Annotated in this window: 58 protein-coding genes (1 of these 58 only partly in view); 21 read left to right on the top strand and 37 right to left on the bottom strand. The window is 42.1% G+C overall.

Annotated elements, in window-relative coordinates; all coding sequences use genetic code 11:
- The 13 genes from V5804_RS09195 to V5804_RS09135 all read right to left on the bottom strand — a co-directional run.
- Positions 1-1,171, bottom strand: the 5' portion of a protein-coding gene (locus V5804_RS09195; protein ID WP_369591090.1) for an NADP-dependent glyceraldehyde-3-phosphate dehydrogenase. Its footprint begins 455 nt before the window's first position; the window shows 1,171 of its 1,626 coding nt (coding positions 1-1,171); it begins with the start codon at positions 1,169-1,171; its stop codon lies beyond the left edge, outside the window.
- Positions 1,172-1,243: 72 nt separating this feature from the next.
- Positions 1,244-2,614 carry an MFS transporter gene (locus tag V5804_RS09190; protein ID WP_369591089.1) on the bottom strand — a complete coding sequence of 457 codons (1,371 nt, stop codon included), beginning with the start codon at positions 2,612-2,614 and terminating at the stop codon, positions 1,244-1,246.
- A 6-nt stretch (positions 2,615-2,620) separates the two neighbouring features.
- Positions 2,621-3,289 carry a bifunctional 4-hydroxy-2-oxoglutarate aldolase/2-dehydro-3-deoxy-phosphogluconate aldolase gene (locus V5804_RS09185; RefSeq protein ID WP_369591088.1) on the bottom strand — a complete coding sequence of 223 codons (669 nt, stop codon included), beginning with the start codon at positions 3,287-3,289 and terminating at the stop codon, positions 2,621-2,623.
- Positions 3,279-4,292, bottom strand: coding sequence for a PfkB family carbohydrate kinase (locus tag V5804_RS09180; protein ID WP_369591087.1), 1,014 nt, complete (start codon positions 4,290-4,292; stop codon positions 3,279-3,281). Before V5804_RS09180 ends, V5804_RS09185 begins: the two co-directional genes overlap by 11 nt.
- Positions 4,292-5,695 (bottom strand): glucuronate isomerase, encoded by a 1,404-nt coding sequence (uxaC, locus tag V5804_RS09175; RefSeq protein WP_369591086.1) that lies wholly within the window; start codon positions 5,693-5,695, stop codon positions 4,292-4,294. The genes V5804_RS09180 and uxaC overlap by 1 nt, the downstream gene beginning before the upstream one ends.
- Positions 5,696-5,759: 64 nt before the next feature.
- The gene (locus V5804_RS09170; protein ID WP_369591085.1) at positions 5,760-7,412 is read right to left on the bottom strand and encodes a UxaA family hydrolase; all 1,653 of its coding nucleotides are present in this window, start codon (positions 7,410-7,412) and stop codon (positions 5,760-5,762) included.
- A 42-nt stretch (positions 7,413-7,454) separates the two neighbouring features.
- Positions 7,455-9,227, bottom strand: coding sequence for a hypothetical protein (locus V5804_RS09165; RefSeq protein WP_369591084.1), 1,773 nt, complete (start codon positions 9,225-9,227; stop codon positions 7,455-7,457).
- Positions 9,224-9,907 (bottom strand): hypothetical protein, encoded by a 684-nt coding sequence (locus V5804_RS09160; RefSeq protein ID WP_369591083.1) that lies wholly within the window; start codon positions 9,905-9,907, stop codon positions 9,224-9,226. Before V5804_RS09160 ends, V5804_RS09165 begins: the two co-directional genes overlap by 4 nt.
- Positions 9,908-10,005: 98 nt before the next feature.
- Positions 10,006-11,502 (bottom strand): tagaturonate reductase, encoded by a 1,497-nt coding sequence (locus tag V5804_RS09155; RefSeq protein ID WP_369591082.1) that lies wholly within the window; start codon positions 11,500-11,502, stop codon positions 10,006-10,008.
- Between the two features lie 174 nt (positions 11,503-11,676).
- On the bottom strand, positions 11,677-12,513 hold the full coding sequence (locus V5804_RS09150; protein WP_369591081.1) for a hypothetical protein: 837 nt from the start codon (positions 12,511-12,513) through the stop codon (positions 11,677-11,679).
- A gap of 240 nt (positions 12,514-12,753) precedes the next feature.
- Positions 12,754-13,113: a hypothetical protein gene (locus tag V5804_RS09145; RefSeq protein ID WP_369591080.1), complete on the bottom strand. Its 360-nt coding sequence runs from the start codon at positions 13,111-13,113 to the stop codon at positions 12,754-12,756.
- A gap of 9 nt (positions 13,114-13,122) precedes the next feature.
- Entirely contained in the window at positions 13,123-14,346 is a 1,224-nt protein-coding gene (locus tag V5804_RS09140) for an FtsX-like permease family protein (RefSeq protein WP_369591079.1), read from the bottom strand.
- A gap of 38 nt (positions 14,347-14,384) precedes the next feature.
- Positions 14,385-15,023: an MBL fold metallo-hydrolase gene (locus tag V5804_RS09135; RefSeq protein ID WP_369591078.1), complete on the bottom strand. Its 639-nt coding sequence runs from the start codon at positions 15,021-15,023 to the stop codon at positions 14,385-14,387.
- Between the two features lie 212 nt (positions 15,024-15,235).
- Here V5804_RS09135 and V5804_RS09130 point away from each other — a divergent pair, with 212 nt between their 5' ends.
- From V5804_RS09130 to V5804_RS09120, 3 genes are all read left to right on the top strand, one after another.
- Positions 15,236-16,180, top strand: coding sequence for a Smr/MutS family protein (locus V5804_RS09130; protein ID WP_369591077.1), 945 nt, complete (start codon positions 15,236-15,238; stop codon positions 16,178-16,180).
- A 31-nt stretch (positions 16,181-16,211) separates the two neighbouring features.
- Positions 16,212-17,888 (top strand): ArnT family glycosyltransferase, encoded by a 1,677-nt coding sequence (locus tag V5804_RS09125; protein ID WP_369591076.1) that lies wholly within the window; start codon positions 16,212-16,214, stop codon positions 17,886-17,888.
- A gap of 93 nt (positions 17,889-17,981) precedes the next feature.
- Positions 17,982-18,713: an SGNH/GDSL hydrolase family protein gene (locus V5804_RS09120; RefSeq protein ID WP_369591075.1), complete on the top strand. Its 732-nt coding sequence runs from the start codon at positions 17,982-17,984 to the stop codon at positions 18,711-18,713.
- A gap of 193 nt (positions 18,714-18,906) precedes the next feature.
- Here the strand turns inward: V5804_RS09120 and V5804_RS09115 are convergent, their stop codons facing one another.
- Together V5804_RS09115 and cobA are read right to left on the bottom strand one after the other, a co-directional pair.
- Positions 18,907-19,533, bottom strand: coding sequence for a hypothetical protein (locus V5804_RS09115; RefSeq protein WP_369591074.1), 627 nt, complete (start codon positions 19,531-19,533; stop codon positions 18,907-18,909).
- 207 nt (positions 19,534-19,740) lie between these two features.
- Positions 19,741-20,490 (bottom strand): uroporphyrinogen-III C-methyltransferase, encoded by a 750-nt coding sequence (gene cobA / locus V5804_RS09110; protein ID WP_369591073.1) that lies wholly within the window; start codon positions 20,488-20,490, stop codon positions 19,741-19,743.
- Positions 20,491-20,768: 278 nt separating this feature from the next.
- On the opposite strand from cobA, the gene V5804_RS09105 reads away from it, so the two are divergent.
- Positions 20,769-21,710 (top strand): SMP-30/gluconolactonase/LRE family protein, encoded by a 942-nt coding sequence (locus V5804_RS09105; RefSeq protein WP_369591072.1) that lies wholly within the window; start codon positions 20,769-20,771, stop codon positions 21,708-21,710.
- Between the two features lie 39 nt (positions 21,711-21,749).
- Here the strand turns inward: V5804_RS09105 and V5804_RS09100 are convergent, their stop codons facing one another.
- From V5804_RS09100 to V5804_RS09080, 5 genes are all read right to left on the bottom strand, one after another.
- Complete coding sequence (locus tag V5804_RS09100) at positions 21,750-22,301, bottom strand: Uma2 family endonuclease (protein WP_369591071.1); 552 nt, start codon at positions 22,299-22,301, stop codon at positions 21,750-21,752.
- Positions 22,302-22,345: 44 nt separating this feature from the next.
- Positions 22,346-22,858, bottom strand: coding sequence for an FKBP-type peptidyl-prolyl cis-trans isomerase (locus tag V5804_RS09095; RefSeq protein ID WP_369591070.1), 513 nt, complete (start codon positions 22,856-22,858; stop codon positions 22,346-22,348).
- Positions 22,859-22,871: 13 nt separating this feature from the next.
- Complete coding sequence (gene aspS, locus V5804_RS09090) at positions 22,872-24,617, bottom strand: aspartate--tRNA ligase (protein WP_369591069.1); 1,746 nt, start codon at positions 24,615-24,617, stop codon at positions 22,872-22,874.
- Between the two features lie 160 nt (positions 24,618-24,777).
- A complete protein-coding gene (locus V5804_RS09085; RefSeq protein WP_369591068.1) occupies positions 24,778-25,194 on the bottom strand; it encodes a hypothetical protein in 417 nt (138 codons plus the stop codon).
- Between the two features lie 60 nt (positions 25,195-25,254).
- The gene (locus tag V5804_RS09080; RefSeq protein ID WP_369591067.1) at positions 25,255-25,503 is read right to left on the bottom strand and encodes a hypothetical protein; all 249 of its coding nucleotides are present in this window, start codon (positions 25,501-25,503) and stop codon (positions 25,255-25,257) included.
- A 432-nt stretch (positions 25,504-25,935) separates the two neighbouring features.
- Here V5804_RS09080 and V5804_RS09075 point away from each other — a divergent pair, with 432 nt between their 5' ends.
- From V5804_RS09075 to V5804_RS09060, 4 genes are all read left to right on the top strand, one after another.
- Positions 25,936-28,314 (top strand): TonB-dependent receptor, encoded by a 2,379-nt coding sequence (locus tag V5804_RS09075; RefSeq protein ID WP_369591066.1) that lies wholly within the window; start codon positions 25,936-25,938, stop codon positions 28,312-28,314.
- Between the two features lie 24 nt (positions 28,315-28,338).
- The gene (gene pnuC / locus V5804_RS09070; protein WP_369591065.1) at positions 28,339-28,959 is read left to right on the top strand and encodes a nicotinamide riboside transporter PnuC; all 621 of its coding nucleotides are present in this window, start codon (positions 28,339-28,341) and stop codon (positions 28,957-28,959) included.
- Between the two features lie 167 nt (positions 28,960-29,126).
- Complete coding sequence (locus V5804_RS09065; protein ID WP_369591064.1) at positions 29,127-30,236, top strand: acyl-CoA dehydrogenase; 1,110 nt, start codon at positions 29,127-29,129, stop codon at positions 30,234-30,236.
- 104 nt (positions 30,237-30,340) lie between these two features.
- Positions 30,341-30,907, top strand: a complete 567-nt coding sequence (locus V5804_RS09060) for a thiamine diphosphokinase (RefSeq protein WP_369591063.1) — start codon at positions 30,341-30,343, stop codon at positions 30,905-30,907.
- Between the two features lie 88 nt (positions 30,908-30,995).
- Here V5804_RS09060 and V5804_RS09055 read toward each other — a convergent pair whose 3' ends face one another.
- Positions 30,996-31,820, bottom strand: a complete 825-nt coding sequence (locus tag V5804_RS09055; RefSeq protein ID WP_369591062.1) for an SDR family oxidoreductase — start codon at positions 31,818-31,820, stop codon at positions 30,996-30,998.
- Between the two features lie 148 nt (positions 31,821-31,968).
- Here V5804_RS09055 and V5804_RS09050 point away from each other — a divergent pair, with 148 nt between their 5' ends.
- The 4 genes from V5804_RS09050 (at position 31,969) to V5804_RS09035 (ending at position 34,545) form a co-directional block, all read left to right on the top strand.
- Entirely contained in the window at positions 31,969-32,646 is a 678-nt protein-coding gene (locus tag V5804_RS09050) for an OmpA family protein (protein WP_369591061.1), read from the top strand.
- Positions 32,647-32,758: 112 nt separating this feature from the next.
- Positions 32,759-33,127, top strand: a complete 369-nt coding sequence (locus tag V5804_RS09045; protein ID WP_369591060.1) for a hypothetical protein — start codon at positions 32,759-32,761, stop codon at positions 33,125-33,127.
- 86 nt (positions 33,128-33,213) lie between these two features.
- Positions 33,214-33,732, top strand: coding sequence for a heavy-metal-associated domain-containing protein (locus V5804_RS09040; protein ID WP_369591059.1), 519 nt, complete (start codon positions 33,214-33,216; stop codon positions 33,730-33,732).
- 42 nt (positions 33,733-33,774) lie between these two features.
- Positions 33,775-34,545, top strand: coding sequence for a hypothetical protein (locus V5804_RS09035; protein ID WP_369591058.1), 771 nt, complete (start codon positions 33,775-33,777; stop codon positions 34,543-34,545).
- 35 nt (positions 34,546-34,580) lie between these two features.
- On the opposite strand, the gene V5804_RS09030 is transcribed toward V5804_RS09035, so the two are convergent.
- From V5804_RS09030 to V5804_RS09005, 6 genes are all read right to left on the bottom strand, one after another.
- Positions 34,581-34,898, bottom strand: coding sequence for a type II toxin-antitoxin system RelE/ParE family toxin (locus V5804_RS09030; RefSeq protein ID WP_369591057.1), 318 nt, complete (start codon positions 34,896-34,898; stop codon positions 34,581-34,583).
- On the bottom strand, positions 34,889-35,131 hold the full coding sequence (locus V5804_RS09025; protein ID WP_369591056.1) for a hypothetical protein: 243 nt from the start codon (positions 35,129-35,131) through the stop codon (positions 34,889-34,891). The genes V5804_RS09030 and V5804_RS09025 overlap by 10 nt, the downstream gene beginning before the upstream one ends.
- Before the next feature lie 91 nt (positions 35,132-35,222).
- On the bottom strand, positions 35,223-35,363 hold the full coding sequence (locus tag V5804_RS09020; RefSeq protein WP_369591055.1) for a hypothetical protein: 141 nt from the start codon (positions 35,361-35,363) through the stop codon (positions 35,223-35,225).
- A gap of 41 nt (positions 35,364-35,404) precedes the next feature.
- The gene (locus V5804_RS09015; RefSeq protein WP_369591054.1) at positions 35,405-35,932 is read right to left on the bottom strand and encodes a YfiT family bacillithiol transferase; all 528 of its coding nucleotides are present in this window, start codon (positions 35,930-35,932) and stop codon (positions 35,405-35,407) included.
- A gap of 35 nt (positions 35,933-35,967) precedes the next feature.
- Positions 35,968-37,632, bottom strand: coding sequence for an amidase (locus V5804_RS09010; RefSeq protein WP_369591053.1), 1,665 nt, complete (start codon positions 37,630-37,632; stop codon positions 35,968-35,970).
- 170 nt (positions 37,633-37,802) lie between these two features.
- Entirely contained in the window at positions 37,803-39,479 is a 1,677-nt protein-coding gene (locus V5804_RS09005; RefSeq protein ID WP_369591052.1) for an amidase, read from the bottom strand.
- A gap of 53 nt (positions 39,480-39,532) precedes the next feature.
- On the opposite strand from V5804_RS09005, the gene V5804_RS09000 reads away from it, so the two are divergent.
- Entirely contained in the window at positions 39,533-41,368 is a 1,836-nt protein-coding gene (locus V5804_RS09000) for an FAD-dependent oxidoreductase (protein WP_369591051.1), read from the top strand.
- A gap of 106 nt (positions 41,369-41,474) precedes the next feature.
- Here the strand turns inward: V5804_RS09000 and V5804_RS08995 are convergent, their stop codons facing one another.
- The 5 genes from V5804_RS08995 to V5804_RS08975 all read right to left on the bottom strand — a co-directional run bounded on the left by V5804_RS08995 (position 41,475) and on the right by V5804_RS08975 (position 46,864).
- The gene (locus V5804_RS08995) at positions 41,475-41,996 is read right to left on the bottom strand and encodes a GNAT family N-acetyltransferase (protein WP_369591050.1); all 522 of its coding nucleotides are present in this window, start codon (positions 41,994-41,996) and stop codon (positions 41,475-41,477) included.
- A gap of 224 nt (positions 41,997-42,220) precedes the next feature.
- Positions 42,221-43,771 carry a DHA2 family efflux MFS transporter permease subunit gene (locus V5804_RS08990; RefSeq protein ID WP_369591049.1) on the bottom strand — a complete coding sequence of 517 codons (1,551 nt, stop codon included), beginning with the start codon at positions 43,769-43,771 and terminating at the stop codon, positions 42,221-42,223.
- Positions 43,772-43,776: 5 nt separating this feature from the next.
- Complete coding sequence (locus V5804_RS08985) at positions 43,777-44,850, bottom strand: HlyD family secretion protein (protein WP_369591048.1); 1,074 nt, start codon at positions 44,848-44,850, stop codon at positions 43,777-43,779.
- Between the two features lie 21 nt (positions 44,851-44,871).
- A complete protein-coding gene (locus tag V5804_RS08980; RefSeq protein ID WP_369591047.1) occupies positions 44,872-46,233 on the bottom strand; it encodes a TolC family protein in 1,362 nt (453 codons plus the stop codon).
- Positions 46,217-46,864: a TetR/AcrR family transcriptional regulator gene (locus V5804_RS08975; RefSeq protein ID WP_369591046.1), complete on the bottom strand. Its 648-nt coding sequence runs from the start codon at positions 46,862-46,864 to the stop codon at positions 46,217-46,219. Before V5804_RS08975 ends, V5804_RS08980 begins: the two co-directional genes overlap by 17 nt.
- A 163-nt stretch (positions 46,865-47,027) precedes the next feature.
- On the opposite strand from V5804_RS08975, the gene V5804_RS08970 reads away from it, so the two are divergent.
- Genes V5804_RS08970 through V5804_RS08955 form a run of 4 tightly spaced genes read left to right on the top strand, consistent with a single transcriptional unit; the run spans position 47,028 to position 50,341 of the window.
- Entirely contained in the window at positions 47,028-47,282 is a 255-nt protein-coding gene (locus V5804_RS08970; protein ID WP_369591045.1) for an AbrB/MazE/SpoVT family DNA-binding domain-containing protein, read from the top strand.
- Positions 47,275-47,607 (top strand): type II toxin-antitoxin system PemK/MazF family toxin, encoded by a 333-nt coding sequence (locus V5804_RS08965; RefSeq protein WP_369591044.1) that lies wholly within the window; start codon positions 47,275-47,277, stop codon positions 47,605-47,607. The genes V5804_RS08970 and V5804_RS08965 overlap by 8 nt, the downstream gene beginning before the upstream one ends.
- A gap of 23 nt (positions 47,608-47,630) precedes the next feature.
- The gene (locus tag V5804_RS08960) at positions 47,631-50,096 is read left to right on the top strand and encodes a PIG-L family deacetylase (protein ID WP_369591043.1); all 2,466 of its coding nucleotides are present in this window, start codon (positions 47,631-47,633) and stop codon (positions 50,094-50,096) included.
- A 53-nt stretch (positions 50,097-50,149) separates the two neighbouring features.
- On the top strand, positions 50,150-50,341 hold the full coding sequence (locus tag V5804_RS08955) for a hypothetical protein (RefSeq protein ID WP_369591042.1): 192 nt from the start codon (positions 50,150-50,152) through the stop codon (positions 50,339-50,341).
- Positions 50,342-50,522: 181 nt separating this feature from the next.
- On the opposite strand, the gene V5804_RS08950 is transcribed toward V5804_RS08955, so the two are convergent.
- Genes V5804_RS08950 through V5804_RS08940 form a run of 3 tightly spaced genes read right to left on the bottom strand, consistent with a single transcriptional unit; the run spans position 50,523 to position 52,105 of the window.
- Complete coding sequence (locus tag V5804_RS08950; protein ID WP_369591041.1) at positions 50,523-50,993, bottom strand: hypothetical protein; 471 nt, start codon at positions 50,991-50,993, stop codon at positions 50,523-50,525.
- Between the two features lie 45 nt (positions 50,994-51,038).
- Positions 51,039-51,527 (bottom strand): hypothetical protein, encoded by a 489-nt coding sequence (locus V5804_RS08945; RefSeq protein WP_369591040.1) that lies wholly within the window; start codon positions 51,525-51,527, stop codon positions 51,039-51,041.
- Positions 51,524-52,105 carry an RNA polymerase sigma factor gene (locus tag V5804_RS08940; RefSeq protein WP_369591039.1) on the bottom strand — a complete coding sequence of 194 codons (582 nt, stop codon included), beginning with the start codon at positions 52,103-52,105 and terminating at the stop codon, positions 51,524-51,526. Before V5804_RS08940 ends, V5804_RS08945 begins: the two co-directional genes overlap by 4 nt.
- 97 nt (positions 52,106-52,202) lie before the next feature.
- Here V5804_RS08940 and V5804_RS08935 point away from each other — a divergent pair, with 97 nt between their 5' ends.
- A complete protein-coding gene (locus tag V5804_RS08935; RefSeq protein WP_369591038.1) occupies positions 52,203-52,388 on the top strand; it encodes a hypothetical protein in 186 nt (61 codons plus the stop codon).
- Between the two features lie 359 nt (positions 52,389-52,747).
- The gene (locus V5804_RS08930) at positions 52,748-53,110 is read left to right on the top strand and encodes a DUF6249 domain-containing protein (RefSeq protein WP_369591037.1); all 363 of its coding nucleotides are present in this window, start codon (positions 52,748-52,750) and stop codon (positions 53,108-53,110) included.
- A gap of 8 nt (positions 53,111-53,118) precedes the next feature.
- On the opposite strand, the gene V5804_RS08925 is transcribed toward V5804_RS08930, so the two are convergent.
- Together V5804_RS08925 and V5804_RS08920 are read right to left on the bottom strand one after the other, a co-directional pair.
- Entirely contained in the window at positions 53,119-53,631 is a 513-nt protein-coding gene (locus V5804_RS08925; RefSeq protein ID WP_369591036.1) for a DinB family protein, read from the bottom strand.
- Positions 53,628-54,854: an ATP-binding protein gene (locus tag V5804_RS08920; protein ID WP_369591125.1), complete on the bottom strand. Its 1,227-nt coding sequence runs from the start codon at positions 54,852-54,854 to the stop codon at positions 53,628-53,630. The genes V5804_RS08925 and V5804_RS08920 overlap by 4 nt, the downstream gene beginning before the upstream one ends.
- Before the next feature lie 315 nt (positions 54,855-55,169).
- On the opposite strand from V5804_RS08920, the gene gltX reads away from it, so the two are divergent.
- Positions 55,170-56,693, top strand: a complete 1,524-nt coding sequence (gltX, locus tag V5804_RS08915) for a glutamate--tRNA ligase (protein ID WP_369591035.1) — start codon at positions 55,170-55,172, stop codon at positions 56,691-56,693.
- A 136-nt stretch (positions 56,694-56,829) separates the two neighbouring features.
- On the top strand, positions 56,830-57,663 hold the full coding sequence (locus V5804_RS08910) for an N-acetylmuramoyl-L-alanine amidase (RefSeq protein ID WP_369591034.1): 834 nt from the start codon (positions 56,830-56,832) through the stop codon (positions 57,661-57,663).
- Positions 57,664-57,671 lie beyond the last annotated feature (8 nt).

Raw genomic sequence — 57,671 nt, 5'->3', positions numbered from 1 at the left:
CACCGTTTGGGTTGATTACTTTGGCACCGTTTGCTATCGCATCATCAATACAGGCTTTTAAATAAGCCGGTTTACCTGGTTCGGGAAGCGGCGTTAAGTTCACACCTTTTTCCCAGGGCATTCCAAATTTAAGGTTGGCAACTGCTGCAGATAATTCCTTTAGAAATTCATCTGCAATTTCTTCATGCACCAAAACGATTTTTAACGCGGTGCAACGTTGTCCGTTAAAAGAAAGCGCGCCTAAAACTGTTTCGCTAACGGCTAATTTGATGTCGGCATTTTTGGTAACGATGGCCGCGTTCTTGGCATCTAAACCTAAAATAGCACGCAAACGGTTTACTTTAGGGTGCTGCTTTTTCAATTCGTTGGCCACTTTGCTGGAACCGATGAGCGTTAAAACATTAATATTCCCGGATTGCATCAACGGCGGAACAATATCAGCACCGCGGCCATAAATGGTATTGACCACGCCTTTTGGAAAACATTCCTGAAACGCTTTTAACAGCGGACAAAACAATAACGTGCCATGTTTTGGCGGTTTGAACAACAGCGTGTTGCCCATTATTAAAGCCGGAATCAGCGTGGTAAAAGTTTCGTTCAAAGGATAATTAAACGGGCCCATACACAAAACAACGCCCAGAGAACTTCGACGGATTTGCGCCACAATGCCCTGCTCAATTTCAAAACGGGAAGACTGGCGGTCCATATCTTTTAAAGCATCAATAGTAGCGTTAATATATTCAACCGTTCGGTCAAACTCCTTTACTGATTCTGCGTAAGGCTTGCCAATTTCCCACATGATCAGCTTCACTACCAAATCTTTTTGTGCCACCATTTTAAAGGTGAACTGTTCTACGCGTGTGATCCTGTCGGCAACAGACATCGTTGGCCATTCGCCGCGTCCGTTATCGTAAGCGGACATCGCGGCATCAAGGGCTTCCATGGCTTCTTTTGTTCCGCAAACCGGAAAAGCACCGATCACTTTTCGCTTTAAACCTTCGGACGTACGGATGCAAACCGGCGAAGAAACCTCGCTCAGTTCGCCGTTCCAAGTTTTCATTTCTCCGTTGGAGAGGTATTCGCGCTGAATAATCTGTCCCGGTAAAAGAAATTCCTGCGGTATTTGGCTTTCTTCTACAAAAATAGCATCCAACTGTTCTTTAAAACCCATCTTCTTTGTGTTAATGTTAAACGTACCTATCTTCTGATGCTTCTTTTATAAGGATAAAATCAGTGCCGTGTTTTAAATATTTGTGATTGGCCTAAACTTCGGCACCAGCGTTTTCATAATCGCCCAGGCAATAATATAAGCAATAGCGCAATACGTAAACATGATGGTATAACCGGTTTGGATATGGCCTAAAGCTTTATAATGATCAAACAGCGCACCGCCAACTTTTGATACGATCACGCCGCCAATTCCGCCGGCCATGCCACCGATACCGATGATCGAGCCGATGGCTTTTTTAGGAAACATATCAGAAACGGTGGTAAAAATATTGGCAGACCAGGCTTGGTGCGCTGAGGCGCCGATCCCGATTAAAACCACCGGCACCCAATACGTATAATGCCCAAACGGCTGGGCCAGCAAAATCACCAACGGAAACAAGGCGATCAGCATCATGGCTTTCATGCGGCCTTCGTAGGCATTGTACCCTTTTTTTAAGTAATATGCCGGAAACCAGCCGCCGCCAATGCTTCCAATCATGGTCATGCTGTACAAAACAAACAAAGGAAAAGAAATAGACGTGCCTTCCATGCCGTATTGTGCTTTCAGATATGAAGGCAGCCAGAACAGGAAAAACCACCAAACGCCGTCCGTCATGAACTTGCCGATGGTAAACGCCCAGGTTTGTTTGTAGCCGAACAGCTTAAACCACGAAACTTTTTTCGCTTCGGTTTCAGATTCGCTTGGAACGATTACTTTTTCATCCGGATCGAGTAAAATGTACTCCAGTTCGTTTTTGGATAAACGTTTTTGCTGCTCGGGCTTATCGTAAAAAATAAACCAGAAAACCAGCCATAAAAAACCTGCTGCCCCAATAATTAAAAAAGCAGTTTCCCAGCCCCAGGCCGCGGCAATGTAAGGCACGGTTGCCGGTGCCAAAATAGCACCAACGTTAGCACCCGAATTAAAAATGCCGGTGGCAAATGATCGTTCCTGCTTGGGAAAATACTCGGCCGTTGCTTTAATTGCCGCCGGAAAATTCCCGGATTCGCCAAAGCCTAAAACCGCCCTCGAAAAAATAAACCCAACTACAGACACCGACAAACCCGTAATGCCAACCAATGCAAAAACAGAAGTTATGGCACCTCCGATCGGGATAGCTTTGGCATGTAAAATAGCGCCAAAAGACCAAATGATAATGGCAAGCGCGTAGCCCCATTTTGTGCCCAGCTTATCAATCAATCGGCCGGCAAAAAGCATGGAGATGGCATAAATAAACTGAAACGCAGCCGTAATATTGGCATAATCGGTATTTGTCCAGCCAAATTCTGCTTCAAGTTTGCCCGAAAGCAGGCTCAAAACCTGTCGGTCTAAATAATTGATGGTGGTGGCAAAAAACAACAATGCGCAGATCGTCCATCTGTAATTACCTATTTTTTTGTCCATTTTATTTTAGATTGACCGACAGTTTTTTACCAATTCGTGTGCTTCTTTTGTGGCATAAAAAAGCTCGTCATAAAGTTTTTCTTCCATTACTTTTTTGCTGATGAGCTTGCTACCCAAACCAACGGCGCTTACACCGGCCTTAAACCAGCCGCTGATATTTTCTTTGGTCAGTTCTACGCCTCCGGTTGGGATAAAAAGCTGGCCGGGAAACAGTTCTTTGATTGAAGTTAAAAAAGCTTCGCCCAAAATATTTGCTGGGAAAAGCTTGATCAAAGCGGCCTGGTTTTCCTGCGCGGTAAAGATTTCAGTCGGCGTCATACAGCCCGGGATCCAAAGCATATCGGCTTCCAAAGCCATTTGGCCAACTTTTGGGTTTACAATCGGGCTAACCAAAAAATCTGCCCCGGCCGCCAAAAAATCCTGTGCTTCTTTTACCGACTTAATTGTGCCGATGCCCAGTTCCAGATCGGGCATTTCCTCGTTGGCCAGCTTCCGCAGCAGCTTGAAATTTTCCAAAGCTTCCGGCCCGCGGTTAGTATATTCAAACACGCGGACACCGGCTTTGTAAATCGTTTTGGTGATCTCCAAACTTACTTCCGCATCTTTATAAAAAAACAACGGCAAAGTGCCTTGTTCTAATATTTGGTTTAACGAATGCTCTTTTTTACTGCCCATTTTTGATCGTTCTTTTTACTGCTTCTACCGTCATATTCGTGGCGTCGCTTTCGATGAATAATTTGCCGTATGCCGCTGCGGTTGCAAACTCCAATGCTTCTTTTACCGGTAGTTTTTTGTACAAACCATAAATCAAGCCCGCCATAAAACAATCGCCGCTGCCCACTTTGTCTATAATTTTTTCGGCTTTATATTCCTCCGACACTTCCAATTTTCCATCGGTAAAAACAGTAGTATAATATTCAATCCCGATCTCGCCAAAACGAAACGTATTGGCCACATATTTACATTTTGGATAAGCTTTCAAAACCGCTTCGGAAGTTTTGGCGGCATGTTCCAAATAGTTTTCTTTGGTTTCGGCTTCCAATAAATGCTGATCTAAATCCGTTCCCAGCATTTGGTTGGCCGCCCAAATATTGCCCATAATCAAATCGCAATATAGCGCCAGTTTTGGCATAATTTCGATGGGCTGCTTGCCGTACTTCCACAATTTGGCGCGGTAGTTCAAATCCAAAGAAATAAAAATATTTTTTTCGGAAGCAGCCTTTAAAGCCTCTTCACAAACCTCCGCTATATTTTGATTAATGGCCGGACAAATTGCACTAAAATGAAACCAGGAAACACCGCTAAAAACAGCATCCCAATCAATGGTTTTGGGTTGAAGTTCTGAAAAAGACGAATAGTTACGGTCATAAATTACACCGGCATTTTTCAGGTCTTTTCCTTTCGGGAGATAATAAGTTCCGATCCGGTTTCCTTGAAAAATTATAGAAGAAGTATCAACTTTTTTTTCTTGCAGATATTTGACGATTTGCTCCGACAACATATTTTCCGGCAAAGCCGTAAGATAAGCGGAAGGCAAATTCCAAAGCGCTAAAGCCGTAGCCACATTTAATTCGGCACCGCCAACATAAAAAGGAAGTGAATTTTCTTTGAGCCAATTGCCTTCTATATCGGGGCAAATCCGAAGCAGCAACTCGCCAAAACTTAATATTTTGCCCATTATTTAAAGTTGAAGTAGTTTTTGGCGTTGTAGTAGCAAATGTCGGAAACGATTTTGCCAATCCATTCCAGATCGTTTGGCAATTCGCCGTTTTCCACATCTTCGCCAAATAAATTGCACAACAACCTCCGGAAATATTCGTGCCGTGGGAAAGATAAAAAGCTGCGCGAATCTGTCAACATACCCACAAATTTGCTCAGCAAACCCATGTTGGATAGCGCGTTGATCTGCTTGGTCATGCCGTCTTTCTGGTCCAAAAACCACCAGGCCGAACCAAACTGCACTTTTCCGGCAACAGAACCGTCGTTGTAATTGCCAATCATGGTTGCCATCAATTCGTTATCAGACGGATTTAAGTTATAAATGATGGTTTTTGCCAAACGGTTTTCCGAATCCAAACGGTTTAGGAATTTAGAGAGCTGCCGTCCCTGACTAAAATCGCCAATCGAATCCCAGCCGGTATCCGGCCCTAACTGTTTCAGCATCCGTGCGTTGTTGTTCCGCAAAGCGCCCAAATGATATTGCTGCACCCAGCCTTTTTCGTGGTCCCAAACCGCAAACTGAAAAAGCAAGGCCGATTTGAATTTGAGGTTTTCTTCCTGACTGATGCTTCTTTTAGCACGTATTTTTTGGAAAATGTTTCGGATTTCTTCTTCCGTATAATTCTCGGCATAAACCTGTTCCAAACCATGATCGGAAACGGAGCAGCCGTTTGTTGCAAAGTAATCGTGGCGTTTTTTTAAAGCTGATAAATACGCGTCATAATCTTGAATGGAAACATTGGCAACCGTTTCCAGTTTGTCCATGTAAGCGTTCAAAACCTCCAAATCATCCGGGTTCATGGCTTTATCCGGACGAAACGCAGGCAGCATTTTAACCGAACCGCCTTCCTGTTTTAATTGCTGATGGAAAGCTAAATTATCCAGCGGGTCATCGGTGGTGCAAATCGTTTCCACGTTCATCTTTTGCAACAATCCCTGCACCGAATATTCCGGTGTTTGCAGTTTGGCGGTAGCTTCATCATAAATGGCAGATGCTGTTTTTACCGACAATAAATCGTGGATGCCGAAATACCGCTGCAATTCTAAATGCGTCCAGTGGTAAAGCGGGTTGCGCATGGTGTAAGGCACGGTTTCGGCCCATTTTTCAAACTTCTCGAAATCGCTTTTGCTGCCGGTGATGTAATCCTCGTTGATGCCGTTTGTTCGCATTGCGCGCCATTTATAATGATCGCCGTACAGCCAAACCTGCGTTAAATTTTTAAAGTTGACGTTCCCGGCAACCTGGTCAGGCGGCAAATGGTTGTGGTAATCAATAATTGGCAGTTTTTCAGCGAAATCGTAGTATAACTTCTGCGCGGTTGGCGATTGCAGCAAAAAGTTTTCGTCTAAAAATGGTTTCATTCAATTTTGGTTTTAGGCTGATGGTTTGCAGCTCAATTTTTAGGTGATAAAAGAAGCATCGGTTTTAAAGCGAAACGCCCCGTTTCCATGGAATAAAATCGTCCTGGCCGTGGCGTACCGCGCTTACTTCAATTTCGCCGCTGGCCACGCGGATGACATAATCCAGAATGCGTTCGCCGGCTTGTTCAATCGTTTCTTCGCCTTCAATCACGGTTCCGGTATTGATATCTATGATGTCGCGCATTTTATTGTACAACTTGGTGTTACTGGCGATTTTAACCACCGGCGTAACCGGATTTCCCGTCGGTGTACCCAGACCTGTTGTAAACAAAACTACGTTAGCACCCGAAGCAACTTCCGCCGTGGTTGATTCTACATCATTTCCCGGCGTACACAATAAATTTAAACCGGGCTTGGTTACTTTTTCGGGATAATCCAGCACTTCCACCACTGGTGATGTGCCGCCTTTTTTGGCCGCGCCTGCCGATTTGATCGCATCGGTAATCAATCCGTCTTTGATGTTTCCGGGCGAAGGGTTCATGTCGAAACCAGAACCTACCGCTTTGGCACGTTCATTGTAAGTGCGCATCAAATGCGAAAAACGTTCGGCATTTGCAGTATCCACGCAACGGTCGCTCATGTTTTGCTCCACGCCGCACAACTCCGGGAACTCGGCCAGAATAACCGAACCGCCCGCAGCAACCAGCAAATCAGAAGTATAACCGATGGCCGGATTGGCAGAAATCCCCGAAAAACCATCCGAGCCGCCGCACTCCAAACCGATACAAATTTTGCTGATCGGCGCAGGCTGACGTGTATTTTTATTGGCCAAAACAAGCCCGGCAAAAGTTTGCTTGATGGCCAGCGAAAGCAGTTCGGCTTCGGTGCCAACTTTTTGCTGCTCCAGCACAAAATAAGGTTTGTCAAACAAGAGCGAACGTTTTTTGATTTCTTCGTCCAAAATAGAAACCTGCGCGTTTTGGCAACCCAAACTTAAAACCGTAGCGCCGGCCACGTTTGGATGCGTGATGTAACCGGCCAGCAACCCGCAAAGTGCCTGTGCATCCTGGCGCGTGCCGCCACAGCCGCCATTATGGACCAAAAATTTAATGCCATCAACGTTGGGGAACAAGCGGTCTTGTTTAGGCGCCAATTCGGTATAAGGCATTTCGGCGTTTAAAATTTGGCTGACATCGCTGCCCGATTTATACATTTTAATCAATTCCTGCGCCTGGTTGGCGTAAACGCGGTTCCGGCCGTAACCTAAAGGTTTGATCAAAGCTTCTTCCAAAACCTCTAAATTCCGGTTCTCGCAAAAAACCATTGGGACAACCAGCCAATAATTTGCCGTGCCAACGCTGCCATCAGAACGCGGATAACCGTAAAAAGTACGGTTGGCAAACTTGCTGATATCCGGTTTTTGCCATTCGGTATGCCGCTCGCCGATAAAAAATTCGTTGGCGGCGTGGTGGATATTTTTGGTGGTCAGCAAAGCACCGGCCGGGATTTGATTTTGCGCTTTTCCTACCAAAACGCCGTACATGATGATCTCGTCGTTTGGGTTGAAATCCTGGGCGGCAAATTTGTGTTTTGCCTGAACATTGTCCCTTAATGTGTATTGCTGGTTTTCGTAAACTACTACTGATCCTTGCGGTAAATCGGTTAATGCCACAATCACGTTATCGTCAGGATGCACTTTTAAAACCTGCTGCTTCATTTGTCTATAATCTAAATTCTGTAATGCTTATCTTATATCTACCTACGCAAACATTGCGATTTGTTTATTGTCAATTGGGAACATTTCGGTTAAGAAGTTATCCCACAAATTTAATGTCAAATTAAGTTTATACTTATCGTTTAACTGATTCAATTCTGTTTGCAAATTTTGTTTGTTAATAGTCTTTGTTAATTCAAAAAAGTCGATTCGCATTAATATATCTTTTGTAAAAGTTCTTTTCGCGTCAGCAAAAGTTACCGATTGCAAAAACTGCATTGCTATTTCTGAATTTAAAAGTATCAAAGCATATACAGCAAACTCTATTCTGTCAAATCCTATTAAATAACAAGTGTCGTCAAGCATTACAGGCTTATTGCCTTGTGGTAGAATTAACGTAAAATGGAACGTTTTGTAAAGCCCGGATATGGCAACTTTATATGGTTTAAAAGAATAATCGCCTATACCAAAAATAGAAAATAGAGGTTTATTGTTATAAATACTTGATTTCCTTGCGTCAAAATTAGATTGATGTTCTGTTAAATATTGATATGTCTTTGGATAATCGTATTTTATATATTTAGTTTCTTGTCCAACTTTTTTTTGGGTAACAATTGTAAACTTCCTTGTTTGATTGATGACTGTGTTTTTAAGGTCAGAACTTTTAAGAAGACCGTAAACTAAATCATCTTCTAATTTCACTTTCTCATTTAAGCCGTTTATATATTGTCCGTTTACTTTTTCTAATTCCATTATGCTTGAGCAGTCGTGTTTTAAGCCTTGCCGCCAAACGAAGGGACATTTTCCATCAATTTCTTTTGTTTGATTGTAAATGTCAATATTAGAAACGAATTTGTCATTCAGCCAACCAAATTTTTGATATGGGTCTTGATTATTGTAAAAATTAAATTCGTTGCAATCAAATTCAGACGTAGCGTTTAATTTACAATAGAATAAAGAGGCTTCAACTGAAACATTAAATTCTTTCTTGCTGTCAATGCTGTGCTTTTCAATAGATGCAATTTTATATTTGTTTTTAATTTGGTCGAAAACAATGTTTTTAATAACAGAATTTTTAACCAATAAAAGTATATGCCCTTTCATTTTTTGAAATGTTTCAAGCATTGTTATGGTAATGAATTCAGCAATATCAAAATTGCCTTTGCCTGTCATTGCATCTAAACCACTATGATTTTTAAAATTAGTTTTCTTTGGTAAGTTAGCCGAATTAAGACTTCCCAATTTTGAATTGGTAACCCACGGTGGGTTACCAATTACCAAAATTTCTTTATTTGAAAACTGCTTTTCTATATGTTTGAAGTTGAAATTGAAAACATTGCAATGAGCAATAGAAATTATTGGTCTTTTCGTTTCAGGATTTTCGAGAAAGTAATTGACAATATTGAATTTTGTTTCCCATACATAAGGTTTATAAATTTCAATTCCGAATATGTTTTGGATAGACTGAAAATTTTTTAGAGAAGCAACAATAAAGTTACCTTTCCCACAAGTTGGCTCAACAATTATTTCGGGTGAAATACTTTTTGAAACTAAATGTAGTGTTACTTTATTTGCTAAGTCTTCATTTGTCTGAAAATCACCATATTCGGCTCTGTCAAGCTCTTCAAATATATTAAAATTGTCAAAAATTATTTCTTTAAGTTTTTCCAAATCTTCATCACTGTCAAAAAAATGTTTGATGCCAAAGGCATCAAACATTTTTTGATTAGCTAATTCACACGATAAAATAGTTCTTAAATTTTGATTTAAAAACTCCAAAGCCTTATGACTAATATTTGCTTCAAATATTTTCATCATTTAGGTTTGTTATAGCTTACAATTTTAGAAATGCCTGGAATATCGTCAACCAATGCCACAATTCTTTGATATTGTAATCGCCACTGCAAAGCATTAGAAATTGTTAAATAACCTAATTCTGGTGGTGATTGTAAAATAAGCTCGGCTAACTTTGATAGCGTTATATCATCTGCTGGAATGTTTTTGTCTTGCAAGTACGCAATAATATCTGCTTCATTAGCTTTGTCTTTAACCATTTCCCTAAGACGGAAAGTTGTTGTATAGTCGGCCGTTCGTTCTTTTGAAACAAATGAACAACTTACAAAATTGAGAGTTGCAGTTTTTGTGTATTCATCATCCATTTTGTCATAAACGAAAACAAGCAGATTATAGCCTAATCCAAATATTTTTTGTTTAGCATCTTTGAAAGGGCAAGAGGATTGAGGTTGTTTTATGGACGTTACCTTTATGTCTGTTAAAATGTCTGCAGAAGGCAAGTCAACGCCACTTGCAGATGAACCAATTGTAACTTCGTATTTGTCGTATAAATGTTTTTGGAATTTCTGTTCAATTAAAGTTCCAACTGCTTTTCCATCAGTAACTCCAAAAAGTTCTTTATGTTGGATTTGCGATTGTCCAATACAAAAAACCTGAGCTTCTTCAATGAGTTTGGGTATAGTAAGTTTTTCTTTAATCTCCATACTTCAAAAGTATTATTTTAAACCTGGGCTAATCATATCATAAATACTGTTCTATGTTTGAATGTAGCTATTAATAGATGTGCCAAATGTCATTACTGCTAACTATGTTGCATCGTCGCCAAAGCACCTTCCGCAGCAATAGCCGCAAAAAACTGCTCCACCGCCGCTAAAAAACCCGGCAACAGCGTCAAATCTGTTCCCCAAATTTCCGTATTGTTTAAAATGGTGTACACATAAATATCGCCCGGGATACTGTTTTTAATGCCATAAAAATAGTGCGCCAAATCATCGTTGATTGGATAAGTTGCGCCGTTTGCTTCTCCAAAATATTTCCCGCCTTCTTCTTTTTGCACCTGCATAAAACGCAGGTAGGCCGCAAAACCCAAAGCAATCCGGGCAGGCACTTTATCCGATTTTTTATAGTGGTTGAGCAAAACCGGCACCACGCGCATTTTCAATTTGGCCGAATATTGTACCGTGATGGCAATCCATTGGTGTTTGATGTGCGGGTTGCGGAAACGGTCAAGCACTTGTGCCGCAAATTCGTCTGTTTGCTGTTTGCTTACTGCATAAGGAATGGCCGATGCAATTTCTTCCTGCATCAACCCGCTTACAAAACCTGAGAACAGGGCATTGTCCATTGCTTCTTTTACCGTATCAAAACCGGCCAAAAAAGCCAGGCCACAGCTTAAGGTATGCGTGCCGTTGAGCAGCCTCAGCTTTAACTCCCGGTAAATTTCAATATCCGGTGCAATGATTACGCCTGGGTCAGCCTCGGCAAAACTCAAAACCGATTTTACTTTTTCATCGCCTTGTATCGCCCACAAACGGTAAACTTCGGAAACGGTGAGCAACCCGTCTTCATAACCTGCTTTTTCCTGAAAGGCAGCAACGGTTCCGGCATCGGGTTTTCCGGGAACAATCCGGTCAACCAAGGAATTACAGAACGAATTGTTGTTTTCCAGCCAGTTGATAAACCCTTCTTCCAACTGGTTGAAATCTGCCAGTTCCAACACAATTGCTTTTAGTTTATCGCCGTTGCCCACAATCAGTTCGGTTGGTATAATCACCATTCCGCTTGTTTCGCTGCCGTTAAAAGCTTTATAACGTTCAAAAAGAAAAGCCAATAATTTACCCGGAAAAGAAGCTGGCGGATTGGCATTAATGCTTTCTTTAACCAACTGAATGCCAACTTCGGTGGTGTTGGAAATGATGATTTTCATTTCCGGGTTTCGCGCGCATTCTAAAATTTCGTCCCAGTTTTCTGTTGCCGATACCACCCGGCTGATGGCCGAGCAAATGATGTTTTCTTCGGTTTTTTGTCCGTTTTCGATGCCTTTTACACACAAAGTATACAAGCCGTCCTGTTCGTCAAAATCCGAAGCACTTCCTGCCGCAGTTGATTTTACAACCACAATCCGGCCGTTAAACAAACCCTGCCGGTTGGCTTTATCAATAAAATAATCCGGCAATCCGCGCAGCAAAACGCCTGTTCCAAATTGCAAAACTTTCTCCGGAAGGCCGAAAACCGCCGTATCAGGGACAATAACTTCAGGATATTGAATAGCTTTTAAATTGCTTTTTGATAAGATCATGGCTGGCTTTTTACTTGGTTTTGGTTATGCTGTAGGAGTTTTGAAAAGTATCATTTTTTTAAACAAGATCAAAATCCCTGCTTTGCCTTTCCTCTTTTGCCGATGCTTCTTTTACCGGCATAAAATTGGCGACGATGAAAAAACACCGGTAAAAGAAGCATCGTTGTTTTTGCCTCATTTCACTTTTGCCGGCACTTGTTTGATCAGCCAGTTTACCAAATCGTTGCAGGCTTTAAGGTTATCGTAATCTGGCGGCAAGTTTCGCCCGTTTACATATTCATTGTAAAACCAAGGGTCGCCAACGGCAAACACCGTTCCTTTTCCATATTTTGCTGTGGCCATGATCACCAAATTTTTATCGGTAAAAGAAGCATTTGCAGGCGGGTTTAGTTTGAAAGTGGAAATATCTTTAAGGTAAATTTTCTTTGCCGTTTTAAAAATCGGATCAATTGGCGGGACCTGCAAAGTGCCCAGTTCAATCTGCGAACCAATGACTTTGTTGTGTACGTCTTCGTTAAAATGGATGCCAAACTTCTCAGACAAAATGTTGAAATGTTCCAAATCGCAGTTGCCCGCATCGTTCCCCATCAAAACCAACACACCGCCTGCTTTTACCCAAGCCGCAACTTCGCTTGCGTCCTGTTGGTTTACGTAATTTGGGTTAACGGTTTCTTTTTCCGTATCCGGATCAACAATCAAATAAATAGCCGAGCCTTGCAAGTTGGCAGCCGTTGGCGCAGCATAAAGCGTTGCTGTTTTTATGCCATAATTATTAAAAACACTTTTAAAAAGGCTGAAACCGTTATTGTCCGTTTCGTTCCATTTGTAATGAAAAGAAATGTTGTGGCCAGTTGAATCCTTCCTGAATTCGTTGTTAAAGTACGAATCCAGCATCACCGTTTTACCTTTTCCTGTTTTGGGGGTTTCAGATAAAAATTGCGCTTTGCCGGCAAATGATAAAGCAGCCAGCAAAAACAGGACAATGCTTCTTTTACAGGTGTTTTTTTTCATAATGCTTGTCTCGTCATGAATGCTTTGCTATCGGCGCAATTTTTTTGTCTAAAAGCAACCCAAGCTGCATGGAAATATTAACAGGCAAGGGTTGATATTTGATGGTTTAGACAATTTTACACAGAATTATGTAAAAGCCTGAGGGATTTGCCTAAAAAATCTATGCAAACGATACCGGAAGATCAGCAGAAAAAGCTTGGTTTGCGTTTTGACCGAGGGTTTTGAAAAGAAAATCCAGCATCAATTGCACATATCTTCCGGGATTTCGCGCGTAATTTTTTGCACTTTGGTAACCACCATCGTGCTGTCGAACTCAGCACCAATGCCTTCCTCGCCGGATGGCCGTTTTAAAGCTTCCACTTCTACATAAACCGGTTCGTAAGGTTTTTCAAAGTTCATGTTGGCGTATTGCAGTTCCAGTTTGCCCGAACTGTCTTTCACCCAATATTCGCGGCCGGTGCTGCATTCTTTAAAAGATTTTACCTCCAAGCCAAAACTGTACAAACCTTTGTAAACTTTTGTATCGGCCTGGTTGTGCCGCGTGCAGCCACAAACAACAATCATCCCCAAAAAACCTCCAATGAAAAAAATCCTTTTCATGCCGCTAATTTACAGTTCCTGATTAATTTCATCGAGTTTTTGTACGCTTAACCGTGCGCTAATGCCCGAAGCGATCACTGATATTCCGATTACGGTGAGGAACACAAGCAGGAAATCACCTGGCTTTAAAGTTATCGGATAAGGTTGATCCATTATATTACCTTTCATGGTTATAAAGCCAAATGTTTGTTGTGCCAGGGAAAATGCTAACCCTAAAGCCATTCCGGCAAGACATCCGATTAAAGAAATTAACATGCCTTCAAAAAAGAAGATATTATGAATTAGCTTTTTATCGGCGCCCAAGCTGGTTAAAATGGCAATGTCTTTACGCTTATCAATTACCAGCATGGTTAAGGTTCCAATAATGTTGAAAATGGCAATTATTACTACAAAAGTTAAGATTAAAAACACAGCCCATTTTTCAACATTTAATAATTTGAATAAAGAAATATTTTGTTGCTGACTATTTCTTAAAATGTAACCACTACCAAATTTTTGCTGTAACATGTCCTGCATACTATTAACATGGGCGTTATTTTTCAAGTTAATTTCTAAATAAGAAATATCTTGAGGCTCGTCCAGCAAATCACGAGTGAAACTAATTGGCGTAATCACCATATCGTCAAAATCTTTTTCAACTGAAAAAACACCCGACACACCAATGTTGCGTACTACAAACTCATCCAAAGGATTAAAAGAGTTAATTTTCTTATGTCGTGGCGAATAAATTTGTAACCGCGCCATTTGGTCTTTTACGTTTATGCCCAGACTGATCTGTACCGATGAACCGATAACGGCCAGGTTTCGGCCTTCATCTTTCAGCGTAAAAGAACCAACCTGCAAGGTGCTGTCTAAGGCCGGGTTTTTCAAAAAATCGTTGCTTACACCTTTTACCGTACCAATAAACTGGTTTTTGCCATATCGCAAAAGCGCTTTTTCTTCCAGTACCTCAGTTACCGAAAGCACGTTTTGTAATTTTCGTAAGCTATCTAAATCCAACGTTCGTGGATCAAATGTTTTTCCTTTTACGGGAAGTACTTTTAAATCCGGCGTAAAACTGTTGTAAAGAGCAAGTACTGATGTTTCAATTCCATTAAAAGCCGAAAGGATAATGATCAGCGCGGCACTGCCCACCAGCACGCCCAGCGTCGAAATACCGGAAATAATGTTGATGGCATTGGTAGATTTCTTAGAAAAAAGGTAGCGCCTGGCTATAAATGCAGAGGTATTCAATTTTTCGGGATGCTTCTTTTATATCAACAATTTAACGCTCAGGTAAGAAAAGGATTGTATTCTTTTTCGTAGCCGATGGTAGTTTCTTCGCCGTGGCCGGGATAAACGATACATTGGTCGGGCAAAACAAACAATTTTTCGCGGATATTTTTGATGAGCTGTTCGGTGTTTCCGCCAGGCAGATCGGTTCGGCCAATACTTTCGCGGAACAAAACATCGCCGCCAATTAAAACATGGTCGTTGGCCGAATAAAAACACAAATGCGCAGGCGAATGGCCGGGCGCAAAAATCAGTTCCAGTTCTGTTTGTCCGAATTTTACGGTTCCGCTTTTGGGCAAAAACGTTTCCGGCAAAGGCGAAAGTTCGTAATGGATGCCCATTTGCGGCGCATAACCAGGCACCGCCGAAAGCAAAGGCAGTTCGCCTTCGTGAAATTGCGGTTTCAGCCCATATTGGTCAAAAACAAATTTATTGCCCAGCACATGGTCAATATGGCAATGTGTGTTCAATAGTAAAACCGGCTTCAGCAAATTTTCGGTGATAAAAGAAGTAACCTTGTTTTGCTCTTCGCGGCTGTACATTCCGGGGTCAATAATGACGCATTCCAGTGTATCGTCAAACAGCAAATATGTGTTTTCGTAATACGGGTTGTTGGGGAAAGATTTTACGTGCAACATAATTTTTGATGGGTAAAAGAAGCATTGCTGCCGGTAAGCTTATAAGCAAAAACAGGCCGTTTTGTTGGACAGGACTGTTGGTTTTTACAGAAATCTGCAATCGCTTGCCTTGTTCCAACTAAACATCAAACAGTTACAGCTAAAGCTAAAATTTGTGTTTACGTAATCGGAAATTGAAAAAGAACGTACTTTTATAAACTGAACTAAAGATTATGAAATTTAAATTGGGCGATTTTGTGCGTTTTGTGGAAGAGAAACGGGAAGGTTTTATCACGCGGATTATTGACGAGCAAACCATCGGCGTTACCGGAGACGACGATTTTGAGATACCGGTTTTGGCATCCAAAGTTACTTCGGTACATGGCCGGGAAGCAGCAGTTGCCGCAAAAACGCAGGAAGCAATTGCCGAAATACCGCCGCAAGAATTTGTGGCAAAAGGCATTTATTTGGCCGCCGTTCCCGAAAAACAGGTTACTTCTGTTGTGCAGTTTCATCTCATCAACAACACTTCTTACCAACTCCTTGCTTCTTTTAGCACCGAAAAAAACACGGAATACAAAGGAGAGTTTGCTGGAATTGTTGCACCAAAAACTTCTGTAAAAGTTTATTCGGCGGCTTTGCCGGATATTTCCATCTGGCCGAAATTTATTTTTCAAATTTTGTACCACAGCACACAAAAAGCAGGATTTTTAGATCCGCTGGTTTATTCGGAACGTTTTAAAGCGAAAGATTTTGCAGGATCAAAAATACCCGTCCACGTTTTAAACCAGTTGGGCTGGCAGTTTCAGTTGGATGCAGCAGAAGTAAAAGTGGATGCGCAAAAGCTGAAAGAAAGCTTTTTCAAATCGCCGGAGGAGAAAAAAGTGGTGGAAAAACCGGCCAAAGAAATGGATCTGCACATCGAAAAACTGCGCGAAGATTACCAGTTTTTAAGCAGCAGCGACATTATCAAAACACAGTTGGAACGTTTTCAAAAAACGCTGGACGCGGCCATTGTGCACCAGTTGCCGTCGGTGGTTTTTATCCACGGCGTGGGAAATGGGATCTTGCGGCACGAAATCCATAAAGTGGTGAGCAAGCATCCGCAGGTAAAAACGTTTATGGATGCTCGGAAAGAAAAATTCGGCTATGGCGCCACGGAGGTTTTCCTGAAATAATGCCGGTAAAAACAGTATGGCTTAAATTGAAATGAACCGATCCGCTTCCAATTATCCCTACCAATGGCTGTATTTTTTTATTGCGGCCGCTGTTGCGCTTAATTTTAGCGGCTTGTTTGTTACGATTTTAGGTTTGGACGGGCCGCTTTACGCCTGCATTGCCAAAACGATGGTGCAGCGGCACGATTACGTCAACTTATTTTCGCAAGGGAAAGACTGGCTGGACAAACCGCATTTTCCGTTTTGGGTTACGGCTTTATCGTTCAATTTGTTTGGTTTTACAACCTGGGCTTATAAATTGCCTGCCATTTTATTTGTGCTGATGGGCGCGTTTTACACGTATTTGTTCTGCAAAAAGTTGTACAACGAAGAAGTTGCGTTATGGTCGGTTTTGATTTTTTTAATGGCCGAGCATCTCATCATTTCCAACAACGATGTCCGCGCCGAACCTTATTTAACCGGTTTGATCATTGCTTCGGTTTACCATTTCTATAAAACACTCGATAAAAACAGTATTGGCCATTTACTTATGGCTTGTGTTTTTGCCGCTTGTGCCGTGATGACGAAAGGTATTTTTGCGCTGATCCCAATTTTCGGCGCTTTTGCGGGAGAATTTATCTTCACCAAAAACTGGAAACAGCTTTTCCACTGGCGCTGGCTGCTGGCCGCCGTTTTGACGATGCTGTTTTTAGCACCCGAAATTTATTGTTTGTACCAGCAGTTTGATCTGCATCCCGAGAAATTGGTTTTTGATAAGCACAATGTTTCGGGCATCCGGTTTTTTTTCTGGGACAGCCAGTTTGGCCGTTTCTTCAACAACGGACCAATCAAAGGCCACGGCGATCCGTTTTTCTTTTTCCACACGTTGCTTTGGGCGTTTATTCCCTGGTCAATCTTGTTGTACATCGCTGTTATCCAATTTTTTCGGCAAAAAAACAAACGCGAATGGTTTTGCATCAGCGGCGCGCTGCTTACTTTTCTGGTTTTCTCGGCCTCCAAATTCCAGTTGCCGCATTACATCACCATCGTTTTTCCGTTTTTCGCGATCTTGACGGCGTACTATTTAATTGACCTAAAAACAGCAAAAAGCTGGCGCGCCATCCGCATCACGCAAACCGTGGTTTTGGTTTTGCTGGTGCTGATCATCTTCCTTTTACAATATTTTTATCGTGCCGAAAACCTGACTTTCTTTACCGTTTTACCGCTAATCGTTTCCGTTGCGTTGTTCATTTTTATATCGGTAAAAGAAGCATTTGTGCCGAAATACAGATTGCTTTTCCAATCGGTTTTAGTGTCGATTGGCATCAATCTTTTTCTCAATTTAAATTTTTATCCGTCGCTTTTAAAATACCAATCCGGCAGTGAGGCTGCATTTTATATTGATAAAAACAGTATGTCAAAATTTCCAATTGCGCAGTTGCAGGAAGAAGAATACTCGCACGCTTTGGAGTTTTATTTGCACCAGCCGCTTTTTTTAGTGAACGAAGACGGCAAAGGAAACCTGCCTGGAAAACCTTATTTATTGTATGCTTCGCCGGAACATGTCAACCAATTAAAGGCAAAAGGTTGGACGATAAAACTGGTCAAAACGTTTGACGATTATTTGGTAACACGCCTAAAAGGAAAGTTTTTAAATTGGAAAACGCGGAAAGAAGAACTGGAGCAGAAAGATTTGGTTTTGGTGGAAAAAGACGTTGTGAAGCCGTAAATTGAAACACCAATTTTAGGCCAATAAAAGAAGTATTTTGATTTGCTTCGATACGAACTTTGATCTAAATTAAACCTAAATCGGATGAAAATTATGAAATTATATCTGACTTTACTTTTGCTGTTACTTGTTTTTGCAAGTTTCGCACAGCAAAATGATACTTCCAAAAATGCCGTTTCTCCAACTTTGGTTAAAGAAGATTTCCAGGACGACTGGGCCGATTTGCATCATTACGCCGCAAAAAATGCAGCCTTGCCTGTTCCTGCAAAGCGTGATAAACGCGTGATTTTTCTCGGCAGTTCCATTTTTGAACGCTGGTCGGTTTTAATGCCTGAGTTTTTTGCAAATAAAAATTATGTGAACAGAGGCATCAGCGGACAAATATCCCCGCAGTTGTTAATCCGGTTTCGGCAGGATGTGATCAACCTTAAACCGAAAGCGGTTATAATTTTGGCCGGGAGCAACGACATTGCCGGAAACAGAGGCCACGTTACCAACGAAACGATTATGGACAACATCAAATCCATGGCCGAACTGGCCAAACGCAACCACATCAAAGTGATCCTTTGCGATTATTTGCCCGTTTTTGACTATCCCTGGCGGAAAGGAATAGAACCTGCCGATAAAATTATTGCACTGAACAAGCAAATAGAAGCTTATGCCAAGCAGAAACACTTGGTTGTTTTAGATTATTTTACGCCTTTGGCGGATGAAAAAAACGGCCAAAAAGCAGAACTGACTTTAGACGGCGTGCATCCAAACGCAGCAGGCTACAAAATTATGGCCGATGTAACGGAAGCGGCAATTAAAAAGGCTTTGCATTGATTTTAGCCTGATACTCTTTTTATCCTTATTATTTAATATCCACCACCTGCCCAATAATCACCAAAGCCGGATAAGTTAGCTTCTGCGCGTCCGCCATTTCGGGCAAATCTTTTACCAAACCTTTTACCGATTTTTGATAAGGCAAAGAAGCATGTTGGATGATGGCTTGAATAAATTCTATGGAAAATTTTTATTATATAGTTTTCATTTTTTCTAATACGGAACTAAAACGATCAATATCAGTTAATAAATTAGGTAAATTATCGTCAATCCATGCAAGAAAAGTTAACATTTCTTTATACTGATTTTCAATATCTTGCAAATTTCCAAAAATTGGTTCATAGTGATAAATTCGGTTTCGCAGCGTTCTTATTCGATATAATATGTCTGCAACATTATCTCTTTGTCGCAAATGCTTAGGCATATTTTTAAAAATCAGTCTTAGCGGTTTCCAAAGCAAGCCAGTATAGTTGCGGTTGAACAACTTAGTCCAAAAGCCAAAATTGAGTTCTGCAGTTATCCTATCGGTGGTTATATTTTTTCGTTGTGCGGTAAGTTTTTGTGTCGCTTCCGAAACATAAGACAAAAACTCGACAGGTAAATTATTTTTAAACCAGTAGGAATCATCAAAATGAGATTTTAGGGTCTCATTTACTGCATTTCGTAAACTTACTTCGAGAACCGATAAAATAGGATAAAATGCTTCTGAAAGTTCAATATTTGCTTTATAAAGCTGATAAGCTTTTTCTATATTATTGTTGGTTTTTACAAGGTACGTGTTAAAACGCGGATTTGATAAGTAATAATTTATTTGTTGCACAGTTATAAAAGTAATATTATTTGCAAGAAATAATATTAAAAAGTATATTTGTGTGTGATGCTGCTTCCTCCTCTCCCAAACTTGTGTTGGTGATGAAAGCAGCTTTAGTTTTTTTATAGGGGATTTGTATTCTTTGTTAATAAGTATAACCTTTTGATGGGATAAGCAACCCCCCAATTATAGGTCAAGAGCCAAGGTTTACAAAACTTATAAAATACCTTTATTAAGGTACGAAGCAATATCCACCACCTGCCCAATAATCACCAGTGCCGGATAAGTCAACTTTTGCGCTTCTGCCATTTCCGGCAGATCTTTAACCAAACCTTTTACCGATTTTTGATAAGGTAAAGAAGCATGTTGGATGATGGCCGCCGGAACCGTTCCTTTTCCTGCGGCGATATAAGTTGCCGCAATTTCCTGCAGCTTTTTCATGCCCATATAAATCACCACCGTAGCATTGCTTTGCATAGCCAAACGCAAATCATCAGAAAGCGAACCATCTTTTTTAGTGCCGGTGATTGCCCAAACACTTTCGCTTAAATTGCGGTGCGTAAGCGGAATATCTTCAAAACCGGAAGCCTGCATACTCGTAATCCCGGGGATAAAAAAAGTATCAATTCCATTTTCCCGTGCAAATAAAATCTCCTCGAAACCGCGGCCAAAAATAAACGGGTCGCCGCCTTTTAAGCGGATCACTTGTCCTTTTGCAAAAGCATAATGTTTGATCAGTTCCAGTATTTTTTCCTGAGGCGTGTACTCGCCGTAAGGCTGCTTGCCCACGTAAACCCTTTCGCAGTTTTCGGGGGCCAGATCCAGTAAATGCTTGTTGGCCAGGTTATCGTACAAAATCACTTTGGCCTGCTGCAACAGCTTGTAGGCTTTCACGGTGATCAATTCAGGATCGCCGGGGCCAGCGCCAACTACATACAGTTCCGGTTTTTTTGTTTCCTCGCGCATGCTTCTTTTACCGCCTAAAAATTTGTGCCAAAAAAGCACTGCTTAATTTCATCGCCATAATCCGGGCAACCACTTGTTTAAAGCCTCCTTTTTAGATAGTTTGAGCGAAAGCCGGAAAAGTAAGAAGTATAAACGGTAATCGGTAAAATTTTTTCACGCTGATTTTTATTAGGAAGAAAGGCTTTTAAACAGGTATATAATCAGCATCATAAATTTAAGTGTTATTTTTAGCTTTTATAAAACAGCCGTCCGGCAAAATATTTTTGCACATAAAAAACATGGATAAAAGAAGCATCGTTCTGGCTTATACTTTTCTGCTTGCACTTGCATTTCCGGCCATTTCTTGTTCCGCGCAAGCTAAAACAGCAATTGACACGGATACAATTGCCCAAAAATCAAACCTCATTGCAAATGGTGCCAAACTACAGCTAATCTCCAAACAATTTAAGTTTACCGAAGGGCCGGCAGCGGATAAAAACGGAAATGTGTTATTTACCGATCAGCCGAACGATAAGATCTGGGAATACGATACCAACGGCAAGCTTTCTGTTTTTATGGACAGAACCGGACGTTCCAACGGTTTGTATTTCGACAAAAAAGGAAACCTGATTACTTGTGCCGATGAGCAAAACCAGCTTTGGTCTATCTCTCCGCAGAAAAAAATAACGGTTTTGGTGAACGGTTTTGAAGGAAAAAAACTAAACGGACCGAACGATCTTTGGATTGACCCGAAAGGCGGGATTTACATCACCGACCCGTATTACCAGCGCGATTACTGGAAGCGGAAAAAGCCTGATCTGGACGGCGAAAAGGTTTACTATCTGCCCAAAGGGAAACGTCAACTGCTTTTGGCAGCCGATAGTTTGCAGCAGCCAAACGGCATCATCGGTACGCCGGATGGAAAATATTTATATGTGGCGGATATCCGCGCCAACAAAACCTACCGTTACAAAATTCAAACTGATGGAACGTTAACCAACCGGGCTTTATTTGTAGAAAAAGGTTCGGACGGGATGACGATTGATAACCGCGGCAACGTTTATTTATGCGGAAACGGCGTTTTCGTTTTTAATCCCGAAGGAAAGCAGCTATTACACATTGATATTCCGGCTAACTGGACGGGCAATATTTGTTTCGGCGGAAAAAACAAGGACGAACTTTTTATCACCGCTTCCGAAGGTATTTATACATTGAAAATGAAAGTGAGAGGTTTTGATTAAGGAAAAAGCCATACTGTTTTTATGCCGGTAAAAACAGTATCAGGCAAATAATTTTTGCAGGTCGATTTGTAGGCCGGGAAAAGTGTTTAGGTTAATCGTTCCGTTTTGACGTTCTTTTTGATGGAGAATAAATTCTTCATTTTCCAAAACGTAAACCTCTGCGTACTTCGCTAAAGGATCTACGATCAAATATTCCTTAACGCCGTAACGTTCGTACAAATCTTTTTTCTGGCGGAGGTCATAATAAGCGGTGGCAGGCGAAAGGATTTCGATAACCAAATCTGGTGCACCAATGATTCGATCGTAACGTAATTCAATTTTTCTTTTGTTACTGATATAAATCAAATCAGGTTGAAAGATATTTTTGTCATCTAAAACAACATCAAAAGGATAAAATAAGCAAAGGCCGCCTAAACCGTTTTTCTCTACATGTTGAGAAATCAACATAAAAATTTTTCCATTAACCAATTGGTGATTAAGCGAAAAAATTGGTGGCATCACTTGTTCTCCATCAATTAATTGAAACTGCGGGCCTACTTCCAGCAACTCGTAATCTAATTCGGGGTTTTTCTTTTTCTCAGCAACTGCCATAACCAAATTTATAGATTTTTGGGCGATAAAAGAAGCATCGGGAATTAGCCTTGTACAGCAAATAAATCAATCGTAAAAACCAACACAGAGTTGGCCGGAATACCTGACTGTGGGTTGTTGCCATAGCCCAAAGCCGAAGGAATAATTAATAAAATCCGACCACCGGGTTTGATAAAAGGGATACCAATTTGCCAGCCTTTTATTAAACCTAAGTCAACAATGTTACCGTTATTATCAGTAGTAGGGCCTAATTTGTGAGAAAAATTTGCATTGGTATCAAATTGCGTTCCATCCAAAAGTGTACCTCTATAAGCCACGCGAACGTTAGAATTAACAGTTGGTGCAGTGCCGCTTCCTTGTGCTATAATTTGATAATACAAACCCGAAGGATCTTTTGTAGCGGTAATGCTTGGGTTAGCTTTTAGATAAGCCTGGATTTTATCGTCATCAATTTTAGCTTGTACAGCAGGATCAAAAGTTGGTGTTGTAGTACTGCTTTTTTTACAGGCAGAAAAAACAAGGGTAAAAAAAGCAAATAGTAAAAAGGATTTTTTCATGTTGTAATTACGCTTAAACCGTGGTTTTTATTTTCAATTCATTCAGTTGTTTTTCATCAATGGTGGATGGCGAATCAATCATCACATCTCGTCCCGAATTATTTTTGGGGAAAGCAATCACATCTCGGATGGAATCCAGGCCGGCAAAAATGGAACACAAACGGTCGAAACCGAAAGCAATTCCGCCATGTGGCGGCGCGCCAAACTCGAAAGCGTCCATCAAAAAGCCAAATTGTTTTTGCGCTTCTTCTTTTGAAAAACCTAAATGTTTAAACATCAAAGCCTGCAAAGCGCGGTCGTGGATACGGATGGAACCGCCGCCAATTTCCGTTCCGTTGATCACCATATCGTAAGCATTTGCCCTCACTTCGCCCGGATCAGTTTCCAGCAGCGCAATATCTTCCGGTTTTGGCGACGTAAACGGGTGGTGCATGGCGTGGTAACGTTCGGTTTCTTCATCCCACTCCAACAGCGGAAAATCCAAGACCCAAAGCGGCGAGAATGTATTTTTATCGCGCATACCCAAGCGGTTGCCCATTTCTAAACGCAACTCGTTGAGTTGCTTGCGCACTTTATCTTTTTTGCCTGCTAAAAGAAGCATCAAATCGCCGGGTTCTGCGCTAAAAGCTGCTGCCCAATTTTTCAGATCTGCTTCATTGTAAAATTTATCTACGGAGGATTTTAAAGTTCCATCCGTGTTGTAACGCAAATAAATTAGACCGGTAGCGCCAATTTGAGGGCGTTTGATGAAATCCGTCAATTCATCCAACTGTTTGCGGGTATAAGCAGCACAATTTTTTGCGTTGATGCCAACAACCAATTCAGCATTATCAAAAACCGGGAAATTTTTGCCTTTTACCAGATCGGTTAACTCGACAAATTGCATCCCAAAACGTGTATCCGGTTTATCAGAACCGTACAAACGCATGGCATCGGCGTAAGTCATGCGCGGCACTTCGATCAAATCAATTCCTTTTACGTTTTTGAAAAGCGTTCGAATCAATCCTTCAAAAACATTTAAAATATCTTCTTGTGTGATGAATGACATTTCGCAATCGATCTGTGTAAATTCCGGCTGACGATCGGCACGTAAATCTTCATCACGAAAACATTTCACGATCTGGAAATAACGGTCGAAGCCGGAAACCATCAGCAATTGCTTAAACGTTTGCGGCGATTGCGGCAACGCGTAAAATTCGCCCACGTTCATGCGGCTTGGCACCACAAAATCGCGTGCGCCTTCGGGCGTGGATTTGATCAGCACCGGCGTTTCTACTTCCAGAAAATCCAGTCCGTCTAAATAACGGCGTACTTCCTGCGCCATTTTATGGCGTAAAACTAAGTTATTACGCACCGGGTTTCGGCGCAAATCCAAATAACGGTATTTAGCGCGCAACTCTTCGCCGCCGTCGGTTTCATCCTCAATTAAAAACGGCGGAACTTTGGATTGATTAAGAATTTCCAGTTCAGTTACGGCGATTTCAATTTCGCCGGTTGGTATTTTTAAGTTTTTGTTGGAACGTTCGATTACTTTCCCGGCAACCCGGATCACAAACTCGCGGCCTAAATTGCGTGCCTGTTCGCGCACTTCGGCAGCCGTCTCTTCGTTAAAAACCAATTGCGTAATGCCGTAGCGGTCGCGTACATCAATAAAAGTGGTTCCGCCTAAATCGCGCGATTTTTGCACCCAGCCGCACAAAGTAACTTCTTTCCCTAAATCGTTCCGTGTTAATTCGCCGCAAGTATTTGTTCTGAGCATATTATGCTAATTATTTTGAGTTTGCAAAAGTAGGGTTTTTGGAGGAAGGAAGAAAGGTGAAAGGTTTTGAGGCGAAAGGCAAAAGGTTGAGGCGATACTGATTTTTAGGTGGTAAAAGAAGTATAGCGGGTTTTGATTGTGAGATCAAAAAAACCTAGGTTCAGAATTTTGGAACCACAGTAACATCAGTATAAGTTCCGGGAGAAGCATATAATTCACTTCCTGGTACAACGACATAGTCAAAAGCAACAGATTTTAAATTTCCTACCCTAAGTACATCTTCAAAATTTTTATACTCATAAATTACAGGCGTAGGATAAACAGAAAAATCAATTACTTCTTTTGTATTTGGATAATACCTTATAGATAATTTCCATTCGTCTATATTATATTCACAATAACTTATTCTATTATCGGGAGGCTTAGGATAAAATGTTGGTTTACCAAGAGTTGTAACAATCTCGTCAATATTGTGTCCAATAAGAGCTGGAACATTGAAAAGAACCTTTGTTGGTTTGTACTTAAAGTTTGTACATGAAGTACAAATAAGGATTAGAATAAACAGTTTAAATTTCATGCTGATTTATTACTGGAAAATACCTGAAAAGTTGCGTTTGGATACATAGTTCTGATAGATTTATTCAGACTCATCTCCTTTTTTTAGCACTTGATTTGCTTGTAAATTGGCTTCTTCGTTTGATAGAAACATGCCTTGATCCAATTGTGCAATACCTTCGTTTACAGCATCTGTTTCTTTTTCGCTTAAAGAATAACATTCATCTGTTTTAGATTCTAAATTAAACACACGCAAAAGTTGCCGTAAAAGTTCATCATCATTCGTACTGTTAATTTTGGCAATTAGCTTTTCTTTTAATTGAATATCCATAATCATTGCTTTACCAAATCTACAAAAACCAGAATTAAGATAACTTGAAGTCGCAAAATGCGACTTCAAGTTAAGGCAAACTTTTGAATTAGAAATCTAATGCTTCTTTTATCAGCAAAAAATCTACCTAATCTAAAATAGCATTAGCAGATACAGATTCAAATCCTATCTTTGCCCAAATTCTCAAGGGGTGCCTTGCTTGGTCATAGCAGCAAAAACGTTGCTACCAACTGAAAAACAGGCTGAGATCAAACCCAGAACCCCGGCCCCTAAAGGGGAGCCAACGCTTAACAATTAAGTGTAGCTCCTCCTTTAAGGCCGGGGTTCGCACCTGATCCGGGTAATGCCGGCGTAGGGAGAGGTAAAAAGTTAAGTGTACTGCACGTTCGCCCTGGCGGGCAGATGGTTTAACTACAGTTTATTTTAAACATTTTGAAAAAAATTTTACTGGCTTTTACAGCCTTGCTGCTGCCTTTTTTGGCCGCGGCCCAGTTTTCCCTGTCGGGGAAAATTACCGATGCGCAAACCGGCGAAACCTTGCCCGGCGCCAGCATCCACATTGAAAAAACAGTGCTAAAAGAAGCATCGGATGCCGATGGGAATTTCCGCTTCGACAACCTCAAAACCGGAAATTACACGCTCACTATTAGCTACATTGGTTACCAGCAAATGCAGCAAACGATCAGCATTAGTTTTAATCAAACTAAAAATTTTGCCCTTAAAAGAAGCACGCTCCAAGCCGATGAAGTGTTTGTACGTTCCACCCGGACGGCGCAAAATTCCGGCTTTACCTACACCAACCTCAGCAAAAAAGAACTGGCCAAAAATAATTTAGGCCAGGATTTGCCTTTTCTGCTCAACCAAACGCCTTCCGCAGTCATTACTTCGGATGCCGGCGCGGGCGTTGGTTATACCGGGATTAGGATCCGCGGTTCGGATGCCACGCGCATCAACGTAACGCTCAACGGTATTCCGTTAAATGATGCCGAAAGTCAGGGCAGTTTTTTTGTAGATCTGCCCGATCTGGCTTCTTCGGTGGACAACATCCAAATCCAACGCGGCGTGGGCACTTCTACCAACGGTGCGGGCGCTTTTGGTGCCAGCATCAACGTGCAAACCACGACACGGCAGGACACGGCTTATGCACAATTGGATAACACGGTGGGTTCTTACGGAACGGTAAAAAACACGGTGGGTGTAGGTTCCGGTTTGCTGGCCAATCATTTTACGTTTGACGGCAGGTTATCAAGGATAAAATCGGATGGTTATATTGACCGTGCTTCTTCTGACCTCAAATCTTACTTCCTTTCGGGTGCTTATTACGGCAAGAATACGCTGGTTCGTTTAAACGTTTTTTCCGGTTCAGAAAAAACTTACCAGGCTTGGGACGGCGTGCCGGAAGATAAACTGCTAAGCGGAGACCGTACCTACAACGAATTAGGTTTGATGCCAAACGGCGGTTTCTATAAAAACCAGACTGATAATTACACCCAAAACCATTACCAGTTGCTGTTCAACCAAAAGCTTTCGGACAAACTTTCTTTCAACGGTGCGCTGCATTACACGCAGGGAAGCGGTTATTACGAGGAATATAAAACTGCGCAGGCAGTTGCAGATTATGGTTTAAAACCGGTGATGGGAAATGATAGTACTGATTTAGTTAGAAGATTATGGCTTACTAATTATTTCTACGGAGCAACTTACAACCTCAGTTATCAGGCGCAAAAAAACCTGAACTTTACTTTGGGCGGCGCTTACAACCAGTACCGCGGCCAACATTACAACCGCATCGAGTGGACGCAGCAAAGCACCAACACCACGCCGGATTACGAGTATTCACGCAACAATGCTTTTAAAACTGATTTTAACATTTTTGGGAAAGCAAATTACCAGTTGGATAAACTGAACTTGTATGCCGATTTGCAGTACCGCAGCGTTTACTATTCTTTTTTGGGTTACGATTACAATTTGAACAATGTGCAGCAATCGGCTTCGCTTAATTTTTTTAACCCAAAAGTTGGTTTGAGTTTTCAGCTCGATCCAAGCAATAATTTGTATGCTTCTTTTGCTGTAGGAAACCACGAACCGAACCGCGATGATTATGTCAACTCTACACCTGCATCCCGGCCAAAAGCAGAAACTTTGTACGATTACGAAGCCGGTTACCGCACGCAACAAGGCATTTTTACCGGCGGCATCAACGGTTTTTACATGAAATATGATAATCAATTGGTGCTGACCGGAAGCCTGAACGATGTGGGCGCAGCCATCCGCAGCAACGTAAAAGACAGCTACCGTGCGGGTTTGGAATTTGATGGAAGGCTGCAAATTGCCCAACCCTTTTACTGGTCTGTCGCTGCTGCTTTAAGCACCAACAAAGTGAAAAACTTCCAGCAGTATTTGTACAATAACGATACCGGCCAGAACGAATTAACGCAATACCAAAAAACGGATATTGCTTTTTCACCTGATTTTGTAGGTTCAAGTGAATTGGGTTACCGGCCGATAAAAGGCGGTGAAATTGCGCTGATCAGCAAATATGTGAGCAAACAATATTTGGATAATACTTCCAGCGATTACCGAAAACTCAATGCTTTTTTTGTGAACAATATCCGTTTGCGTTACAACTTCAACACTAAAGCGGTTAAAAATATTGGCGTTTCATTGCTCGTCAATAATATTTTGAGTGAAAAATACGAACCAAACGGCGCTACTTATCCGGATATTGAAGGCGGAAAAATAACGAATAACAATTCTTACTATCCGCAGGCGCCGCGCAATTTTCTGTTGGGTTTAAGTGTCCGATTTTAGGCCGATAAAAGAAGCATTGCAAACATGAACCACTGGCTGCAACTTTTGCTCGAACAAATCCGCGAAACCGGCTGGCTGCAATGGGTGGCCGTGTTTTTTGGCGTTGCCGAAGTTTTGCTGGCCAAACGCAACAACGTTTTGCTTTACCCGGCGGGATTGATTGGTACCTTGCTTTCCATCGTTTTACTGTTGGAAGTAAAGCTTTATGCCGAAACTTTACTCAACATTTACTATATCGTAATCAGTATTTACGGTTGGTGGTTTTGGGCTAAAAAGCGCAACAAACCAGCCGTTCCAATTACTTATGCTGATAAAAAAGACTGGCTCATTACCTTGCTCATCACTTTTGGCGGCTGGCTGGTTTTATATTTAGTACTTAAAAACTTCACACCTTCCAACGTTCCCGTTTGGGATGCTTTTGTTTCGGCTTCTGCTTGGGCCGGAACCTGGTTATTGACCCGAAGAAAAATTGAAAACTGGCTCGTGCTCAACCTATCTAACCTGTTTGCCGTGCCGCTGCTGTTCTACAAAAACCTGCCGCTGTTTGCGCTGCTCACACTTTTCCTGTTTGTGGTGGCCATTTTTAGTTATTTCGATTGGAAGAAAATCTATCAACAGCAGGGCAAAACAAATTCATCCCCCTAACCCTCTTCAAAGGGGGAAGCCTATCGCCTACCTTGCTAACGTTTAAAAGATTGGAGATAAAAAGGTCATCCCCCTGGCCCTCTTCCCCCTTTGAAGGGGGCCAGGGGGATGATCTTAATTTTTGTGCGATAAAAGAAGCATCAATAGAAAAACATTTAAACATCTGCATGAACCTTACCCATCCTTCCAAACAATTGCAGCCCGAATGGATCGAAATTATCCGATCAGAAGCTGCCGAAGCAGAACGGACCGGATTGCTTCAACCCAAACAATTGAAACTGATTTACCGGCAGCAATGGTTTAAATTATTGGTGCCGAAAGTGTATTCGGGAAAAGAAAAGCCGCTGCCGGAAATGGTTCGCCTGGAAGAAAGCCTGGCTTGGGCCGATGGCAGTTTTGGCTGGGTCATCACTTTGTGCAGTGGCGCCGGTTGGTTTGGCGGATTTATGCCGGTAAAAACAGCATCCGAAGTTTTTGCCATGAAAGAAGTTTGCCTGGCGGGAAGCGGCGCATCCAACGGAACGGCGACGAAAACGGCGGGCGGTTTTATCATCAACGGCGCCTGGAAATATGCCAGCGGCGCGCAACATGCCACGCACTTTACCGCAAATTGTGTGGTAAAAGAAGCACCGGGAACGGTTTTGAACGAAGATGGAAAGCCGCAAATTTTGTCGTTTGTTTTAGATGCGAAAGACGTAAAACTGATTACCGCCTGGAAATACATGGGCATGATGGGTACCGGAAGCGATGCTTTTGAAGTAAAAGATGTATTCGTTCCAACAGAAAACAGCTTTAAAATTGACCCTGATTTTTGTGTGGTTGACCGGCCTTTGTACCGTTTTCCGTTTTTGCAACTGGCAGAAGCTACGCTGGCAGCAAATTTATCGGGTATGGCCATTCGTTTTTTGGATTTGGCAGAAATTATTTTTAAGGAAAAGATCAGCAATCCAAACAAACTTTCGCCCCAACAAAAAGCCGTTTTAAAAACAACTTTCATCAAGCAGGAAGCCGAATTGCAAAATAGCCGCCGGAAATTTTACCAGGCCGTTGACCAATCCTGGGAACTTTTTTTGCTCCTTGAAAAAAGCAGGGTAAAAGAAGCATTGCAACAAGTTAGCCGAACGAGCCGACAATTAGCAGCGATATGCCGGAAAACGGTAAACGAATTGTACCCTTTTTGCGGTTTGGCAGCCGCCAGTCCGGATGCAGAAATCAACCGCGTTTGGCGCGATTTCCATACCGCAAGCCAGCATAGTTTGCTTACGTTTTTGGAGTAAGGAAAAAGGATAAAGGCGGAAAGGTGAAGGGTTAAAGGAAATATGCAATAATCTTAACGCTTTCTGCCTTTGCCCTTTCTACCTTTGCCCTTTAACCTACTTAAATGTCCTCTCACCACATCGTTCGCGAAAAACAAGAACCTGCACTGCTTATTTTGGATTTGGCTGGTTTTGATGAAGAACATTTAGGGCAATTGCTGGAATGGAGTCCGACAGTTTTGGTGAACGATGCTTCCGCAGAAAAACTGCAAAGTTTGGGGATTAAGTTTGATGTGCTGCTTTCGGAAACGGAAAACCCAACTTTGCAGGAACATTTGCGCGTTTTGCCGATTCAGGAAAACGCTTTAAAAACAGGTTTGCAGTTTCTTGTTGTCGAAAAATATCCGGCAGTCAATATTATTACCGATAAAAGAAGCATTGCTAATTTTCTGGTTTTTGCTGATCAGATCACTTTAGTTATTTTCAGTAATAACCAAAAAATTTATCCGGTGGGCAGCGGTTTTAGCAAGTGGAAAGCTGCGGGGGAAACCGTCGAAATCCTTCAAATTCCATCAGATTTGGCGCAAAGCGGATTGGAGCAAATCAACCCAAATCAATTTAAAACCAAGGCTGACGGTTTTTTTACGCTGAGATTTGCACAGCCGTTTTTATTTATTGTTGAAGAAATTTAGCGTTTATTTTGTCATCCTGAACTTGTTTCAGGATCCCTCTTGCTATTACAGACCTTGATAGTGGGATGCCGAAACCAGTTCGGCATGACTACGCGCCCGGATCGTCCAAACATTTCAACAGATCCGGATATTGGAATTGATAATTCAAATCCCGAATAATTTTATCAGCATTGATGATTTTCCAAGCTGTTTTTTCTGCCACAAATTCCGGTGCGGCAAAACCAGATTTTAAAATTGCTTTCCCATAAAATTCCTGTTTTGTTGGGTGCGAAGGCGCAACGGCATTGTAAACGCCAGCGAAATTTTGCTGGTTTAAAACCGCTTTGATCAAACCTAAACAATCGTTTAAATGGATCAGGTTTACCGGAACCAAACCGTTTGGGATACTGTTTTTATCCCTAAAAAACCGTCCCGGGTTTCTGTCCGGCCCAAACAGCCCGCCAAAACGGATGACGGTTGTTTGCAGATTTTTTGCCGATAAAAACAGTATCTCCGCTTGCAGCAGTTCGGATGGGTTGTCCGGCTCGTCGGCTTCGGAAACTTCACGGCAAACATCGCCATAAACCGAAGTGGAACTGATAAAAACTACTTTTTTTATGGGCGAAGTTTGAATTGCAGCCAGCAAGGTTTTCATCTTGTCCAAATAACCGTTTTGCGAAAGTTTGCGCGATGGCGGAACGTTGACAAAAAGCACATCGGCATCAAAAAAAGTGGAATCGGAAAGATCCGAATCTGCATCCAAAGCCAGCAGAAAAGGTTTAATGCCAGCTTCCTGCAAAAGTTGCAGTTTTTGCGGCGTGGTGGTAGAGCCTTGCACCTGCCAGCCTTTTGCAACCAAAGTTTTGGCTAAGGGAAATCCCAGCCAGCCGCAGCCTAAAATACTGATTGTTTTATTCTGATTGCTTTGCTCCATCCTTCAAATATAAATTAAAAACCATTTTGCATCTACTTTGTAACTTTACCAACGTATAAGAGTAATGTAAAAATAGGGCACATCCAAAAAACAGGATTAAACCAACCGAACAGGTATTTGCTCAAAAACTTAAAAAATGAATTATTTTATGAAAACTTTATCCGGAAAATTAGCCGTAACGAGTGTGGCCATTGCAATGGTTGCAACATTAACCACGGGCTGTTCGTCTTTCACCAAAACCCAAAAAGGCACGGCAATCGGCGCAGGTGCAGGCGGAACGATTGGTGCTTTAATTGGCAGAAGGGCCGGGAACACGGCAATTGGTGCCATTATCGGCGGTGCCATCGGCGGGACTGCTGGTGCTTTTATTGGCCGTAAAATGGACCGGCAGGCAGCAGAAATTAAACAAACTGTGCCGGGGGCTGATGTGGTAAGGGAAGGCGAAGGTTTGATTGTTAAGTTTGATTCAGGCATTTTGTTCGATGTGAATAAAACTGCGCTTAAACCTGCGGCAACTACCAACCTGCAAAACTTGGCTGCTTCGATGCAAAAAAACCCAGACACCAATATTTCTATCATTGGCTACACAGACAACACAGGTTCGGCTACTTACAACCAGGATTTATCTGTCCGCCGTGCTGATGCTGTAAAATCGTCCATTGTGGCAAATGGTGTTTCCGGTTCGCGTTTAACTACACAGGGAAAAGGCGAAACCGACCCAATTGCCGACAATACAACTGATGCCGGACGTGCGCAAAACAGACGTGTTGAAATTGTAATTGTGGCCAATGATAAAATGAAAGCCGACGCACAAACTGCCCAATAACCAACACCAATTTTTATACGATAAAAGAAGCATCCCTGTATTTTCGGGGATGCTTCTTTTATTTACTTTTGATTCATACTTTGATTAAATCAGTTACGTTATCTTTGCATTAATGTTAAAGAAATCAGGCATAATTTTAGTTGTGCTGCTGTATTTGGTTACGGCAACCGGCTTTGCTTTAAACCTGCATTTTTGCGGTAATAGCATTGAATCATTTAAGATTGATGCGCCAACCAAAAGCTGCGGCATGGACAGCAAATGCTGTAAAGAAACGCATTTGGAAGTTAAGGTAAAAGATGCACACCAGGCCGCGCATACTGTTTTTACCGGTACTTTTTTGGTCTCGCTTGTTCCGGTTTTTAGTTTTGCTTTTTCTCATCAACCATCAACTATTAACCATCTTTCTAACTTGTTTTTGGAACGCGGGCCGCCTCCAAACCCCGTTCCTGTTTTTATCCAAAATTGTACTTTCCGGATTTGATCTGATCGTAATTTAATCAAAATTTAAACACAGCTTTTGGCTGAAGTTTATCGTTTTTTTAATTACAATTTTAGATCAATCTTTCCATGAAAACTTTCAAAATATTACTGGCTCTTTTGGCCATTTCTACCCAATTTGCAAAAGCACAATTTGTTAAAGCCGATTTACAAGTAAGCGGTTTAACCTGTTCTATGTGTTCTAAGGCAACCGAAAAATCTTTGCGTACTTTAACTTTTGTCAGCGATGTAAAACCTGATTTAAACCGTAATCTTTTTGTGATTACTTTTAAAAAAGATACACAAGTTAACCTGGATGCCATCAGCAAAAAAGTAACGGATGCCGGTTTTGCTGTTAACAAATTAACGGCTTCTTTTAACTTCGATAATTTAAAGATCAACAACAATTATCATTTTAATTACGCCGGAAACGTTTATCATTTTTTAAATGTAAAAGATGAAACGCTGAACGGAGTTATGCCGGTAACTGTAATTGATAAAGGTTTTGTTCCGACTTCTACTTATAAAAAGTACGCGGCACAAACCACCTATTCCTGCTATAAAAGTGGTATGATGGATGGCCAAAAGGTATATCACGTTACCATTTAAGCCGAAAAGGAAATGAAGTTTCTATTGTTAACTTGGTGCTTTTTGGCATTAACTTCAACTGCTTTTGCGCAAGAATTATATGTAAATACCGAGCCGGCCAGCAACATGGCGAGGCATTCTTTAGGCATAAGGTTAGAAAACCAGGGTTATTTTAATCCTGGTTTTCGTAACCGAAATACGCTTGAATTGATGTATGGCGCAAGTAGGAATTGGATGGTACATACCTCCGCTTACGTATCTGATTTTTACCAGCAAAAACAACATTTGGAAGGTTTTAGCGCTTATGCCAAATACCGTTTTTTGTCGGTTGATTCTGTTCAAAAGCATTTTCGTGGTGCTGCTTTTATCAAAGTATCAACCATCAATAATCCAATTATTAACCAGGAAATTGCTTTGGAAGGCGACCGTTCCGGCTTGCAAAGCGGCTTGGTTTTTACGCAATTGCTGCACAAGCTGGCATTATCAGGTTCGGTAAGTTACTTGCGTGGATTGGATAACCAGTACAATCCAATTCCGGTTGGTTTTGCCAAAGATGCGGTTGCTTATTCGTTATCTTCCGGCTATTTGCTTTTCCCAAAAAATTACACCAATTATAAGCAAACCAACGTAAACTTGTACTTGGAATTATTAGGGAAAACCAATCCTGGTTACCGGCAGAGTTATTTGGATGCTGCGCCTGCCGTTCAGTTTATTTTTAACAGTGTTTTCCGGGTTGATTTTTCTTACCGCACACCTTTGTACAATGGTATGACATGCAATTCAAAGAATATGTATTTGGTAAGGCTGGAGTATAATTTTTTTAATTTGTTTTGAGGGATTTGGGGTGGTAAAAGAAGTAGGAGGAACTTCTATTCTGACCTTGTAATTTTCACAGGATTTTGCCTATTGTCAAAAACATCTATAATTTCAATACTGCTTTTATCGTTGTTAATCCAGTAGATAATTTTGTAATTTCTATGAACTAAATAACGAAACTCCTGCTTTCGTTTAGCAAGCAACTCTTCTACTTGCCCAATATGCGGGTTTGTTTTTAGTCTTGCAGTTTCAAGTACGAGTTCGGAAACAAGCTTTTTTGCAATTTCAGGACTTGCTTTTTGTTTATAATATTTAAAGATGTTTTGCAGTTCATTTTTCGCAAAAACAGTCCAGTAAAGTTCTAATTCCAAGTTTCAATTTCAGCTAACAACTGTTTTACTTCGATTAACCTGCCATTTTTTGAATCTTCCAACGTGGCGTCTATTCTTTGATGAAATTCCTCTATTGTCATTGGATCAAAGCTGCTGTCTTTAAGTTTTTTCTTTTCTTTTTGCAATAGCTTTTCAAAACGTGAAATTGCTTCTTCGCTTTGAAGTTTAAAAAACTCCTGAATAAAGTCTATTTTTCTTGTCTTTAAATCCATTTTTTTGATGTTTTATCAAAAATAGAGATTATTAGGCAAACGTTAATAATTATTGAAAACGATTTAGGTAATTTAGAAATATCATTTACTTTCAGGTCCAGTCTTTAAAATCTTCATCCTCAAAAACATCAGGAATTAGCAATTCATCATCGCCGTTTTTAGCCATTTCTTGGAAAGCTTCTGGCCAGTCTTTCCGTTTTTGGTCATTAGCCGGACTTATAGTAGATTTCATATTTAAGGTTATAAAACAGTAAAAGAACTTAAATTATTTTTTTAATTTTTATCTGCCTTTCCCAAAGCCAACTTAATATGCCCCAAATGATGCAAACCATGCCAGGCATACAATCCTAAAGCAGCTTTTAAAGTAACCGATTTTTGGGTCTGCGGATGAAAGAACGTACGGCTCCATTGCTCGTCGTTTAAGGCTTGCATCAGTTCTACCCAGCGGTAATGGATGCCTTCAATCATTTGGAAAGATGGTGCCACCGGCATTTTATAATCGGGCAATAAAGCCCAGTCGGCCTCCTGGTAAGGTTTAATGGCTGGATTATCTTCGGTTAAAGCCAGTTTAAAACGGGTTAAACTGTTGGAATGGCTATCCGCCACATGATGGATCACCTGACGGATCGTCCAGCCGCCCAAACGGTAAGGCGTATCAAACTGCTTGTAGTTTAAACCAACCACGGCCTGGCGCATCTGGCCGGGCAAAGCCGCAATTTCTGCGATCCATTTTTGCATTTCTTCTTCGGTAAAAGAAAGTGGTGCGGTGTATTTCCCGATCGGGTATTTTTCGTCTGTCATGATCTTTTTTTAAAAATTGAATGCTTCTTTTACCCCTAAAAATTTAGTGTTGGGTGTTTTTTGTTAAAATCCGTTGCTTCCTGATAAATTTTGGCGGCTTCCAAAATTTTCCCTTCGCCAAATAATTGTCCCATAAAAGTAATACTTACCGGCCGGCCTTGTTTGTTAAATCCGTTTGGCAAAACTATGCAAGGGTTTCCGGTTAAATTGGTTACCACTAAATTACTGGAAAAGGACGGCGCAATGTACATATCCAAGCCTTTTATTTTTTCATACCAATCCTGGATTAAAAAAGTACGTGCCCGGTTGGCCTGGATATATTCTACCGCCGGAATTAATTGTGCGGTACGGAAAATATTTGGCCAGCCACCTTTTCCCTGGCGCACGAGCATGTCGTCTTTGTGGTTTAAAACCAGTTCCTGAAAAGCCGCGCCTGCTTCGGTTTCCAAAATAAAACGGATGGATTTGTAAATGGCCTTTGGTTTTTCGAGCGGGACCAACGTTGCGCCAAGTTCTTTTAATTTGGCTAATGTGGCAGAATCGGTTACACTTTTCTGGTCGTTATCGGCTTTAATGTAACCAATTTTCCAGCCTTTTAACGATTTCTGGTTGCCATCATATTTAAAAGGGGCAGAAATCGTACTTAAATCCTGTGGATCGGTTCCTTGGATCGCGTTAAAAACAATCGCACAATCTTCGGCACTACGCGTAATCGGGCCGAGTTTGTCCATCGTCCAGCTTAAAGCCATTGCACCGGTTTTGCTTGCGCGACCAAAAGACGGACGCAAACCCGTATCGCCGCATTCGGTAGAAGGCGAAACGATAGAACCCAACGTTTCGGAACCGATGGCAAAAGGCAAACAACCGGCCGCAACTGCCGAAGCCGGGCCAGCCGAAGAACCACTGGAACCGCGTGTAATATCCCAGGGATTGTTGGTTCTTCCGCCAAACCAAACATCGCCGTTTGCCAGTTCGCCCAAAGTTAATTTAGCCACCAAAACTGCGCCTGCTGCTTCTAATTTTTTTACCACGGTTGCATCAACATCCAATTGCTGGTTTTTGCAAGGAACCGAACCCCAGGTCGTTTTATAACCTTTTACCGAAAGCAAATCCTTTACGCCAAACGGGATTCCTTGCAAAACGCCTTTGTAATGTCCGGCTTTGATTTCGGCATCGGCTTGTGCGGCTTGTTTTAAGGCCAATTCTTCGGTGTAGTTTACGACGAACAATAGCTTTGGATCGTACTTTTTCAAACGCTCCAAAAAGAATTTGGTCAGCTCGACAGAAGTTATTTTTTTGGTGCGGATCAAATCTGCCAATTGCCTGATCGTGTAAAAAGCCAGTTCATTTCTATCTGCCGGCAAAGCGGCAATGCTTCTTTTATCGAGTAAAAATTGGTCTGTTTTATCCGGATAAATGAAGCCAACCGGAATTGGGTTGAAGTTTAAAGCCGGCACAACATTGTTTGGAAGGTGCAGTTTGCGCAGTTCTTCGTAGGCTTTGCGATGCTCGCTCAATCCGGTCAACATCGAATCTGCCTGCGCCGGGGAAAACCCGATACCAATTATTTTTTCGGCTTTGTTAACCATGGCAACTGTAATTGGGCTGTTTTCCAGTTTTTGGGTAATAAAAGCGCCGCAAACAAAGCTGAAGCTGCAAAGAGAAGCGATGGTTAAAATTTTTTTGGTAGAGATGTTCATAGTTGATATAAAAGATTAACCAGTTTAAAGGACACACCCCTAACCCCTCTCGAGAGGGGAAGCATATCGCCTACTTTTCTAAAGCCAGAAAGGTAGCAAACTTTGCTTCCCCTCTCGAGAGGGGTTAGGGGTGTGTTAGAAAATTTATATGGTAAAAGAAGCATCAGTAATTAAAAATTTAAAGCTGGATGTTTTAAATGAAAACCAGTTGCATTTTGATAAATACGCGCAGCTTCCAGCGTTTTTCCTTCGCCAAAAAGCTGTCCCATAAAAGTAATGCTGGTGGGCAAACCTTTTGCATTAAAACCATTTGGCAAAACCACGCAAGGGTTTCCGGTGAGGTTGGTGAGCAATAAATTATCACTGTAAGAAGGCGAAAGGTACAAGTCTAAACCTTTCAGTTTCTCGTACCAGTTTTGCACCAATAAAGTGCGGACACGGTTGGCCTGGATATATTCAATAGCCGGAATAAATTGCGCGGTACGGAAAGTATTTGGCCAGGCCGCTTTTTCCTGCCGCTTCAATAAATCGCTTCGGTGCGTCAACACCAATTCCTGGAAAGCGGCACCGGCTTCGGCATCCAAAATAAAATTCATGGAATTAAAAGGCAGTTTGGGCAGTTCTATCGGGATTAAAGTTGCGCCCAGTTCCTTCATCTTGACCAGCGTTAAAGAATCGTTGTGTCGGTTCGGGTATTTGGATTGAAAATCAGCTTTTAAATAACCAACCTTCCAGCCTTTTAACGAGGTCTGTTTGCCGTTGTAATTAAAAGGGGCGGCAATCGTGCTTAAATCCTTCGGGTCTTTTCCCTGGATGGCGTTAAAAACGATGGCACAATCTTCCACCGTCCGCGCCATTGGCCCTAATTTATCCATGCTCCAGCTTAAAGCCATCGCGCCATATTTGCTAACGCGGCCGAAAGAAGGCCGTAAACCGGTATCGCCGCAATTGTTGGAAGGCTCAACGATAGAACCCCAGGTTTCGGAACCGATGGCGAAAGGCACGCAACCAGCAGAAACCGCAGCACCGGGGCCAGCCGAAGAACCGCCCGAACCTCGCGTCAAATCCCAGGGGTTGTTCGTCCGGCCGCCAAACCAGGTATCGTCCATCGCCAGTTCGCCCAGCGATAATTTGGCAATGAGAACTGCGCCTGCATCTTCCAGTTTTTTTACAACCGTTGCATCCACATCAAAAACCTGGTCTTTGTAAGGTGCCGCGCCAAAAGTGGTTTTGTAGTTTTTGGCCAATAAAAGATCTTTCACCGCAAAAGGGATTCCGTGCAAAACGCCACGGTAATGTCCGGCTGCAATTTCTGCATCGGCCTGTGCGGCTTGTTTCAGGGCGAGGTCATCAGTATAAGAAACGACCGCCAAAAGTTTTGTGTTGAGTTTTTTAAGCCGGTCCAGAAAAAACTTAGTCAGTTCAACAGAAGTGATTTTTTTGGTGCGGATCAAATCTGCCAATTGCCGGATGGTATAAAAAGCCAGTTCGTTTTTATCCGCAGGCAAAGTAGCGATGCTTCTTTTATCAAGTAAAAATTGGTCTGTTTTATCAGGATAAACGAAACCGACCGGAATTGGGTTGAAATTTAAAGCCGGGACGATGCTGTTTTTAAGGCTTAATTTTCGGAGTTCTTCGTAAGCTTTTAAATGGTCGTTTGCGCCGCTAAGCATCGAATCTTCCTGCGCAGCAGAAAAAGTTAGGCCGGAAAGCTGTTCTGCCGCTTTGATAACCGAAACTGTAACCGGATTATCAACCAAAGTTTTGGAAACGAAAGAGCCTAAACTAAAACTCAAAGCACAGGCCGCGGCAATGGCGTAAAAGCGTTTGGTAGAAAATTTTGTCATGTATAACCGTTTGTCCTAAAAATAGCGTTTTGTAAATTGTTAATTTCGGCTCAATGAAAAAAATTTGTATTTTTTTATTTACAGTTATATTTTTTAACCCAACCGCTTTTGCGCAAAGCCAGAAAACCGGCGTTTTGATTATCGGCGGCGGCGCGGCAGGCACAGCGGCCGGGATACAAAGTGCGCGGAGCAACGTAAAAACGATAATTTTAGAAGCAGGCCCATGGCTTGGCGGCAGTTTAACTTCGGGCGGGATGTGTGTGGTGGAAGGCAATCGCAGTTTTAATTCGGGAGTTTGGGGCGAATTTAGGAAACGGTTGAAAGAATATTATAAAAACACGCCCGGTTTTGACACGACAGCCAATGCCACGCTTCGTTTTGAACCTGCCGTTGGCGCGGCCGTCCTCAAAAAAATTACGGACACGGTTAAAAATCTCAGCGTTCATTTGAATGCTTCTTTTACCGGTATAAAAAAGGACGGAACGGGTTATGCCATTACCGCCAAAATCAACGGGGAAAACACGACGATTAAAGCTGATGTGGTAATCGATGGGACCGAAACCGGCGATGTGGCCGCCAAACTCGGCGTTCCGTTTGACGTTGGTTTTGAAAATGAGGCGCAATCCGGAGAAAAATGGGCGGTAAAAGAAGCATTGCCCGTTATCCAAAACCTCACCTGGATTGCTATTTTAAAAGATTACGGACGAGCTGCCGACCGTACCATTCTAAAGCCCGAAGGTTACGACGAAACTTTGTACAATTCCCTGAAAGGAAAAAACATGAAGCAAATGCTGGAAAGCGGCCGTTTGCCCAACGATAAATTTATGCTGAAAATAAAAGGCATCAACGATTATCCGGTGAAAATCAGCGACTTCTCTTCGGCTCAAAACAAAGAACAGGCTTATCAAAAAGCGCGGTTAAAAACGCTTGGTTTGGTTTATTTTTTGCAAACGCAAATGGGTTTAAAAAATTTGAGCGTTGATAATTTAGAGTTTAACACGCCCGATCATTTGTCCTACCTTCCTTATATCCGCGAAGTGCGGCGGGCAAAAGGGGTGATCAAAATGGTTTTGGATGATATTTATACGCCTTACAGCCGTTCTTCCAAACTTTACCGCACTTCCATCGGCATTGGCGATGCTTCGCCCGGCCAACATTATTTACCGCTGCAAAGTGCGCCCGAAACCAATTATGGTGCTTTTCCAGCTTACAGCGTTCCGGCCGGTGCCGTTATCGTAAAAGGTTTTGATAATTTTTTGGTGGCCGAAAAAGCGATGTCGGTTACGCATTTGGTCAATGCCAGCACCATGTATCCTTCGGTGCAAATGACGATTGGTCAAGGCATTGGAACGATGGCTGCCTACTGTTCGTTTTTTAAAACCACAACCAAGAACGTTAAACTTCGCCTCATTCAAAATGAAATATTGAGCTATCACGGTTATTTGATGCCTTTTGTTGATGTAAAGCAAACAGACCCGCAGTTTATTGCCATTCAAAAACTGGGCGTAACCGGATTGCTGCAAGGCGTACAAAAACCTGCCGGTGGTTCTGCGCAAGTTTTCTTTTTGCCTGATTCTGCCGTTAAAACCTCGGAAATTAAACCGGTTTTGAACGAGATTTATACACGCGCTTTCCTTTGGTTCAACAAAAACAAACCTGCCGAACTGTTTACCATCGGCAATATGCTTTCTTTTATTGAGGAATTGGATTTGCGCGATGCCAAAACTTTTCAGCTCCAAATCAAAAACGACTGGAAACCGAAACTGCGTTTAAATTCTGTTTTCGATTTGAATCGGCCAATCACACGGAGGGAGTTTGCCGCGCTTGCGGATGTTTACCTGAAACCGTTTGACCGCAGGATAGATTTAACGGGCAAGTTTTTGAACTGAATTTTATGCCGGTAAAAGAAGTATGGCCTCACCCCAGCCCTCTCCATGAGAGAGGGAGCAATGCTTCTTTTACCGGCATAAAATCAGCAAGAGCATTTTTGAGGATTTAGTTGGATTGTGACTTTGCAAAAATCAGCTCATCATCATACAAACCATTTTTGTACAAAGCTTTTTTAAAAATGCCTTCCTGCTGATAACCTGCTTTTAACAACACTTTTGCCGATGCCGGATTGCTGGCAAAAATACCGGCAACAAGCCGTTCAACATCAAACTCATCAAAAATATAGTTGGTAAACAAAGCAAGCGCTTCCGTCATGATACCTTTTCCCCAAAAAGGTTCGCCCAGCCAATAGCCGATCCTGGCGTTTTTACAATAAATATCTGTTAATAAAGTTATACCAATTCCTCCAACAACTTCATCGCCAACGGTTAAAGCAGCATTGGTTATAGGTTTTGGCTGAAGTAATTGCGCATTAACCCATTCGGCAGCATCAGCAGCCGTATAAGGTGAGGGAAACCGGTTTTCGAGATAACGTGTAACATTTGGGTTATCGGCGTATTTTAGCAAAGATACTTCGTCGCCATTTTTCCAGGAACGAAGTTTGAAGCAAGAGCCGTTTAACTCCATAGTGTGCAAAACTTTTTGAAAAAAATTATTTGCGATAGTTGTTTTAACAAATATTAAAACATAATTTTATAAAGAGATTAATGGCTTATGCCTGATACCAACTGCAAGTACTTCAACTACAAAACAGTTGTTAAAATGGCAGGCAATTTATATTCTAATTGTTAATTTTTTTGGGGGGAAGCCGTTCTGTTTATTCAGAACGGCTTTTTATTTTGATTGGCTGATTAATGTGCATCTGCCGGCATCTGCGCATTTTTCCGGCGGAATGGCTGCAGGTACAACAGCGGGATAGAGCAAAGCATAATCAAGCCTGATATCCAATAAGCATCATCATAAGTAAGCAGCAGGGATTGTCTAATTATCGCACCTTCCATGGCACCGTAAGCCATATGTGTGGCATCGAGCATAGATTTTCCTTTGCCTAAAAACGCGTGTACATACATGTTAAAACGCTCTACATAAGCAGGATTGTAAGGGTTAATGTTTACCAGCAAATTATTACGGTGCACGCCCTGGCGGATGTGGATAATGGTAGTTAAAGCAGCAATACCAAATGATCCGCCTAATTGCCGCATCATATTGTTTAAGCCCGTTCCCTGGCCAATTTCCGGGCCTTTTAAATCAGCAATAGCCAACGTGGTCAATGGTACAAAAAGCAGGGCCATACCAATACCTCGGATAGCCAGCGGCCAGAAAAAATCTTCTTTGCCTGTTTCCAAAGTAGAATTGCTTAGCATGTGGGTAAACACAAAGAACAAAACCATGCCAACTGTCGCCATCAATTGTGCAGGAACATTTTTGTTAAGCATTCTGCCTACAATCGGCATCATAGCTAAAGTAAATAAACCCCCGGGAAACAACAGTTTTCCGGTGTCTTCGGATGAAAAACCGAGCAAGCTTTGGCAAAATATTGGAAAAACGAACACAGACCCATACAAACCGAAACCTAATATAAACGAAGTAAACATCCCTACAGAAAAACTTCTGTGCCGCATGATACTAAAGTTAACAATTGGATAGGCTGTGCTTAACTCGCGCCAAATAAACAGCAGCAAGCCCAAAACAGCAGTAATGGTTAATACAAGGATGTAGGTTTTTGCAAACCAGTCTTCAGATTCGCCTTTTTCTAAAATTACCTGTAAACTTCCGACAGCAGTAGCCAAAAGGGCTATCCCCCACCAGTCAATCGGTTTGTCCCTGCCGGTTTTTGGTGTGGCCCGAACAAAAGTATAGGTAAAAAAAGCAGCCAGGATACCCACCGGTATGTTCACATAAAATATCCACGGCCAGGAAAAATGCTCGGTTAAATAACCGCCAATCGTTGGCCCAACCGTTGGGCCAACAACAGCGCCAAAACCAAACAAAGCAGTGGCCGTGCCTACCTGTTCGCGTGGCCAGGTTTCTAATAAAATTGCCTGTGCCGTTGAAATCAACCCGCCACCGGCAACACCCTGTAATATCCTAAACCCCACCAATTCACCTAGACTGGTAGCATTACCGCACAAAAATGATGCGATGGTAAATAAAATAATAGAAGCCAAAAAGTAATTTTTTCGTCCAAAAAAACTGCCCAGCCAGCCTGACATTGGCAGGATAATTACGTTGGCAACTGCGTAACCGGTTGTAATCCAAGCTACGTCTTCGAGTGTTGCGCCTAAGTTTCCCTGAATGGTTGGCAAAGACACGTTTACAATTGTGGTATCAATCAGCTCCAGCAAGGAAGCTGTGATTACCGTTATGGTGATGATCCATTTTCTAAAACCTGTTTCGGCCATTTTTTTTATTGTTTATAGATAACAGAAACATCTACGCTCATGCCAGGGCGCAATTTATCCATGATCTCTTTACTTGCGTTTATTTTTATTTTAACAGGCACACGTTGTACCACTTTTACAAAATTGCCTGTGGCATTATCAGGTGGCAACAAGGAGAACTTAGCACCTGTGGCCGGCGAAAAATTATAAACTTCCCCCTGCAATTTAAGTTCGGGATAAGCATCAACATTAATGTCCACCTTTTCGCCGCTGCGCAAATTGTCCAATTGGGTTTCTTTAAAGTTTGCAGTAATGTAAATACTGTTATCGTTTACTACCGAAAACAACGTTTGCCCGGCTTGTACCAATTGCCCTTTTTGCACATTCTTTTTTGATACAATACCGTTTGCAGGCGAGTAAATCTTGGTGTACGACAATTGCAGTTTTGCAAAATCTACATCGGCCTGGCGCTGGTTAACACCTGTGTTGCTCACTTTCAACTGGCTGCGGATTGTACCGAGTTGTTCTTGAGCCGCACGGTATTGTTGCTGTGCTGCAACATAATTGGCCTGGGCAACATCACGGGTTGCTTTGGCCTGATCGAATTGCTGTTGTGTTACAGAACCATCTGCTACCAGGTTGGCATATCTTGCATAATCTTTATTGGCCTGTTCTAACCTTGCTTTTGCAGACACTACCTGCGCCCGTACACTTGCAGAATTGGCTTCGGTAGTCGGGATTTGTGATTGGCTAACCCCAACACCTGCACCGGCACCTTTTTGGGCCGCCAAAGCCTGTTCTAATCTTAACTTGTAATCACGGTCATCCAGTCTTACCAATAGCTGGCCCTGGTTTACGTGTGTGTTTTCTTCAAATGCGATACTATCTACATAACCGCCTACGCGTGCCACTACGGGGCTGATATCGCCATCAATTTGCGCATCGTCTGTATCCTCGTGCTTGCTGTAGTAAATATATTCTTTGATCCCAAAAATAATCCCTACTAAAATTACAATCCCCAATATTATTGGAATTACCCTATTCGGCTTTTTGGTAGCCGGTTGTTCTTGTTCTGTGCCTGTTTCCTGTTCCTGTGCCATATTATTTTTATTACTGGTTTTTTATTTGTTGATTTTTCCGGTTGATTTTAATAAATTGTAGTAAGCCAGCCCTGCATCGGCTTTTGCCAGCTCTAGGTCAATCTGGGCTTGGTAAAGCAAGGTTTGTGCATCGGCGCGGTCTGTTGCAGTAGCTATATTGCTCCGGTAGCGCGATTGCTGCAGGCGATTGTTCTCTGTTGCCTGTGCAATAGCGGTTTGCAGTAAATTAACCTTGTTGATAGCGGCAATGTAATTCTGGTAATTTTCGTTTACTTCATTTTTTAAATTATCCGTCGTGATGCCTTTATTGATAATGGTTTGGTCGCGCTCGATACGTGCTTCGGATTCCCTGTTTTTATTAGTCCACAGACTTCCAAAGTTCCAGGACAAAGCTAATCCTACGGTAAGTGGTGTAATATAATTTCCCCTGCTTGGAAGCGGATTAATGGATATATCTACATAATATGCCCCGGCTGTTGCGGCCAACGTAGGCGATTTGTCTGCACGGATGTTTTTAATATTGGTTTCTGCAACCCGTGTACGTAAGTCAAGCTGCCGCAATTCTGCACGGTTTGCAAAAGCACTGTCTAAATAATTGGTTAAAGGCAGTACCGGATGATCCAACGTATTTAACTGGTTGATATTGATCTGCGTGGTTTCCGGCAAGCCTAAAAGCACATCCAGGTTATAGTTGATTACCTTGCGGTTGCTCTCCAGTTCTATCCCGTTCAATTCGATGTTTGAGCGTTGTAACTGGAAGCGCAAAACATCGTTTTTTGTAACAATGCCCTGTTCAAAAAAACGTTGCGCCTGTTTGATCTGCTGATCAACGGTAACCAAATTTGAATCCACTACTTTTTTGCTTTGCAGCACTTTGTACAAGTTGTAATAGGCGTTGATGATGCCATAACTCACTTGGTCCCTATTATTGTCAACATCCAAACGGGCAATTTTTACCAGTAAATCTGTTGATTCTTTTGCATACCTGAATTTTCCCCCAGCATAAATCGGTTCGGCCAAAGAAGCAATCCCTAAGTTGGCATTGGCACTTTTTGGCAAAGAAAAACTACTTGGGCCGAAAGCTAAAGTATTTGCAGGGATTTGCGCACGGCTATACATATAACTTACCGAACCGGTAGGCAATGCGCGGTCTTTGGCCTGGTTGTATTGAGAAACGGCCTGATCTATTTTAGACTGGGAATATTTTAAGGTTTTACTGTTGGCAAGCCCCAGTTTAACGGCTTCGTCCAAAGTAAGTGTCCGGTCTTGTGCGTTAACTTTCAGGAGGGAAACAACCATTAACAGCAGCAAAAAAACATGCCTTAAAAGAAGCATTCTGCCCCTTTTATCATATTGGGTGGAATTATTAATTTGTTCTATCATTTGCTATAACTAAATAAGATTTTAAAAGTCTTTTCAAATATGTTTTCATACGCTGGTTCATTTCTGTTTCCAAAAAATGCTGGTTCAGTACATCTTTGCCCAGCAACCGGGAAGCGATATGAGGGGCATTAATGATATAATTTTTGGTTCCGAAAATCGTGGCAACACACAACTCGATATCGGCAGCTTCAAAAAATGAGCCGTTATCAACCCCTTCCTGCATTACTTTCTTAAACTCCAGTGCATTAACCATCAATATATCCGTAATCTTATCGTTCACTTCCCCATGCCTGTTTAAAGAGATTTCCCGGTTCACCAATTTATGGAAGCAACTGTTCACCATAATCCGGTCTATGTAGATATCAATGCAACGTTCCAGTTTTTCCCAAGCACTTAAATTTTCATCCCCGATAATCGGCTGTAATAAAGTTTTGAAAGAATAGATTTTTCTTTCAAATACGGCAACAAACAACCCTTCTTTCGATCCGAAATAATAATTCAGCATCGCCATGTTCACATTAGCTTCGCCCGAAATCAAACGGGTAGAAGCACCGTCATATCCCATCTCCGAAAAAACCCTTTCGGCAACATCCAGGATACGGTCCTTCTTGTCGGTCTTTTCTTTTTCCATTTCGCTGCAAATTTAATCAAACGATTGATTAGTAGAAAGTGTAACCAAAGAAAATATACATTTATTGCTTTTATTTGATAATAGCAGTATTTATGGCTGCATCCTATTTAGGACTACAATTTTAAGCATGCAATGTTATAATAAAAGTTATTACCTTTACACCATGGCACATACGTATTATGCAAGAGTAACGCAAATAGGAAACTCTAAAGGGGTAAGGCTTCCTAAAGAGTTAGCTTTATCATTAGGAACTACCGAGGTTATACTGGAGCCAACTGTAGATGGGATACTCATAAAACCCGCCCCAACAATACCTCCGTTAAACCAGTGGGCAGCTATATTTGCCCAGGCAGATATAAGCCCCGAACCAGAGTTTAACGATTGGGACATAACGCTAAACGACGGATTGGATGAATAAACTTTATAAAAAGTGGGAGGCGGTATTGGTTGACTTAAATCCTACTAAAGGATCAGAAATAGCGAAAATAAGGCCATGCCTTATCGTTTCCCCAAACGCAGCAAATGCTGCCCTAAGCACCGTTATCGTAGTACCTTTTACTTCAACAAACAAACCTTACCCAACCAGGCTATTTACCAACCATAAGGGGAAACCGGGAGCATTGGCCTTCGATCAGATAAAAGCGGTCGATAAAAGCAGGATCATAAAGAAAGACGGGGAGTTGGATAAAAACCAAAGGGAAGCTGTGAATACTTTGCTACAAATAATGTTTTCGGAGGAGTAGCCATAAATGTTTACTTTAGAAAAATGATGAAGCATCTTTTAATTTTTATTGCCTTTTTTATATCGCTAAAAACAGCATCGGCGCAAACAGCCCCGCCTGCCGATCGTGTTTCCATCGAACAGGAACTAAAAAAACTGCCTGTTTTGGGAAGCGTGCTTTACGTTGCCGCCCACCCGGACGATGAAAACACGCGCCTGCTGGCTTACCTGGCGCAGGAAAAACACTATCGGACAGGATATTTATCGCTTACGAGAGGCGACGGCGGACAAAACCTGATTGGCAACGAACAAGGGGAATTGTTAGGGCTGATCCGGACACAGGAACTGCTTGCTGCCCGTCGCATAGATGGCGCCGAACAGTTTTTTACCCGCGCCAAAGATTTTGGTTTTTCTAAAGGCCCGGAAGAAACACTGCGCATTTGGGACAAAGAAAAAGTATTGGGCGATGTGGTTTGGGTAATCCGGAAATTCAGGCCGGATGTGATGATTTGCCGTTTCCCGACAACAGGCGAAGGCGGCCATGGCCACCATACCGCATCCGCAATTTTGGCGCAAGAAGCTTTTGCGGCCGCTGCCGATCCTAAACGCTTCCCCGAACAGTTACAATTTGTACAGCCCTGGCAAGCCAAACGTTTGTTGTGGAACACGTTTAACTTTGGCGGAAACGATACAACGCGGCCAGACCAGTTTAAAATTGATGTTGGCGTTTACAACACTTTGCTGGGAAAAGGTTATGGCGAAATTGCTGCCGACAGCCGTTCTAACCATAAAAGTCAGGGTTTTGGCACGGCCAAACAACGCGGACAATCTTACGAGTTTTTTAAAACGATTTTAGGTGAAGCACCGCATACGGATTTGATGGACGGCATCAACACGACCTGGAAAAGAGTGGCGGGCGGCGATGCGATCAATATTCGCGTTAACGACCTGCTTAAAAGTTTTAACCCAGCCGAACCCACAAAATCTTTGCCGCTGCTGATGGACATTTATGCCTCGGTACAAAAACTGACCGATCCGTATTGGAAAGTACAAAAAATAAAAGAACTGAATTTAATGATACCGGCTTGCGCCGGGCTGTGGCTGGAAAGTTATGCCCTTAGCCCAACTTATGCCCTTGGCGACAGCATCAGCATCTTAAACCAGGTAATAAACCGCTCGGGCAGCAATATTAAGTTGGTTGGAATTGAGGCTGGCGATCAAAAAAGCACATTTAGCACTTTATTGCCGGCCAATCAAATACTTAATTTAAATAGTAAAACTGATGCTAAAAAAATAACGCAGCCGTACTGGCTGGATGGCGCACAGATCCATGAAAGCTATCCGGTTGCGAACCAGGAATTGGTTGGCTATCCCGAAAACCCTGATCCGGTTACGGTAAATTGGCAATTTGTAATTTACGGACATTTACTAAACCTGCAAAGGCAATTGATGTACAAATACGTTAGCCCGGTTCGTGGCGAAGTTTACCAGCCTTTAGAAATTACGCCGCCGGTTACCGCTAATTTGGATCAGCAGGTTTATATTTTCAGCAATAACCAGCCTAAACAAATGGTGGTTAAACTAAAAAGCTTTACCAACAGCAGCGGTTCGGTGCGTTTAAAAGCGCCTGCGGGATGGAAAATTACACCAGCCAATGCTTCTTTTACCGGCAAAAAATTGGGCGACGAATGGACGGCCGTTTTTTCGGTTACCTCTGTCGGCATCAGCAAAAACGAAACGGATACGATACAAGCGATTACACAGGTGAACGGCAAAACTTTTACGCAAAGCATACACCAAATTATTTATGATCATATCCCGAACATCACTTATTTTCCGCCTGCTCAGGCAAAACTGGTTAAGGTAGATTTAAAAGTAAGCGGCAAACGGATTGGCTATTTGCCTGGTGCAGGGGATTTGGTGCCGGAAGCTTTGCGCCAGGTTGGGTATCAGGTTTCCATCTTATCAGAAAATGAAATTTTAAACGGAAACCTGGCTAATTTTGATGCCATTATTATCGGTGTCCGCGCTTTTAATATCAACAGTCGTTTAACGGTGGAAGAGCCGAAGCTGCTGGACTATGTAAAAAACGGCGGCAATTTGCTGGTGCAGTACAACACCAATGCAAACCTGGTAACCAACCAAATCGGCCCGTATCCGTTCCGGATTGTAAACGTTCGGGTTACGGATGAAAACGCGTCGGTAACGCTGCTCAACCCAAATGACCCGGTTTTAAATTATCCCAATAAAATAACCAATCAGGATTTTAAAGGCTGGATACAGGAACGCGGCATTTATTTTGCTACAGACATTGACCCAAAATACCGGACGGTTTTAGCAATGAACGACCCGAACGAACAGCCCAACAATGGCGCTTTATTGGTTGCCGATTATGGCAAAGGCCGCTTTGTTTATACGTCGCTGGTGTTTTTTCGGGAACTGCCTGCCGGTGTGGCGGGCGCGTACCGTTTGTTCATCAACTTAATCAGCAAACCAAAAAATAACAATTAGCATTAGGCGGCTACCAATTATTCGGTTAATTTTACCGCCGTAAAAACAGCATTATGGAAAATCAGGAAACACAAGAAGTTAAAAGTTTTGACAACTTATATTATATCGTTGGATTGTTAGCTGGGATGATAACCGGTGATATTGTAAAAGGCACTTTTTTATGGATTTTGATTGGCGGCGTATTGGGCTTGCTGAGTGCTTTGTTTTTTGTAAACAAAGTTGCGCCGAGGGATACGGAAAATTAATTCCGCAACTTCTTTAAAGATTAATATTGAAACCGGTTAGGTGATGAAAAATCATTTAACTGGTTTTTTTATTTTGAAGGGGTTTATGGACGATGCTTCTTTTACCGCCTAAAATTTAATATAAAAATAAAAGCCCCACGAAACGGTGTCCGTGGAGCTTTCAACCTAAACCTTATCACAATTAAACCAATATTGCTACTGGTTCAAATAAAGATTTATCAATTACCATACCAGAAACCAATTGGTTTTCCAATAAATTTGCCCAGGAGTTTAAATATTTTATCACATCCTCGCTTTTGTTGTGCCGCAGGTATTGTTTCCCTTGCGGCAAATTGGCCAAAATGTGTTCGTCTGACAGTTTTTCCAAATGTGCCAGGTCTGCCCGGGTAAAACCAAACTCCAACATTGTGTCAATAATATGATCGAAAGGCAAGCCGCTTTGCGGACAGTAATCAAATAATTGTTCGTTCCAATCGCCGTGTCGGCGCATCGCTTCCCGGTGTATAGCCGCTTTGTCCAGATTTGTAACCACTTGTGCCAAATTGCCGCAATTACAGCTGCCCATATGGCCCCATTGGTAAGGCGCTTTGTTTTGCAGGTTTGCTGCTGTTTTGCGCAATGCTTCGATTACGGATATTGTTGCTTTTGCCATAGTTGTTCAACTGATTTAAAAACAAATTTGTTCTTAAAATTAGCGTTATTTCTGCCGGATGAAAAACTTTCTGAAATATTGGTCTAAAAAAAACAATCCTAAAACCACATCAAAAAACAAAAACCCTTTGATTACCACCGGATTTAAATAATTGGTTACCGGCGGGATTTTTATTTCGGGCAGATGAACCGGCGACGGCGCAGACCAATCCACACTCACCAAAACGAAACCCAACAACACCAAAATTGTACAGATAAAAAAAGCACCGATTGCGCCGATAATCCCGGTATTGATACGCGTTTTTAAAGGCACGCGCGCCTGTTCTGCCCGGATGTTTTCCATCACTTTAAAAGTAAAACCCATGGATGGTTCTTCTATACCGAGCGATGGCATGTTTGCTTCAAAAGCCTTTAATTCAGCGTATTTATTCCGATAATTGGCATCGCTTGTTAGCAATATTTCGATGGCTTTTCGCTCATCTTCGGTACAAAAACCGTCTATATAATTCCAAAGCTGTTCTTCTGTTTCGTTCATAACAATTCCCTCACTTCCTGTTTTAACAAGCCTTCCAGTTTTTCTTTTAAACGATGGCGGGCGCGGTGCAGTTTTACTTTAACCGTATTTGTTTCCATACCGACCACCTGCGCAATTTCTTCCAACGATTGTTCGCCCTGATAAAACAACGTGATGATTGTGGCATCGTCCGGCAACAGTTGACTAATCGCTAAATTTACATAATACGATCTTGATTTTTGTTCGGTGCTGTCCAACTTCAAATCCGAAGCCAGCAAATTTACCTGGGTAAAAACAGCATCGTCGTCCATCGAATCGGTCTTTAGTTTTTTCTTCCGAAGAAAATTCATCGCCGTGGTATAAACAATGCTGTACAACCAGGTTGTAAATTTGGATTGCTGCTGAAAAGCCGATAAACTTTTATACGCTTTTACGAAGCTATCCTGCGCTACTTCTTCGGCATCTTCGCGGCTTTTGGTAAAACGCAAAGCCAGTGTAAACGCATAGCGCTGGTGGCGTTTCACCAAATCCGCGTAAGCAGATTGGTTGCCGGCCAAAACCAGTTCAATCAGTTCGATATCCGTTAGCTCTTTTTGCATCAATTATTTGCTCTGACGCTTGGAATTAAGATGAGGTTACAGTTGATGCTTCTTTTATCGGTATAAATTTGGCGATTCTTTTTATTTAACGTTCTTTTTGCTTGAACAAAAAGAACCAAAAATTCAAGACAAACCCGATCCCTCCGGGCGTTTTGTCGGGCCTTTCCGCGTCTGGGCGATGATCTGCCGCTTCGGAATGCGCGCTTTTGCTATCCCGAACTTTGCTGTCATCCCGATCCGAAGGGAGGAATCTTCTTCAAAACAGTTAGATTTTTGTTTTTGAAAGAAGATTCCTCCCTTCGGTGCGAAATGACAAAAGGCTTTCCGACTTTTTCGACTTTCTTCATGCTTCTTTTATCGGCATAAATTAGGTGAATGAAAAGGGCGTACCTGTTTTTGTTGAATTGGCAGGTCCGCTTGCAAGATAGCCACCCAGGAGCGAGGGGAGGAATGCCGCCCGGAGGCGATCCGGCATTCTTGAATTTTTGGTTCTTTTTGTTCAAGCAAAAAGAACGGACAAAGAAAAACCTATGCTTCTTTTATCCACCTAAAATTATTTTATGCCGATGCTGTAACCTGGTTTAAAAAGGTGTGGTCATAGCTTCCAAAAACAATTAATTCACTTTTTAAAACTTTAAGAAAATGAACAACATCGCTCTTTTAATTCCAATTTTAGTTCCACTTGGTTTGTTTGCCATGATTTTTGGAATTTATCATTTAAAAAATAAAGAAAGAATGACCATGATAGAACGCGGCATGGATCCAAATGCAGATTTACCAAAACAACGGCAAAGTAATCCCGCTTTCACACTAACTTTTGGTTTATTGCTGATTGGCTCAGGATTAGGTTTGTTTATAGCCTTTATGTTAAACCAATGGGTTTTTACCGATCGTGGTATCGATTCGGATGCTGTTTATTTTGGATTGATTGCCATTTTTGGCGGAATTGGTTTGCTGATTTCTTACTTCATCGAAAACAAAGCCAACAAGCAAAAAGAACTCTAAAACCTCTTTTACAAGTATCTTTCCCGAATGATTTTAAGGTGGTGCAACTCGTGGCCGGCAATGATATACAACAACGCTTTTACCGAAACGATGGCATTGCTGGCCGTGCCTTTTCTGCGCAATTGCTCTTCGTCCAGGTTTTGGTACAGGTACAAATTGGCTTTGCGCAAATCGCTAAACTCGTCTGCCAGATCTTCCAAATCCCGGTTTTTAGCATTCGCCCTGGAAACATAAAAGTTTTCGTTAAAACCTGCCAGCGGATGATGATCGGCACGCGCAAACCGGAGCAGGCGGTAAGCCATAATCCGTTCCGTATCAATCATATGGCCTAATACTTCTTTTACAGACCATTTTCCTTCGGCATAAGCAAAATCTGCTTTTTCCGGTGGGATGGACAAAAAGAAGTAGTAGGTTTTTTTTCGGTTGGAAGATAGCTTTTCCAGCACATCGTCGTCGCCAACCTGGTTAATATAACCCTGATAAAAAGGTGCGTATTCGTCGGGCTGAGGTTTGGTTATCATGCGTCCATTCTTTTTAAAACAATGCGAAACGTGGTGCCTTTGCCCAGTTCAGAATCTTTGACAAAAATTTGCCCGTTGTGGTAATTTTCAATCATCCTTTTGGTCAACGATAAGCCCAATCCCCAGCCACGTTTGCGCGTAGTGTAGCCCGGACGAAAAACCGTGAGAAACTTGGAACGCGGAATGCCTTTTCCAGTATCGCTCACATCAATATAAATCAGTTTTTTAGAAACACTTCCGCGGATAAAAACTCTAATCTGGCCGGTTCCTTCGATGGCGTTCACGGCGTTTTTCAACAGGTTTTCGAGCACCCAATCAAACAGCGGAATGTTTAAACCGGCTTTTAAATGCTGGTCTCCGCTCAAATCAAAACTGATTTTGTTGGAAACGCGGACTTTAAAATAATCCACGTAATCTTTCACCACCTCATAAACCGAATGCACTTCCAACACCGGTTTAGATCCGATTTTAGAAAAACGGTCGGCCACAATTTCCAGTCGCTTTACATCGTTGTCCATTTCCAGCAAAAGCGGGTCGTTCTCGGCATTAAACTTATCTTTCAGCAACTCGATCCAGGCCATCAGCGAAGAAATAGGCGTGCCCAACTGGTGCGCCGTTTCTTTGGCCAGGCCAACCCAAACCTGGTTTTGTTCTGATTTTCGGGACGAATTAAACGCTGTATAAGCCACCAGCAAAAACACCGCGATGAGCAGCAGTTGCACGTACGGGAAAATTTTGAGCTGCGTTAACAACATCGAATCTTTGTAATAAACCAGCCAGTAGGTTTTGCCAAACATGCTTTGGCTGATGTCCAACTTGATGGGCGCATGTTGGGATTTCATGGATTCCAGCTCATCTTTAAAATACTGCGGGTCGTACTGTGGCCCGGCGTGTTTAATTTCAACTTTCCCTTTTTCGCGCGTATCAATAAAGGTTTTGGTTGAATCTAAGCCTTTGGAAGAAATAAAATCGCCTTTTTCATCCGTAATAATGGCCGGGACGGAAAGGCTGTCGCGGACCGCAAAAACATAGTTTAAAAAGTTGTTGTCATCCGAAGACAGTTGCTGTTGCATACTTTTCGCCCAGATTTCGGCACGCGTATGTTCGGATTTCGCAATGTTTTTAACCAGGTAATTGGTGTAAAACAAAGACCCGCTGGCAATAATGGCGGCAAAGACCAGCAACAGATAGTTCCACTGGCGTTTATGTTCATAAGGGTTCATCCGTTTCAGGATACGGGAATTGCCCTGTAATATTGCCTCTGCGCTCATAATTTGGCTTTGCTTTTGTACTTCAACCTTAATCTACAAGGTTAAAACTTATCTTTGCTTTAATTAAGGGCCTGTTTAAATTTATACAAGAAAAAATGCCGATGCTTCTTTTACCCTATAAAAATTGGTGTTTGAACCATCAACCTAAACAAATCAAAACCCAATTGCCCGATGATTTTTAGGTGGTAAAAGAAGCATCGAAACTTTGATCAATAAATTTTAAACAGGCCCTAAACAAATACTGTTTTTACCACTTAATTTTATACAATGTCTGCTAAAGTAAGAGTCCGTTTTGCGCCAAGCCCAACCGGCGGCCTGCATTTGGGCGGCATGCGCACTGCCCTTTTTAACTATTTGTTCGCCCGGCAAAACGGCGGCGATTTTATTTTACGGGTTGAAGATACCGACCAAACGCGCTTTGTAGCAGGCGCCGAAGAATACATTTTAGATTGCCTAAACTGGTGCGGCATCACGCCGGATGAAGGCCCGCACGCCGGCGGCGAATACGGCTCGTACCGCCAAAGCGAACGGAAAGCGTTGTACCGCCAGTACGCCGAGCAGTTGGTAGCCCAGGGAAACGCTTACTACGCTTTTGACACGCCGGAAGAACTGGAGCAAAAACGAACCGAAACCCTAAATTTTCAATACGGCCACACGCACCGAAACGAACTGCGCAACTCCATTTTTTTGCCGGTAAAAGAAGTGCATGATTTGCTGGATGCAGGAACGCCGCACGTGATCCGCATCAAAATGCCGGTGGACGAAACGATTGGGTTTACGGATATGATACGCGGCCGCGTTAATTTTGAAACCAGTCAGGTGGACGATAAAGTTTTGTTAAAAGCTGATGGAATGCCGACATACCATTTAGCGGTTGTGGTGGATGATTACCTGATGAAAATTACCCATGCTTTCCGCGGGGAAGAATGGCTGCCATCGGCGTCCGTCCATTTGCTTTTGTGGGAATATTTAGGCTGGAAAAATGAAATGCCGCAATGGGCGCATTTGCCTTTGATTTTAAGGCCAGACGGACACGGAAAACTGAGCAAACGCGATGGTGATATTTTTGGTTTCCCCGTTTATGCGATGAATTGGACTGATCCAAAAAACGGAGAATTAACACAAGGTTTCCGCGAGTTGGGTTTTTTGCCCGAAGCTTTTGTGAACCTGCTGGCACTTTTGGGCTGGAACAACGGAACCGACCAGGAAATTTTTTCGTTGGAGGAACTGACAGAGCAGTTTTCGATGGACCGCATCAGTAAAGCAGGCGCGCAGTTTGATTTTGAGAAAGCCAAATGGTTCAACCATGAATGGATCAAACAAAGTTCGGCTTCCAATTTAATATCGGATGTGATCCCGGTTTTGCGGGCGCATGATATTTTTGCAGAAAACCATCCTCAGCTTAAAAAAATCATTGATCTGGTAAAAGACCGTTGCACGTTGCTGACGGATTTTTACGAACATTCGGCTTACTTCTTCCAAAAACCTGCGGAAAATTCCATCGATTGGCCAAGCATTCAACCCAAATGGAACGATGCCAAAACAGATTTTTTTATTGCGTTTATCCAAAAATCGCAGGAAATTGAAGGCTGGAACGCTGCAAACATTGAAACCACTTTTAAAGCTTTGGTTGTAGAAAAAGGGATTAAAATTAGCGAAGTGATGCTGCCTTTCCGCATTATTTTGGTTGGCGGCAAATTTGGCCCGGCAGTTTTTGATATTGCAGAAGTGTTGGGCAATCAGGAAATGGTGGAACGGATTGAGTTTGCGTTATCCATTTTAAGTAGGTAAAAGAAGTATTTGAATTAACGATATGTATAGAAAAACGGCTTTTTCTATACATATGAACAACGACGTGTATAGAAAATGGCGTTTTTCTATACACGTCAATATTTGTTAAACCGATTTTTCCTATCTTGCTTCTACCATGAAAAATACCGCTGCCCCAATTTTAACTTACCTGTCTTGGTTTACGGCCGCAACTTTGCTGCTAGCCGGTTGCGCCACCAATCCTTATGCTATTACCAACCGTTCTTATAAGCAGCAGGCCAAGGAATATGCGAAGATTATCGGTCAGATTCCACCAACAACGCCCGGCATAACTTCGCCCGAAAAAAAAGATTGGGTGGGCACTACCAATTTCAACTTGCGCAAACCCAATTACGTCATCATCCATCACACTGCACAAAACTCGACGGAACAAACCTTAAAAACATTTACGTTGCCCAGAACACAAGTGAGCGCACATTATTTGATTGGCAAAGACGGCAAAGTTTACCACCTGCTGAACGATTACCTGCGCGCCTGGCAAGCCGGAAACGCGCGTTGGGGCAGCAACACCGATATCAACAGCAACTCCATCGGGATTGAGCTGGACAACAATGGCTTTGTGCCTTTCCCCGAAGCGCAGATCAACAGTTTGTTGACGCTACTGACTACGCTTAAAAAAACATACAACATTCCCACAGCAAATTTTATTGGCCACGCGGATATTGCGCCAACCCGCAAAAACGACCCGAACAAATATTTCCCCTGGAAAATTTTGGCCGATCATGGTTTTGGCAATTGGTATGATGCGAAACTGGATTCTGTTTCCACCAACTTCAATACCGTACAAGCCATGCGTTTAATTGGCTATGACACCCGCGATTCTACCGCTGCTTTGGTTGCTTTTAAACGCCATTTTATACCGCAGGACAGTACACGGATGGTTACGGATTCGAGCAGGATGATTTTGAATAATTTGGTGAAGAAGCATTAAGCAGGAGA

This window comes from Mucilaginibacter sp., from assembly GCF_041088075.1.
In the GTDB taxonomy this organism is placed as follows: domain Bacteria; phylum Bacteroidota; class Bacteroidia; order Sphingobacteriales; family Sphingobacteriaceae; genus Mucilaginibacter_A.
This window is presented reverse-complemented; position numbering and strand designations above follow the sequence as displayed.

Bases quoted from the DNA above. Each gene is read 5' to 3' on its own strand.
- V5804_RS09190 (WP_369591089.1), bottom strand. From the start codon at position 2,614: ATGGACAAAAAAATAGGTAATTACAGATGGACGATCTGCGCATTGTTG.
- V5804_RS09185 (WP_369591088.1), bottom strand. From the start codon at position 3,289: ATGGGCAGTAAAAAAGAGCATTCGTTAAACCAAATATTAGAACAAGGC.
- V5804_RS09180 (WP_369591087.1), bottom strand. From the start codon at position 4,292: ATGGGCAAAATATTAAGTTTTGGCGAGTTGCTGCTTCGGATTTGCCCC.
- uxaC (WP_369591086.1), bottom strand. From the start codon at position 5,695: ATGAAACCATTTTTAGACGAAAACTTTTTGCTGCAATCGCCAACCGCG.
- V5804_RS09170 (WP_369591085.1), bottom strand. From the start codon at position 7,412: ATGAAGCAGCAGGTTTTAAAAGTGCATCCTGACGATAACGTGATTGTG.
- V5804_RS09165 (WP_369591084.1), bottom strand. From the start codon at position 9,227: ATGATGAAAATATTTGAAGCAAATATTAGTCATAAGGCTTTGGAGTTT.
- V5804_RS09160 (WP_369591083.1), bottom strand. From the start codon at position 9,907: ATGGAGATTAAAGAAAAACTTACTATACCCAAACTCATTGAAGAAGCT.
- V5804_RS09155 (WP_369591082.1), bottom strand. From the start codon at position 11,502: ATGATCTTATCAAAAAGCAATTTAAAAGCTATTCAATATCCTGAAGTT.
- V5804_RS09150 (WP_369591081.1), bottom strand. From the start codon at position 12,513: ATGAAAAAAAACACCTGTAAAAGAAGCATTGTCCTGTTTTTGCTGGCT.
- V5804_RS09145 (WP_369591080.1), bottom strand. From the start codon at position 13,113: ATGAAAAGGATTTTTTTCATTGGAGGTTTTTTGGGGATGATTGTTGTT.
- V5804_RS09135 (WP_369591078.1), bottom strand. From the start codon at position 15,023: ATGTTGCACGTAAAATCTTTCCCCAACAACCCGTATTACGAAAACACA.
- V5804_RS09130 (WP_369591077.1), top strand. From the start codon at position 15,236: ATGAAATTTAAATTGGGCGATTTTGTGCGTTTTGTGGAAGAGAAACGG.
- V5804_RS09125 (WP_369591076.1), top strand. From the start codon at position 16,212: ATGAACCGATCCGCTTCCAATTATCCCTACCAATGGCTGTATTTTTTT.
- V5804_RS09120 (WP_369591075.1), top strand. From the start codon at position 17,982: ATGAAATTATATCTGACTTTACTTTTGCTGTTACTTGTTTTTGCAAGT.
- cobA (WP_369591073.1), bottom strand. From the start codon at position 20,490: ATGCGCGAGGAAACAAAAAAACCGGAACTGTATGTAGTTGGCGCTGGC.
- V5804_RS09105 (WP_369591072.1), top strand. From the start codon at position 20,769: ATGGATAAAAGAAGCATCGTTCTGGCTTATACTTTTCTGCTTGCACTT.
- V5804_RS09100 (WP_369591071.1), bottom strand. From the start codon at position 22,301: ATGGCAGTTGCTGAGAAAAAGAAAAACCCCGAATTAGATTACGAGTTG.
- V5804_RS09095 (WP_369591070.1), bottom strand. From the start codon at position 22,858: ATGAAAAAATCCTTTTTACTATTTGCTTTTTTTACCCTTGTTTTTTCT.
- aspS (WP_369591069.1), bottom strand. From the start codon at position 24,617: ATGCTCAGAACAAATACTTGCGGCGAATTAACACGGAACGATTTAGGG.
- V5804_RS09085 (WP_369591068.1), bottom strand. From the start codon at position 25,194: ATGAAATTTAAACTGTTTATTCTAATCCTTATTTGTACTTCATGTACA.
- V5804_RS09080 (WP_369591067.1), bottom strand. From the start codon at position 25,503: ATGGATATTCAATTAAAAGAAAAGCTAATTGCCAAAATTAACAGTACG.
- pnuC (WP_369591065.1), top strand. From the start codon at position 28,339: ATGAACCACTGGCTGCAACTTTTGCTCGAACAAATCCGCGAAACCGGC.
- V5804_RS09065 (WP_369591064.1), top strand. From the start codon at position 29,127: ATGAACCTTACCCATCCTTCCAAACAATTGCAGCCCGAATGGATCGAA.
- V5804_RS09060 (WP_369591063.1), top strand. From the start codon at position 30,341: ATGTCCTCTCACCACATCGTTCGCGAAAAACAAGAACCTGCACTGCTT.
- V5804_RS09055 (WP_369591062.1), bottom strand. From the start codon at position 31,820: ATGGAGCAAAGCAATCAGAATAAAACAATCAGTATTTTAGGCTGCGGC.
- V5804_RS09050 (WP_369591061.1), top strand. From the start codon at position 31,969: ATGAAAACTTTATCCGGAAAATTAGCCGTAACGAGTGTGGCCATTGCA.
- V5804_RS09045 (WP_369591060.1), top strand. From the start codon at position 32,759: ATGTTAAAGAAATCAGGCATAATTTTAGTTGTGCTGCTGTATTTGGTT.
- V5804_RS09040 (WP_369591059.1), top strand. From the start codon at position 33,214: ATGAAAACTTTCAAAATATTACTGGCTCTTTTGGCCATTTCTACCCAA.
- V5804_RS09025 (WP_369591056.1), bottom strand. From the start codon at position 35,131: ATGGATTTAAAGACAAGAAAAATAGACTTTATTCAGGAGTTTTTTAAA.
- V5804_RS09020 (WP_369591055.1), bottom strand. From the start codon at position 35,363: ATGAAATCTACTATAAGTCCGGCTAATGACCAAAAACGGAAAGACTGG.
- V5804_RS09015 (WP_369591054.1), bottom strand. From the start codon at position 35,932: ATGACAGACGAAAAATACCCGATCGGGAAATACACCGCACCACTTTCT.
- V5804_RS09010 (WP_369591053.1), bottom strand. From the start codon at position 37,632: ATGAACATCTCTACCAAAAAAATTTTAACCATCGCTTCTCTTTGCAGC.
- V5804_RS09005 (WP_369591052.1), bottom strand. From the start codon at position 39,479: ATGACAAAATTTTCTACCAAACGCTTTTACGCCATTGCCGCGGCCTGT.
- V5804_RS09000 (WP_369591051.1), top strand. From the start codon at position 39,533: ATGAAAAAAATTTGTATTTTTTTATTTACAGTTATATTTTTTAACCCA.
- V5804_RS08995 (WP_369591050.1), bottom strand. From the start codon at position 41,996: ATGGAGTTAAACGGCTCTTGCTTCAAACTTCGTTCCTGGAAAAATGGC.
- V5804_RS08990 (WP_369591049.1), bottom strand. From the start codon at position 43,771: ATGGCCGAAACAGGTTTTAGAAAATGGATCATCACCATAACGGTAATC.
- V5804_RS08985 (WP_369591048.1), bottom strand. From the start codon at position 44,850: ATGGCACAGGAACAGGAAACAGGCACAGAACAAGAACAACCGGCTACC.
- V5804_RS08980 (WP_369591047.1), bottom strand. From the start codon at position 46,233: ATGATAGAACAAATTAATAATTCCACCCAATATGATAAAAGGGGCAGA.
- V5804_RS08975 (WP_369591046.1), bottom strand. From the start codon at position 46,864: ATGGAAAAAGAAAAGACCGACAAGAAGGACCGTATCCTGGATGTTGCC.
- V5804_RS08970 (WP_369591045.1), top strand. From the start codon at position 47,028: ATGGCACATACGTATTATGCAAGAGTAACGCAAATAGGAAACTCTAAA.
- V5804_RS08965 (WP_369591044.1), top strand. From the start codon at position 47,275: ATGAATAAACTTTATAAAAAGTGGGAGGCGGTATTGGTTGACTTAAAT.
- V5804_RS08960 (WP_369591043.1), top strand. From the start codon at position 47,631: ATGATGAAGCATCTTTTAATTTTTATTGCCTTTTTTATATCGCTAAAA.
- V5804_RS08955 (WP_369591042.1), top strand. From the start codon at position 50,150: ATGGAAAATCAGGAAACACAAGAAGTTAAAAGTTTTGACAACTTATAT.
- V5804_RS08950 (WP_369591041.1), bottom strand. From the start codon at position 50,993: ATGGCAAAAGCAACAATATCCGTAATCGAAGCATTGCGCAAAACAGCA.
- V5804_RS08945 (WP_369591040.1), bottom strand. From the start codon at position 51,527: ATGAACGAAACAGAAGAACAGCTTTGGAATTATATAGACGGTTTTTGT.
- V5804_RS08940 (WP_369591039.1), bottom strand. From the start codon at position 52,105: ATGCAAAAAGAGCTAACGGATATCGAACTGATTGAACTGGTTTTGGCC.
- V5804_RS08930 (WP_369591037.1), top strand. From the start codon at position 52,748: ATGAACAACATCGCTCTTTTAATTCCAATTTTAGTTCCACTTGGTTTG.
- V5804_RS08925 (WP_369591036.1), bottom strand. From the start codon at position 53,631: ATGATAACCAAACCTCAGCCCGACGAATACGCACCTTTTTATCAGGGT.
- V5804_RS08920 (WP_369591125.1), bottom strand. From the start codon at position 54,854: ATGAACCCTTATGAACATAAACGCCAGTGGAACTATCTGTTGCTGGTC.
- gltX (WP_369591035.1), top strand. From the start codon at position 55,170: ATGTCTGCTAAAGTAAGAGTCCGTTTTGCGCCAAGCCCAACCGGCGGC.
- V5804_RS08910 (WP_369591034.1), top strand. From the start codon at position 56,830: ATGAAAAATACCGCTGCCCCAATTTTAACTTACCTGTCTTGGTTTACG.